At 69.3% G+C, this 53,926-nt stretch carries 70 protein-coding genes (1 of these 70 cut by a window edge); 58 read left to right on the top strand and 12 right to left on the bottom strand.

The features are described from left to right. The 17 genes from ACIRJP_RS33690 to ACIRJP_RS33610 all read left to right on the top strand — a co-directional run. Nucleotides 1–440, top strand: partial view of a hypothetical protein gene (locus ACIRJP_RS33690; protein WP_404182563.1) — the final stretch only. It extends 556 nt beyond the left edge of the window; the window shows 440 of its 996 coding nt (coding positions 557–996); its start codon lies beyond the left edge, outside the window; the stop codon is at nt 438–440. After that, entirely contained in the window at nt 437–1,183 is a 747-nt protein-coding gene (locus ACIRJP_RS33685; protein ID WP_404182560.1) for an exonuclease domain-containing protein, read from the top strand. The genes ACIRJP_RS33690 and ACIRJP_RS33685 overlap by 4 nt, the downstream gene beginning before the upstream one ends. Beyond that, a complete protein-coding gene (locus tag ACIRJP_RS33680) occupies nt 1,180–1,986 on the top strand; it encodes a phosphoadenosine phosphosulfate reductase (protein ID WP_404182557.1) in 807 nt (268 codons plus the stop codon). The genes ACIRJP_RS33685 and ACIRJP_RS33680 overlap by 4 nt, the downstream gene beginning before the upstream one ends. After that, a complete protein-coding gene (locus tag ACIRJP_RS33675) occupies nt 1,983–2,570 on the top strand; it encodes a hypothetical protein (RefSeq protein WP_404182554.1) in 588 nt (195 codons plus the stop codon). The genes ACIRJP_RS33680 and ACIRJP_RS33675 overlap by 4 nt, the downstream gene beginning before the upstream one ends. Next, a complete protein-coding gene (locus tag ACIRJP_RS33670; RefSeq protein ID WP_404182551.1) occupies nt 2,567–3,007 on the top strand; it encodes a hypothetical protein in 441 nt (146 codons plus the stop codon). Before ACIRJP_RS33675 ends, ACIRJP_RS33670 begins: the two co-directional genes overlap by 4 nt. Next, nucleotides 3,004–3,252, top strand: coding sequence for a hypothetical protein (locus ACIRJP_RS33665; RefSeq protein WP_404182548.1), 249 nt, complete (start codon nt 3,004–3,006; stop codon nt 3,250–3,252). Before ACIRJP_RS33670 ends, ACIRJP_RS33665 begins: the two co-directional genes overlap by 4 nt. Continuing rightward, entirely contained in the window at nt 3,249–3,569 is a 321-nt protein-coding gene (locus ACIRJP_RS33660; protein WP_404182545.1) for a hypothetical protein, read from the top strand. Before ACIRJP_RS33665 ends, ACIRJP_RS33660 begins: the two co-directional genes overlap by 4 nt. Then, complete coding sequence (locus tag ACIRJP_RS33655) at nt 3,569–3,862, top strand: hypothetical protein (RefSeq protein ID WP_404182542.1); 294 nt, start codon at nt 3,569–3,571, stop codon at nt 3,860–3,862. Before ACIRJP_RS33660 ends, ACIRJP_RS33655 begins: the two co-directional genes overlap by 1 nt. Before the next feature lie 15 nt (nt 3,863–3,877). Further along, nucleotides 3,878–5,650, top strand: a complete 1,773-nt coding sequence (locus ACIRJP_RS33650; protein ID WP_404182539.1) for an AAA family ATPase — start codon at nt 3,878–3,880, stop codon at nt 5,648–5,650. A gap of 27 nt (nt 5,651–5,677) precedes the next feature. Further along, entirely contained in the window at nt 5,678–6,010 is a 333-nt protein-coding gene (locus ACIRJP_RS33645) for a hypothetical protein (protein ID WP_404182536.1), read from the top strand. Continuing rightward, complete coding sequence (locus ACIRJP_RS33640; RefSeq protein ID WP_404182533.1) at nt 6,007–6,276, top strand: hypothetical protein; 270 nt, start codon at nt 6,007–6,009, stop codon at nt 6,274–6,276. The genes ACIRJP_RS33645 and ACIRJP_RS33640 overlap by 4 nt, the downstream gene beginning before the upstream one ends. Beyond that, nucleotides 6,273–6,491, top strand: a complete 219-nt coding sequence (locus ACIRJP_RS33635) for a hypothetical protein (RefSeq protein WP_404182530.1) — start codon at nt 6,273–6,275, stop codon at nt 6,489–6,491. Before ACIRJP_RS33640 ends, ACIRJP_RS33635 begins: the two co-directional genes overlap by 4 nt. Beyond that, on the top strand, nt 6,488–6,874 hold the full coding sequence (locus ACIRJP_RS33630) for a hypothetical protein (protein WP_404182527.1): 387 nt from the start codon (nt 6,488–6,490) through the stop codon (nt 6,872–6,874). The genes ACIRJP_RS33635 and ACIRJP_RS33630 overlap by 4 nt, the downstream gene beginning before the upstream one ends. A gap of 70 nt (nt 6,875–6,944) precedes the next feature. Further along, on the top strand, nt 6,945–7,094 hold the full coding sequence (locus tag ACIRJP_RS33625) for a hypothetical protein (protein WP_404182524.1): 150 nt from the start codon (nt 6,945–6,947) through the stop codon (nt 7,092–7,094). Nucleotides 7,095–7,164: 70 nt separating this feature from the next. Next, nucleotides 7,165–7,803 carry a hypothetical protein gene (locus ACIRJP_RS33620; RefSeq protein ID WP_404182521.1) on the top strand — a complete coding sequence of 213 codons (639 nt, stop codon included), beginning with the start codon at nt 7,165–7,167 and terminating at the stop codon, nt 7,801–7,803. A gap of 67 nt (nt 7,804–7,870) precedes the next feature. Beyond that, a complete protein-coding gene (locus ACIRJP_RS33615) occupies nt 7,871–8,035 on the top strand; it encodes a hypothetical protein (RefSeq protein ID WP_404182518.1) in 165 nt (54 codons plus the stop codon). 86 nt (nt 8,036–8,121) lie between these two features. Then, complete coding sequence (locus ACIRJP_RS33610) at nt 8,122–8,664, top strand: WhiB family transcriptional regulator (protein WP_404182515.1); 543 nt, start codon at nt 8,122–8,124, stop codon at nt 8,662–8,664. A gap of 5 nt (nt 8,665–8,669) precedes the next feature. Here ACIRJP_RS33610 and ACIRJP_RS33605 read toward each other — a convergent pair whose 3' ends face one another. Then, the gene (locus ACIRJP_RS33605; protein ID WP_404182513.1) at nt 8,670–8,888 is read right to left on the bottom strand and encodes a hypothetical protein; all 219 of its coding nucleotides are present in this window, start codon (nt 8,886–8,888) and stop codon (nt 8,670–8,672) included. A gap of 392 nt (nt 8,889–9,280) precedes the next feature. Here ACIRJP_RS33605 and ACIRJP_RS33600 point away from each other — a divergent pair, with 392 nt between their 5' ends. Next, nucleotides 9,281–9,622, top strand: a complete 342-nt coding sequence (locus tag ACIRJP_RS33600; RefSeq protein WP_404182510.1) for a hypothetical protein — start codon at nt 9,281–9,283, stop codon at nt 9,620–9,622. A gap of 97 nt (nt 9,623–9,719) precedes the next feature. On the opposite strand, the gene ACIRJP_RS33595 is transcribed toward ACIRJP_RS33600, so the two are convergent. The 9 genes from ACIRJP_RS33595 to ACIRJP_RS33555 all read right to left on the bottom strand — a co-directional run bounded on the left by ACIRJP_RS33595 (nt 9,720) and on the right by ACIRJP_RS33555 (nt 16,582). Further along, nucleotides 9,720–10,160 (bottom strand): hypothetical protein, encoded by a 441-nt coding sequence (locus tag ACIRJP_RS33595; RefSeq protein WP_404182507.1) that lies wholly within the window; start codon nt 10,158–10,160, stop codon nt 9,720–9,722. A gap of 174 nt (nt 10,161–10,334) precedes the next feature. Beyond that, nucleotides 10,335–11,165, bottom strand: coding sequence for a hypothetical protein (locus ACIRJP_RS33590; RefSeq protein ID WP_404182504.1), 831 nt, complete (start codon nt 11,163–11,165; stop codon nt 10,335–10,337). Nucleotides 11,166–11,507: 342 nt separating this feature from the next. After that, complete coding sequence (locus ACIRJP_RS33585; protein ID WP_404182501.1) at nt 11,508–11,705, bottom strand: hypothetical protein; 198 nt, start codon at nt 11,703–11,705, stop codon at nt 11,508–11,510. Nucleotides 11,706–11,847: 142 nt separating this feature from the next. Beyond that, entirely contained in the window at nt 11,848–12,045 is a 198-nt protein-coding gene (locus ACIRJP_RS33580; RefSeq protein ID WP_404182498.1) for a hypothetical protein, read from the bottom strand. Between the two features lie 95 nt (nt 12,046–12,140). Continuing rightward, a complete protein-coding gene (locus ACIRJP_RS33575; RefSeq protein ID WP_404182598.1) occupies nt 12,141–13,391 on the bottom strand; it encodes a helix-turn-helix domain-containing protein in 1,251 nt (416 codons plus the stop codon). Between the two features lie 317 nt (nt 13,392–13,708). Beyond that, nucleotides 13,709–14,434 carry a hypothetical protein gene (locus tag ACIRJP_RS33570; protein ID WP_404182495.1) on the bottom strand — a complete coding sequence of 242 codons (726 nt, stop codon included), beginning with the start codon at nt 14,432–14,434 and terminating at the stop codon, nt 13,709–13,711. Beyond that, nucleotides 14,431–15,390 (bottom strand): helix-turn-helix transcriptional regulator, encoded by a 960-nt coding sequence (locus ACIRJP_RS33565; protein ID WP_404182492.1) that lies wholly within the window; start codon nt 15,388–15,390, stop codon nt 14,431–14,433. The genes ACIRJP_RS33570 and ACIRJP_RS33565 overlap by 4 nt, the downstream gene beginning before the upstream one ends. 250 nt (nt 15,391–15,640) lie before the next feature. Beyond that, entirely contained in the window at nt 15,641–16,135 is a 495-nt protein-coding gene (locus ACIRJP_RS33560; protein WP_404182489.1) for a DUF6907 domain-containing protein, read from the bottom strand. 93 nt (nt 16,136–16,228) lie between these two features. Beyond that, nucleotides 16,229–16,582 carry a hypothetical protein gene (locus ACIRJP_RS33555; RefSeq protein WP_404182486.1) on the bottom strand — a complete coding sequence of 118 codons (354 nt, stop codon included), beginning with the start codon at nt 16,580–16,582 and terminating at the stop codon, nt 16,229–16,231. 189 nt (nt 16,583–16,771) lie between these two features. Between ACIRJP_RS33555 and ACIRJP_RS33550 the strand changes: the two genes are divergently transcribed. From ACIRJP_RS33550 to ACIRJP_RS33370, 37 genes are all read left to right on the top strand, one after another. Further along, nucleotides 16,772–17,176, top strand: a complete 405-nt coding sequence (locus tag ACIRJP_RS33550) for a hypothetical protein (RefSeq protein ID WP_404182483.1) — start codon at nt 16,772–16,774, stop codon at nt 17,174–17,176. A gap of 157 nt (nt 17,177–17,333) precedes the next feature. Continuing rightward, nucleotides 17,334–18,095, top strand: coding sequence for a hypothetical protein (locus ACIRJP_RS33545; RefSeq protein WP_404182480.1), 762 nt, complete (start codon nt 17,334–17,336; stop codon nt 18,093–18,095). Further along, nucleotides 18,092–18,433 (top strand): hypothetical protein, encoded by a 342-nt coding sequence (locus tag ACIRJP_RS33540; RefSeq protein ID WP_404182477.1) that lies wholly within the window; start codon nt 18,092–18,094, stop codon nt 18,431–18,433. Before ACIRJP_RS33545 ends, ACIRJP_RS33540 begins: the two co-directional genes overlap by 4 nt. Then, a complete protein-coding gene (locus ACIRJP_RS33535; protein ID WP_404182474.1) occupies nt 18,433–18,573 on the top strand; it encodes a hypothetical protein in 141 nt (46 codons plus the stop codon). Before ACIRJP_RS33540 ends, ACIRJP_RS33535 begins: the two co-directional genes overlap by 1 nt. 178 nt (nt 18,574–18,751) lie before the next feature. Further along, entirely contained in the window at nt 18,752–18,973 is a 222-nt protein-coding gene (locus tag ACIRJP_RS33530; protein WP_404182471.1) for a hypothetical protein, read from the top strand. A 64-nt stretch (nt 18,974–19,037) separates the two neighbouring features. Beyond that, nucleotides 19,038–19,217 carry a hypothetical protein gene (locus ACIRJP_RS33525; protein WP_404182468.1) on the top strand — a complete coding sequence of 60 codons (180 nt, stop codon included), beginning with the start codon at nt 19,038–19,040 and terminating at the stop codon, nt 19,215–19,217. A 78-nt stretch (nt 19,218–19,295) separates the two neighbouring features. Then, nucleotides 19,296–20,480 (top strand): hypothetical protein, encoded by a 1,185-nt coding sequence (locus tag ACIRJP_RS33520; protein WP_404182465.1) that lies wholly within the window; start codon nt 19,296–19,298, stop codon nt 20,478–20,480. Nucleotides 20,481–20,506: 26 nt separating this feature from the next. Further along, the gene (locus ACIRJP_RS33515; RefSeq protein ID WP_404182463.1) at nt 20,507–21,178 is read left to right on the top strand and encodes a nuclease-related domain-containing protein; all 672 of its coding nucleotides are present in this window, start codon (nt 20,507–20,509) and stop codon (nt 21,176–21,178) included. After that, nucleotides 21,175–21,423, top strand: a complete 249-nt coding sequence (locus ACIRJP_RS33510) for a hypothetical protein (RefSeq protein ID WP_404182460.1) — start codon at nt 21,175–21,177, stop codon at nt 21,421–21,423. Before ACIRJP_RS33515 ends, ACIRJP_RS33510 begins: the two co-directional genes overlap by 4 nt. After that, nucleotides 21,420–22,067, top strand: coding sequence for a hypothetical protein (locus tag ACIRJP_RS33505; RefSeq protein WP_404182457.1), 648 nt, complete (start codon nt 21,420–21,422; stop codon nt 22,065–22,067). Before ACIRJP_RS33510 ends, ACIRJP_RS33505 begins: the two co-directional genes overlap by 4 nt. Then, the gene (locus ACIRJP_RS33500; RefSeq protein ID WP_404182453.1) at nt 22,064–23,452 is read left to right on the top strand and encodes a hypothetical protein; all 1,389 of its coding nucleotides are present in this window, start codon (nt 22,064–22,066) and stop codon (nt 23,450–23,452) included. Before ACIRJP_RS33505 ends, ACIRJP_RS33500 begins: the two co-directional genes overlap by 4 nt. A gap of 48 nt (nt 23,453–23,500) precedes the next feature. Beyond that, entirely contained in the window at nt 23,501–23,728 is a 228-nt protein-coding gene (locus ACIRJP_RS33495) for a hypothetical protein (protein ID WP_404182450.1), read from the top strand. Nucleotides 23,729–23,884: 156 nt separating this feature from the next. Next, nucleotides 23,885–24,400: a hypothetical protein gene (locus tag ACIRJP_RS33490; protein WP_404182447.1), complete on the top strand. Its 516-nt coding sequence runs from the start codon at nt 23,885–23,887 to the stop codon at nt 24,398–24,400. Beyond that, nucleotides 24,381–25,964 carry a hypothetical protein gene (locus ACIRJP_RS33485; protein ID WP_404182444.1) on the top strand — a complete coding sequence of 528 codons (1,584 nt, stop codon included), beginning with the start codon at nt 24,381–24,383 and terminating at the stop codon, nt 25,962–25,964. Before ACIRJP_RS33490 ends, ACIRJP_RS33485 begins: the two co-directional genes overlap by 20 nt. A 31-nt stretch (nt 25,965–25,995) precedes the next feature. Beyond that, nucleotides 25,996–26,367, top strand: a complete 372-nt coding sequence (locus ACIRJP_RS33480; protein WP_404182441.1) for a DUF1360 domain-containing protein — start codon at nt 25,996–25,998, stop codon at nt 26,365–26,367. 9 nt (nt 26,368–26,376) lie between these two features. Continuing rightward, on the top strand, nt 26,377–28,233 hold the full coding sequence (locus ACIRJP_RS33475) for a hypothetical protein (RefSeq protein ID WP_404182439.1): 1,857 nt from the start codon (nt 26,377–26,379) through the stop codon (nt 28,231–28,233). After that, nucleotides 28,233–29,012 carry a phage minor head protein gene (locus ACIRJP_RS33470; RefSeq protein ID WP_404182436.1) on the top strand — a complete coding sequence of 260 codons (780 nt, stop codon included), beginning with the start codon at nt 28,233–28,235 and terminating at the stop codon, nt 29,010–29,012. The genes ACIRJP_RS33475 and ACIRJP_RS33470 overlap by 1 nt, the downstream gene beginning before the upstream one ends. A gap of 10 nt (nt 29,013–29,022) precedes the next feature. After that, entirely contained in the window at nt 29,023–30,777 is a 1,755-nt protein-coding gene (locus ACIRJP_RS33465) for a hypothetical protein (RefSeq protein WP_404182433.1), read from the top strand. 53 nt (nt 30,778–30,830) lie between these two features. Next, the gene (locus ACIRJP_RS33460) at nt 30,831–31,040 is read left to right on the top strand and encodes a hypothetical protein (RefSeq protein ID WP_404182430.1); all 210 of its coding nucleotides are present in this window, start codon (nt 30,831–30,833) and stop codon (nt 31,038–31,040) included. A gap of 87 nt (nt 31,041–31,127) precedes the next feature. After that, nucleotides 31,128–32,906, top strand: a complete 1,779-nt coding sequence (locus ACIRJP_RS33455) for a major capsid protein (RefSeq protein WP_404182427.1) — start codon at nt 31,128–31,130, stop codon at nt 32,904–32,906. A gap of 92 nt (nt 32,907–32,998) precedes the next feature. Continuing rightward, nucleotides 32,999–33,826 carry a hypothetical protein gene (locus ACIRJP_RS33450; RefSeq protein ID WP_404182424.1) on the top strand — a complete coding sequence of 276 codons (828 nt, stop codon included), beginning with the start codon at nt 32,999–33,001 and terminating at the stop codon, nt 33,824–33,826. 256 nt (nt 33,827–34,082) lie between these two features. Beyond that, the gene (locus ACIRJP_RS33445) at nt 34,083–35,480 is read left to right on the top strand and encodes a hypothetical protein (protein WP_404182421.1); all 1,398 of its coding nucleotides are present in this window, start codon (nt 34,083–34,085) and stop codon (nt 35,478–35,480) included. Between the two features lie 11 nt (nt 35,481–35,491). Continuing rightward, nucleotides 35,492–36,223, top strand: coding sequence for a hypothetical protein (locus ACIRJP_RS33440; RefSeq protein WP_404182418.1), 732 nt, complete (start codon nt 35,492–35,494; stop codon nt 36,221–36,223). Between the two features lie 272 nt (nt 36,224–36,495). Further along, nucleotides 36,496–37,116 carry a hypothetical protein gene (locus tag ACIRJP_RS33435; RefSeq protein WP_404182415.1) on the top strand — a complete coding sequence of 207 codons (621 nt, stop codon included), beginning with the start codon at nt 36,496–36,498 and terminating at the stop codon, nt 37,114–37,116. Beyond that, nucleotides 37,113–37,637, top strand: a complete 525-nt coding sequence (locus ACIRJP_RS33430; RefSeq protein ID WP_404182412.1) for a hypothetical protein — start codon at nt 37,113–37,115, stop codon at nt 37,635–37,637. Before ACIRJP_RS33435 ends, ACIRJP_RS33430 begins: the two co-directional genes overlap by 4 nt. Then, entirely contained in the window at nt 37,638–37,766 is a 129-nt protein-coding gene (locus tag ACIRJP_RS33425) for a hypothetical protein (protein ID WP_329821191.1), read from the top strand. Beyond that, on the top strand, nt 37,763–38,176 hold the full coding sequence (locus tag ACIRJP_RS33420) for an HK97 gp10 family phage protein (RefSeq protein WP_404182409.1): 414 nt from the start codon (nt 37,763–37,765) through the stop codon (nt 38,174–38,176). The genes ACIRJP_RS33425 and ACIRJP_RS33420 overlap by 4 nt, the downstream gene beginning before the upstream one ends. Before the next feature lie 45 nt (nt 38,177–38,221). Continuing rightward, the gene (locus ACIRJP_RS33415; protein ID WP_404182406.1) at nt 38,222–38,686 is read left to right on the top strand and encodes a hypothetical protein; all 465 of its coding nucleotides are present in this window, start codon (nt 38,222–38,224) and stop codon (nt 38,684–38,686) included. After that, the gene (locus ACIRJP_RS33410) at nt 38,683–39,249 is read left to right on the top strand and encodes a hypothetical protein (RefSeq protein ID WP_404182403.1); all 567 of its coding nucleotides are present in this window, start codon (nt 38,683–38,685) and stop codon (nt 39,247–39,249) included. Before ACIRJP_RS33415 ends, ACIRJP_RS33410 begins: the two co-directional genes overlap by 4 nt. Nucleotides 39,250–39,355: 106 nt before the next feature. After that, nucleotides 39,356–42,808, top strand: coding sequence for a hypothetical protein (locus tag ACIRJP_RS33405; protein ID WP_404182400.1), 3,453 nt, complete (start codon nt 39,356–39,358; stop codon nt 42,806–42,808). 3 nt (nt 42,809–42,811) lie between these two features. Then, a complete protein-coding gene (locus ACIRJP_RS33400; RefSeq protein ID WP_404182397.1) occupies nt 42,812–44,053 on the top strand; it encodes a hypothetical protein in 1,242 nt (413 codons plus the stop codon). Nucleotides 44,054–44,056: 3 nt separating this feature from the next. After that, nucleotides 44,057–46,438 (top strand): hypothetical protein, encoded by a 2,382-nt coding sequence (locus tag ACIRJP_RS33395; protein WP_404182394.1) that lies wholly within the window; start codon nt 44,057–44,059, stop codon nt 46,436–46,438. Next, a complete protein-coding gene (locus ACIRJP_RS33390) occupies nt 46,435–46,650 on the top strand; it encodes a hypothetical protein (RefSeq protein ID WP_404182391.1) in 216 nt (71 codons plus the stop codon). The genes ACIRJP_RS33395 and ACIRJP_RS33390 overlap by 4 nt, the downstream gene beginning before the upstream one ends. Beyond that, nucleotides 46,595–48,502 carry a hypothetical protein gene (locus tag ACIRJP_RS33385; RefSeq protein ID WP_404182388.1) on the top strand — a complete coding sequence of 636 codons (1,908 nt, stop codon included), beginning with the start codon at nt 46,595–46,597 and terminating at the stop codon, nt 48,500–48,502. The genes ACIRJP_RS33390 and ACIRJP_RS33385 overlap by 56 nt, the downstream gene beginning before the upstream one ends. Before the next feature lie 10 nt (nt 48,503–48,512). Beyond that, nucleotides 48,513–49,385 (top strand): N-acetylmuramoyl-L-alanine amidase, encoded by an 873-nt coding sequence (locus tag ACIRJP_RS33380; protein WP_404182385.1) that lies wholly within the window; start codon nt 48,513–48,515, stop codon nt 49,383–49,385. Beyond that, a complete protein-coding gene (locus tag ACIRJP_RS33375) occupies nt 49,385–49,624 on the top strand; it encodes a holin (RefSeq protein WP_404182382.1) in 240 nt (79 codons plus the stop codon). Before ACIRJP_RS33380 ends, ACIRJP_RS33375 begins: the two co-directional genes overlap by 1 nt. Then, nucleotides 49,621–49,875, top strand: a complete 255-nt coding sequence (locus tag ACIRJP_RS33370) for a hypothetical protein (RefSeq protein WP_404182380.1) — start codon at nt 49,621–49,623, stop codon at nt 49,873–49,875. Before ACIRJP_RS33375 ends, ACIRJP_RS33370 begins: the two co-directional genes overlap by 4 nt. A gap of 199 nt (nt 49,876–50,074) precedes the next feature. Here the strand turns inward: ACIRJP_RS33370 and ACIRJP_RS33365 are convergent, their stop codons facing one another. Beyond that, nucleotides 50,075–50,278: a hypothetical protein gene (locus tag ACIRJP_RS33365; protein WP_404182377.1), complete on the bottom strand. Its 204-nt coding sequence runs from the start codon at nt 50,276–50,278 to the stop codon at nt 50,075–50,077. A gap of 76 nt (nt 50,279–50,354) precedes the next feature. Here ACIRJP_RS33365 and ACIRJP_RS33360 point away from each other — a divergent pair, with 76 nt between their 5' ends. From ACIRJP_RS33360 to ACIRJP_RS33350, 3 genes are all read left to right on the top strand, one after another. Further along, nucleotides 50,355–50,993 carry an HAD family hydrolase gene (locus tag ACIRJP_RS33360; RefSeq protein ID WP_404182595.1) on the top strand — a complete coding sequence of 213 codons (639 nt, stop codon included), beginning with the start codon at nt 50,355–50,357 and terminating at the stop codon, nt 50,991–50,993. A gap of 53 nt (nt 50,994–51,046) precedes the next feature. Continuing rightward, the gene (locus ACIRJP_RS33355) at nt 51,047–52,231 is read left to right on the top strand and encodes a helix-turn-helix domain-containing protein (RefSeq protein WP_404182374.1); all 1,185 of its coding nucleotides are present in this window, start codon (nt 51,047–51,049) and stop codon (nt 52,229–52,231) included. Between the two features lie 477 nt (nt 52,232–52,708). Then, on the top strand, nt 52,709–52,858 hold the full coding sequence (locus tag ACIRJP_RS33350; RefSeq protein ID WP_404182371.1) for a hypothetical protein: 150 nt from the start codon (nt 52,709–52,711) through the stop codon (nt 52,856–52,858). A gap of 275 nt (nt 52,859–53,133) precedes the next feature. On the opposite strand, the gene ACIRJP_RS33345 is transcribed toward ACIRJP_RS33350, so the two are convergent. After that, nucleotides 53,134–53,358 carry a helix-turn-helix domain-containing protein gene (locus tag ACIRJP_RS33345; protein ID WP_404182368.1) on the bottom strand — a complete coding sequence of 75 codons (225 nt, stop codon included), beginning with the start codon at nt 53,356–53,358 and terminating at the stop codon, nt 53,134–53,136. Nucleotides 53,359–53,926: the final 568 nt, after the last annotated feature.

Here is a 53,926-nt window from a genome sequence, read left to right as displayed (position 1 = left end):
CGCTCAGGATCGAGCCCCGGCAGGTGGTGCGCGAGGGGAAGACCAAGAAATTTCCCGTCGTCGTCGTCGAGTTGCGTGGTGTGACCCCGCGGCAGGCTCTGGCCGGGCCGATGCCCACGGCGATGGCCCTGGACCCGTCCGGTGTCCGTGCGGTCGCTGCGATCGAGGCACCCCGCCCGGACTACCTCGCCCTGGCCGAGGGCGCCCTGACCGTCGACGACGTGCAGGACGTCTACCGCGACGCGCACGCTGCCGGGCACCTCAATGACGAACTGGTGGCCGCGCTGAAGCTGCGGGCCGAAAAGCTGAAGAACCCGGCCCCGGAGCCGGGGCCCGACGAGGACGGCGCCTACCCCGCCGAGGTCGTCGACGAGCAGGACACCGAGCAGGCCGGCACGTGGCCCGCCGTCGCCCAGGCAGGACAGGGAGCACGCGCATGAAGTTCGCCGACATCCGCCGCATCGGATGGGACACCGAGACGACCGGCCCCAACCCCACCGAGGACCGTATCGTCACCGCCGCCCTCGTCGTCCGCGGCGGCGGCCACCCGGACATCAACTTCACGTACCTGATCGACCCTGGAATCTCGATCCCCAAGGAGGCCAGCGACGTCCACGGAATCACCGACGACATGGCGCGGGATGACGGCCGGGACCCGAAGGTCGCGCTGGACGAGATCGCCGAGCAGTTGGCGGCGGCCATCAAGTGGGGCATGCCCGTCGTCGCGTTCAACCAGTCGTTTGACTGGTCGATCCTCCACTACGACCTGATCCGCAACGGCCTGCCCACCATGTACGACCGGCTGGAGCCCGGCCCGCTGCCCCTCCTGGACCCGCACGTCATCGACAAGCAGGTCGACAAGTACGTCAAGGGCACCGGCATGCGGAAGCTCCAGCCGACCGCCGAGCGGTACGGCGTGGAGCTCACCGACTGGCACACCGCCGAGGCCGACGCCCTCGCCGCGCTGCTGATCGCCGAGGCCCAGTTCGAGAAGTACCCGCGGCTCAACGACCTCGGCCCCATGCAGCTGTACGCCGCACAGAAGGCGTGGCGCGCCGAACAGCAGGCCGGACTCCAGACGTGGTTCCGGACCAAGGCCACCCCGAAGCAGGGCGGCGCCCCGGACAAGGTGATCGACGGCTCATGGCCGCTCATCCCCCGCCAGCAGGGTGAGGGCCAGTGATCAGGTCCATTAGCTACGGCGGAGGCGTTCAGTCCACCGCGCTACTTGTCCTCGCTGCTCAGGGTCGCATCGACTTCCGTACGTTCCTCATGGCGAACGTCGGAGATGACAGCGAGCACCCCGCCACCCTGCGATACCTCGACGAGTACGCGCGCCCCTACGCGGCCGAGCACGGCATCGAACTGGTGTTGCTCGACCGGGTCATGGTCCGGAGCGGAGAGACCCGCACACTGCACGGCCAGCTCACCAAGGAGGGTTCACGCTCCCTGGCGATCCCTGTGCGCATGTCCAACGGGGCCCCCGGGACCCGCTCCTGTACCGCCGACTTCAAAATCAAGGTCATCGGCCGGGAGCTCAAGCGACGCGGCGCCACCAAGGAGGCCCCGGCCACCATTGGAATCGGCATCAGCCTCGACGAGATCCACCGCGCGAACAACCGGCGCTGCGAACCACACGAGGCAATCGTCTACCCGCTCCTCGACCTCGGCCTCCGCCGCACCGACTGCGCCCGCATCATCACTGACGCCGGCCTGCCCGTCCCGCCAAAGAGCAGCTGCTACTTCTGCCCGTTCCACCGGCCCGAGACGTGGCACGACATGCGCCGCAACGAGCCCGACCTCTTTGAGAAGTCGTGCCAGCTCGAAGACCTCCTGAACGAGCGACGCGACGTCCTCGGCAAGGACCACGTCTACCTGACCCGCTTCGGTAAGCCCCTGCGCACCGCGATCCCCGACGGCGTGGATCTGCTGCCCATGTTCGACGAGGCCGACGGCGCCTGCGACTCCGGATGGTGCATGACATGACCGCCCCCACCTTGTTCAACACGACTCCCGCGGCCGGGCTGACCCCCCGCCCGGCCGCGGGGCCCACTCCCCTCGTCATCGGCCTCGACCTATCCCTCACCTGCACCGGCGTAGCCGGGGCCGGATGGTCCGACATCATCCGCACCAAGCGCCGCGGCGACGACCGTCTCAACCACCTGCTCGCCGCCGTCGCCGACTTCGTGAAGCGCGCCGACCTCGTGGTCATGGAAGGCCCCTCCTACGGGCACGCCGCCCTCGCCGGACACGAGGACTTGGCCGGACTGCGTGTCCTGGTCCGCCAGTACTGCTATCGGCACCAGATCCCGTACGGCGTCGTCCCGCCCTCCAGCCTCAAGATGTTCGCGACCGGACGCGGCAACGCCACCAAGGGCGAAGTCCGTTCCGGTGTCGCGGACCGGTACGGACACCACACCGAGGGCGTCGGCCGGTACGACCAGGCCGACGCGTACACCGCGATGGCTATGGGACTGCATCACCTTGGCTACCCGCTCGCCACGGTGCCAGACCGGGCGCTGAAGGCGCTCGACGGCTGCGCCTGGCCTGAGATGGTGGCGGTGGCGTGATGCAGATTCCCGACGCGATCGCCGACCGGCTCCGGAGCGGCTGCTCCAACAACGTCGTCATCCGTGAGTTCGGCGTATCGAAGCGCTTTGTGGCCGCAGCCCGGCGCGACCTGGGCGTCCCTTCGTACGGTCCCGGCCGGCCGACTGCAAGCACCCCGCAGGGCCTGTTCCGGGACCGGACCGAGTCTGTCACCGGCGGTCACCTCAAATGGGCTGGAACAGTCACGAACGCTGGTGTGCCGTCCGTCTCCTGGCTGGGCCGCAACCTCTCCGCCTACCGCATCGCGTACGTCATGCGGCACAACCGTGCCCCGTTCGGCCCGGTCCGGCCCGGCTGCGGATACCCCCGCTGCGTCGCCCCCGACCACGTCGAAGACCAGGCCATGCGCGACCAGCTGCGGGCGCAGATGGCCGGGATCTTCGGGGGTGCGGCGTGAGTGTCTACACGCTGCCCGACGGCCGACAGATCACCGGGGCCCTCTCCATCAAGTTCGGCCAGCAGGCCCGAGGCGGCGGCCGATGGATCGAGCAGCCCGCTGCCAAGTACGAGTGCCTGCTCTGCGAACACATCGAGATCGTCACCGGCGCCGAAGCCGTCACGCGCTTTGCCCAGACCATCCGCGCCACCCACCCGGCCACCTGCCCGGGATACCCCACCCAGCAAGGAGCGCAAGCCGCATGACCCTCCACATCGACGCTGACGTCAAGTTCGACTCCAAGGTCCTCACCGACGTCGCCGAAGCCCTCGAACCCCACGCCACCGACATGTTCAGGCTCCGCAACGGCCACTGGATGGCCATCGTCGAGCTCTCCCACGTCGAGCGCACCGAGCCCGGCCCGGAAGAGGACAAGGCCCCCTCCGTGAAAATCCGCGTCACCGGCATCGAGGTTGCCGGAGACGAAATCAGCGGCGGACGGCTCCGCGGCGTCATGCGCGAGATGTACGACCGCCGCACGTCCGGCGGCACCCTCTTCGAATCCGACCAGAAGAGCGCCTAATGGCCCGGCGCACGGCACCCGACCGCACCCACTGCCCCGGGTGCCGTGCGCCGATCCTCACCCAGCTCGTAGGTAACCGCGCCGCCCTAAACGTCACCGCAGACCTCCGGCGCCTCACCCCCGAGCAGCAGGCCGAAGCCCGCACCCCACACCGCCTCATCTGGTGCCTCAAAACCCGCGGCCCCCACAGCACCCCACGGCTCCGGTGGATCGACCGCTGGCACCCCCCGGACTGCCCTCACCCCCACGTCACCGAGCACCACTGCAACCCCGAGCCCAACACCCTCTTCTGAGCAGGAGCCGCCACCGTGGAGAACGTCCGCCACCTGGAACCCCGCGACCAACCCAGCGTCCCCGGCCTCGTGGACGCCGAGATGGACGTCATCGGCGGCTGCATGTACGACCCGCGGCGCATCCCCGCGGTACTCGCCATCCTCCAAGGCTCCGACTTCGCGCGCCCCGCACACGAACTGATCTGGACCGTCGTCACCTACCTCGCCAAGCACGGCGAACCCACCACCGCCCTCGCCGTCGAGCTCGAACTGGAGAAGCGGAAGGAACTCACCCGCGCCGGAGGCCGCGCCTACGTCCTCCAGGTCGCCGGCCACGTCGGCGGCGGCGACCCCGAATACTGGGCCGAGAAAGTCCGCGCCGCCGCAGACCTTCGCGCAGAGGCCGAACTCGGCCGCCGCATCGTTCAGCAGGCCACCGCCCCCGACGCCGAACCCGGCACCGCCGTCACGTTCATCGACAGCTACCTCCAGCGGCAGAAAGAACGCGCCGCCGGCCGCTCCGGTGACCCTGCGGACGCCCTCCTTGCCGAGCTCCTCGATGCGTCCAGCCTCGACAACATGCCCACGCTGGAACCCCTCGTCGGTGACCTCCTGCACCTCGACACCCTCGCCCGCATCATCGGCCCGTCCGGGCACATGAAGAGCTTCGTAACGATCGACCTCGCCGGGCACGTCGGCACCGGCATGAAATGGCACGGCCACCACGTCCGGCAAGGCACCGTCGTCTACCTCGTCGCCGAGGGCGCCCGCGGGATCCGCCAGCGCGTCCGCGCCTGGGAGAAGCACTACGGGCAGCCGATGCACGGCGTCCTGTTCCTGCCCCGCCCCGTCCAGGCCCGCGGACCCGAGTGGGACACCCTCATCGAAGCGATGCGCCGCCTCCAGCCCGCAATGATCGTCATCGACACCCAGGCCCGCGTGTCCGTCGGCGTCGAGGAGAACTCCAACACCGAACTCGGCATCGTCATCGAGCGCATGGACGACCTGCGCCGCGCCACCGAAGCCTGCGTACTCCTGATCCACCACACCGGGCACGTCGGCGAGCACGGCCGCGGCGCCTCCGCCGCCAAGGGCGCTCTCCAGTCCGAGATGCACGTCTCGAAGAAGGGCGACAACGCCAAGAACATCGTCGTGACCATGAAGGTCGGCAAGCAGAAGGACTCCGAAGAAGGCGCCGACCTCCAGTTCGGGCTGAAGGTCGTCACCCTCGACGGCGAGCACAAGCCCGACGGCCGGCCCGTCACCTCCGTCGTCCTCGAATCCCTCGACCAGCGGCCCGACGTGCCCGCGATCGGCACCCCTGAGTGGCTGGTGCGCCGCCTCGACACGGACCGGGTCGACATGCGGTGGGGCAGCCCTCGTGTCATCGAGTGGTGCCGTGAGCGGGGCATCCAGATGCGCAAGGACAAGATCGAAGAAGCCATCCGGATTCGTAAGCGGAAGGGCTCCTTCGAGGAGCTTCAGGATGTCCGAAATGACCTCCCCCCGAACCTCCCCCGCGATCTTGAACCCCAAACTCCCCCCGATTCCCGGGGGATGTCGGGGGAGTTCGAAGAAAACCCCAGGTCAAACATCCCCCCACAGCCGGGGGGAGGTCCGGGGGATGGCCCATCAAAACCTCCCTCCCCCCGCTCCCCCTCTAGGGAGGGGGGAGGTGTGGGGGAAGACGAGAAAAACACCCCCCTCTGCACCGTCTGCGACACCCCCCTCAACCCCGACTGGGCCCACCGCGGACACGACACACACCTCGGCTGCGACCCCCGCACTGGCAGCCACCCCGCAGCCTGACCACCAACCCACCCTCTGGAGCCTCTGATGACCACCACACCCGCCGACGAGAACCCGAGGAGCATCCCTACCGCCCTGGGGCTGCTGCCTGCCGAGGAGATCGCCCTGCTGCGCCGCACGCTGGAGGCCGCGGAGGAGGGACGAGCCGAGTTGCGCGCCGAGAACGCGCGGCTCCGTGCCGCTGCCGACCGGGCCGCGATCCTCCGCGAGGCCGCCGACGCCGTGCTCGACGTCATCGGCACCGAAGCTCGACTGCCGCAGACGATCAGCGGGGTGTACCGCGCGGCCGACCACCTCCGCCGCATGGCCGACAAGGCGCAGCAGCCCGCCCCCGCCGTGACCGAGGAGCCGGGCCGATGACCATGTCCCACGAACTCGCTGACCGCGAGCAGCAGATGCGCGCCGTTCTGGAGACCGGATTCACCGATCAGGAGTGGGCGGTCGGCATGGTCCTTTGCCCCGCCCGCGAGAAGTGCACTGCCGGGATGCGGGCCCTCTTCAAGCCGCTGAAGAACGGCCGCCTGCCGATGCACCGGTGGCTCACCTACGCCTGCGACGGAGCGAACAAGAGGCCGACCACTCCGCCCTTGCAGCTGCGTTTCACCGCCGAGGAGCCGGGCCGATGAGCGAGTACGTGACCAAGGTGGCGCCAAGTCTCCGTCCCCTGGAGCACCTGATCGTCAGCAAGCGCCACGCCCGCCAGGCCCGGAAGTGGCCGTGGTCCTGGTGGTGCACCTGCCCCGACGGGTACGGCGCGGCGAAGAGCGAGGCACTCGCCCGCCAGGCTGCCGACGAGCACACCGCCCGCCGACACCCCGCTGCTGAGGAGCCGACCCGATGAGCGGCCGAAGCGACCGAAAGCAGCAACTGCTGCACCTCGTCGACCGCGCCCGCCGCGGAGTGCTGCTCCCCGCCGAGCTGGACCAACTAGCCGCCGGGATCACCGAACAGGCCGCCCGCATCACGACGCTGGAGCACGTCGCCGCAGGCAACAAGCGCCACGTCGCCATCATCGCGCCCGAGCTGGAGCGCACCGAGGCCGCCCTCGCCCGCGTACGGGCCCTCCATCAGCCCACCCAGGGCCTCGGGTTCGGCTGCGACGAAGACCCACGCTCCTACGGCGACATCGCCCAGGCATGCACCTCGTGCGGCAAGGCGGACGAATACGGCGTCCGCTGGCCCTGCCCGACCATCCGCGCCCTCGACGAGCAGCCCACCACCTGACCCACGGAGGACCCCATGTACCTGCCGGAAACCCCGTTCAACGCCGACGAGGGCCTCGTCGTACTACACCGTGGAGATCGACGAGACAGGCCCCGTCGTCTACTCCGAGTGCTGTCTCGACCGCATCGGCCTCAGTACCGCCCGAGTCCTGCACGAAGCCCTCGGACGCTGGATCGCCGACCAGCCCGCCCTTGAGGCGGATGAGCAACCCCGCGCCTGACCCGCCCGGCCGCCCCGTCCCGCCACGGGGCGGCCCCGCCGAACCCCAACCGCCACGAACTGGACACCCGATGACCAACACCATCTGCGCCGAGTACTCCACCCACACCACCGAGCAACAGCCGGTCCTCGGCCCCTGCGTCCTCCGGCCCGGCCACCGCGGAGGCATCCACCAGGACGTCCGCGGCATCCAGTGGGCGAACCGGCCGGCCCGCACCCCGGCCCATCGGGCCCTCTGCCCGACCAGCCCCACCGGATGGCACCACTACAACGAGGGCAACGGCAGGCCCGAGAGCCGCACCTGTGACCACTGCGGGGCAGGCGCGTGCCGTGCCTGCGGAGGCGGCCCCGTCGCCTACCACAACTACCTCGGGAACCCGGTCTGCGCGCACTGTGCCGATTGCGCATGCGGGGAACGGCCGTGCGCCGTCGACGGACAAGACCAGCTTGGGGATGAGGGGCTTCAGGGCCAGCTGTCCGCGGCGCTCCGAGTGATGCACCGGTCCGAGCAGGAGATCGCCGCCCTGCGGGCCGAGCTGCGGGCCCGCGACGAGGTGATCGCCCAGCAGCGCGCCGCCGCCCGACATGCCCTCCGCGACGTAGCCGCCGTCGCCCGCGTGCGGGCCCTCGCGGGGCGCTGGTACGGGCAGGGCGCCCCGGCCACCAGCTACGCCCGGGAGCTGCTCGCCACCCTCGACAACGCCGCCTGAACACGACGAAGGGGCGCGCCATCTACGGCGCCTCCACCATCCTCAACAGCCCGAAAGGCTAATGATCATGTCTATCAACGAAGTCTTCACCACGTTCCTGTGGGCGCTGTTCGGAATTCTGGCAGGAGGCAGCGCGGCCATTGCCGGGCTCATGTACGCCCAGGCCCAGGACAAGAAGAAGGGGCAGTGCTCGTGGTGTAACCACCGGCCCACGGATCACTTCGGTTCCTGAAACGCGAAGGGGGGCGCGCCCGATGTCTGGCCGGACCGGCACGCCCCACCTGGTGTCAATCACCGTACGCGATCAAGGACCACCACGTGATCGACGCCATCGTCCCCGCTTTCCTCGCCAGACTCCCCGCCAGCGTCCGAACTCCCTGCCACGGACACGGCGACCTGTACGTCCACTCGATCCGCAGCACCCCGTCCGCCACCAACGTCGGCAAGGCCAAGGTCCTCTGCGCGGCATGCCCGATCAAGGCGGCGTGCGCCGACCACGCCATTCGCCGTGGCGAAACAGACGGCATCTGGGGCGGCCTCACCCCCGCCGAACGCCGAGCACGAGTCCGGCCCGACTGCGGCACCGAATCCGGATGGCGATCACACGTCCAGCGCGGCGAGTCCTGCCTGACCTGCCGCGAAGCGCACGACGACCGGCTACGTGCGCAGCGACTGAAGCGACTGGCGCACGAACACGCCGAACACGGCGGCAGCTTGGCCGGGTACCGACTGGAACTGCTCCTGGGGCTGCCGACCTGCGTACGGTGCAGGGCCGTGCGGCAGGAGTACTACGCGGAACGGCCGCACACGGCGAAGTGGTACCGGCGCGGCATGGCAGACCGCAGCGCTGAAGCTGCGTAAGGCCATCACGATGGTGCTGACCACGTCTCCGGCCCGCCACCGCGCCACTCGATCACCCCGGACAGAATCACGTCGTCCTCGGTGATGTCGTCCAGGCCGGCACGACGCAGGAACTCCGCCACATCCCGCACGCTGTACGCCATACCTAGGATCTCCCCGTCGACACGCACCCGCCGGCCACCAGACCCATCCGGCGGGTACACGACCACAGGCAGACCACGCATACCGCCCAGCGTCCGACGACCGGTGCCCGACCGCACCCCGGCACCGGCCAACCGGCGGACGGTCAGTCGATGAACGACCCATCCGCACGCCGTACGTGCCGACCGAGCAGGTGCTTGCACTGCGGGCAGTGCTTCATCCCTCCCCGCTTCACCACCCACGAAATCCCCGCCGTACACAGGTGCATGAACCCGACGGCCCACGTCTGCATCATCCGAGCCAGCCCCGGCTTCGTGCACGTCCCGCAGTCCCGACACCCGCTGCTCATCGCGCCCCCTCGTCGATTGGTCCGAAACGCCGGAACCTACCGGACCGGATGGACCTACGGGAGCTTCTCGGACAACCTGGCGCATTCCCCGACGCGGACCGCGCGCCGGCCGATACGGTCCGGCCCGTGCGATACACCTACCGCTGCGACGCCTGCCGCCTCACCTGGGACACCCGCGACGAGCTCTACGACGCCGAAGCCGACCGGGAGGCCCACAAGTACCGGGACCACGGCGGCGCCCGGCCGGACGGCCAGATCATCGAAACCCCCGGCCCCCTCGACCAACTGGGCAGCGCGGCGTGGGCCGCCGCCTCCTCGGTTGTCCGGCTGGTCGCCCGAGGGGTCGTCCGTGGGCTCCAGTCCAAGAGCTTTCGCGAGGCGCAGCAGACCGAGGCGGTCCGGCAGGCAGCGATGCTCCTCGGTGGCGGAATCCTGCTCCTGATGGTCATCAACTGGCTGACCCGCTGACCCCAGCCTCGCCGTACGCACCGATAGCCTGACCATGGACAGCGAGAAGCCCCCACCTCGATTCGCGCGAGGTGGGGGCTCCGTTCTGGCACCAGGGCTAGAAATTATTGAACGTGGTCCCGTCGAAGGTGATCGTCTCCGCGTTGAAGATCTGCCCCTTTTCCTGCGTGATCTGAGCCCTGAGATAAGAATCTGTCTCCGTAAGGTGTGCTAGGCGCTCGCCGCCCTGCTCTCCCGGTACATCAACGTGTTCAGCAATGAGCGCGGCCCACTCAGCGATAACCTTCTCGCGCCCTCGCGCCAAAGCAACATCATCCTCGGGGTCACCGCACACCAATTCGACCTGTTCGTATTCGTTAAGCTTCTCGACCCCCTCATCAAAAGCGAGGAGGGCTTCAGCTTTCTCTTCCTTCGTGCCGAAACGGAAGATTCGCGCAAAGTATGCGCGGGCTGCAGGGATCCCTAATGTGGTGTAGTTGGCGACGATACCTGTGGCGACACCAGTGGCAAGGTTGAGAACGATTGTGAAGTCGGGCACGTGTCCTCCGAAGTGAAGATGGCGTCTGGCGGCGGACGTCGATACCTCCACCCCACCCCCTCCGCCACAGTGGGCAACGAAGACCTTACCCACCGCAAGCACCTGTCGATGACGGAACAGCACGAAGCCCCACCTCGAACGAGGTGGGGCTTCGTTGCATCGACCTGGGCGTCACTACCGCCCAGCAGGTTGCGAGGGAACGCCGGCGGCATCAGCAACCGACGGCTGCGGCGGCCCAGCCACCATTGCCTGCACGAGCGCCATCAGAATCTCCGCACGCTGCTCATCGCTCAGCTTTCCATCAGCGATCAGCCGCTCCGCAGCGAGGAACCGGGACAGCTCCAGCGGCTGATCGAAGTACGACCGCAGGTGACCAGCGGCCGCTTCCTGTGACCGGACGAAGGTCCGGCTCACGTACCCCGCAAGCGCAGCCGAGACGGCTCCAAGACCGCCAGCAACGATGCTGCCCGCCGTCGTACTCGCCTTCAGCGCTACAAATACGAACGCGACGAGCAGAACGAACCCCGTCACCATTGCCACCTGGGCATTCCGGAACGACCTCGTCGCCTGACTGGTAGCGATCTTGTGGTAGAGCTCCAGCCGTGCATGCGTCGCCGCCCACAACTCTGCCAACGCAAGATGCTGCGCCCCTGCAGCACCGTCCGGCGAGGTGGATTCTGATCCATCCGCAGTGTCCGCTTCTTCCCCATCTCGCGGTCGCGGAGGAGAAACATACACATCTCCGTGCACCTCTCCGCGAATCGTCACCCCATGAGCCTCAGCCCATTCGTTACGAAGCGCACGCTCAAGGTCTCGCTCAGCAGCAGCCAGACGCTGCCGACTTTCACCGATACTTTCACTATCGCGCAGCAATCGCTTCGCGATCGAAATGGCCACACCAAGGCCAATTAAGGTCACGAAAACAGAGAGTGTAGAGAGAAAGCCCTTCTCCCTATCGCCAAGACCTGATGAATTGACCACCCGCCATGCGCCAATCAGCAGCAATGCGACAGAAGTTAGCGTTACGGCCCAAGCACCCCAGGGCCCGGTAAATCGAATTCGCGTGAACTTTCGAGGCTTGCGAGTGGTCGGCATAGCCGACCAGCATGCCAACCAGCCTCGCTTCAGTCCAACCAGCAGCACAGAAGAGGAACGGAAGCCGCCCCGCACCCGAAATCGGGTGTGGGGCGGGACGCCCTGACTGAGTCGTGGCGTCATCCGGCGCCACCGGCGGACACGCGGACGCCGATGCGCAAGGTGTAGCCCCGGCCAGCCGACGGGGTGCGGCTGGCCGGGACGGTTGGGCCCGCCCGCGGCTGGCCGGCGAATGCAGCCGCGGACGGGAGATCAGTAGTAGAACGGCTGGATCTCTTGCAGGCCATCAATTGCCCGCCGGAGCTGCTTGCCCCGATGGCCGTTCGGCTGGCATTCCGGGGACTTCGCAGGGTGGGCATGCGAGTCCTCGCGGGCGCCTGACATTGAGTCTCCGAAGGAGACGATCACGTAGGGGCCGGTGATCGTGCGATCACAGTCGACGCAGATCATCGGCGTGCCTCCCGCCAGGCTCGGCCGAGCTGTACCACCGTGGTGCAGGCGGCCCCAGCACGGCAGGCAGCGCAGGTCAGGGTGTGCCCGAGGAGCGTGCGGTATTCGGCGTCGGGTGCGGGCTGCTTCTTCGCCAGCGCGGTCATTGGTGGGCCTTCCAGCAGGTGGGGCAGCAGCGGGGGAACCACAGGGCCGAGGTGCCGTGGGCGTCGATCAGGCGGGGCCCGAGGTCGTGGGCCGTTCCGTTGCTCAGACCGGCCGAGCACCAGACGCACTGAGCCCCGCGTTGCTGGGCGCTGGACAGTGCCGCCGGATCTGGCAGATCGATCACCGTGTTCATGCGGGTAGCCCCCGGTCGTCAGACAGTGATCCGACGGTAGGAGCGGACACAGCAAACGAGGGGCAGGATTCCTGCCCCTCGCTCAAGGATTCGAACTAGGCGGCCAACAGGCCGAGTTGGTCAGCCAGAGCCGCAGCGCGCTGCCGCCGCGCTGGGCTCCGGGCCTCCGTCTCCTCCAGCACGATTCGGCGTGCGTATCCGTTGTACTTGATCGTCTCGGGAGCGGCTTCGTGCGCCTTCTCCAGCGTGGCCAGCGCTGTCTCCGCCTGGCCGTCGAGCTGGTACGCGCGCGCCTCCTCGATCCGGTGCCGAGCCAGCCGCGGCCGGGACGGAATCGCGCTCGCGTCCGCCGAGATGACCTGTCGCACGGACTCGCCACCAGCACGAAGCTCGACGGCGATGGTAACGGCGTGCGCACCCATGATGGCCCGCGAGAACGACGTCACCGGGTGGTAGTAGCCAGGTGCAAGCTTCTTGGAAGTGGCCTTGGCCTTGTCCCACCACCCCAGCGCGTCCCCGGTCGCGCCGCGGCGCGCGGCCGTATATCCGGCCTCGAACTGGAGGGCCCCGGCAATCGCGCGGACACGATCGTCGGCGTCTGGCAGGAACCTCTCCAGGTAGCTGAGCGCCTCCAGGGTCATGGCGTCTGCGGCGTCGAAATGCGACGGCCCGGTGTCGCGGTGTGCCTGCGCAGCCAGCCACGCGGCGACGCCGATCGCGTGCGGGTCTTCGGACTCCTGCGCCGCAACCATGCCGCGCTCGGCCACCCGCCACAACAGGGCGGCGTCGGGCTGGTAGGCGATAAAGAACTGCGACAGCGAGTAGACCTCGGAGAGAACGGCCTGCGACGCCCGTCTGTCCGCCGCCGAATCGGACTGGCGCACAGCCAGTTGGGCATCACGGATCAGGCCGGGCAGCAGCTCGCCGATGACCTCGCGGTGGTTCGGTGCCTGGTGCCGGGCTGTCCAGGCTGTTGCAAGCCGGGCCGTCAGGTGCTCCGCCGACGGAGCCTCGCGGTCGCCGCTCAGGGTCAGGGCGTTGACCGCGTCCCGAACAGCCGGCAATCGGGAATGCCCTGGACCGATGAACAAATCCACTGGTGCGCTCTGATCGCCAGTCAGGTCGGAGAGGTCTCGAACCCGCAGCAGCTCGGCGATCCGCAGGACCACCGGGAGCTTCGGCATGCCGATCTCTCCTCGTTCCACCTGCTTCACCCACGAGGGGGACATGCCCAACAGCCCGGCCACAACCGGGCGGGGCATGCCGCGCTTCGTACGGAGAATCTGCATCCGTTGCCCGAATCCCAGCGGGTCGGCGTACGGGTCCGGGGTAGCATCATCTGGCATGGCCTTGCCCCTCTCTGAACAGCTCGTCACTGTCAGGGTATGGGGCAGGGCCCTTTCTGCGGGCGGCGTCGCGTGATCCTGCTCCGTGACGTCGTACCATCCGGCCCGTGGCGATCACGGCCCGCCATCGGTGGCAACATGCCGATCACCTGCGACAGGTCGGGTTCACACAGCAACCTCTCGGCGGGACGGACATGAGGCGGCGGCCGTTGGCCGGAATCGTCCAGGGGCTTCCAACCCCAGCTCGGCAGTGCGGGCACGGCACCGTCAGGCCCGGCCATGATGCCTGGCGAGTCCAGCGGGGCGGCGCACGCCGTTCACGAGACGCCCTTCATCTGCTGCTTGAACACCGCGAGTTCGGCACGCTCGGCATCGGTAAGGCGGTCGAGGTAGGCCGCAGCCGCCGCCCGGCGCTGCTCGGCGGCCTGCTCGGCGTCAGGGTCGTAGGCAGGTTCACCGTTCGCGACACGGACACGGGCAGGGTGAGGACGCAGCTGGGTCCGGCCGGCCTTCTTGCAGTGCTGGCCGAGACGGGCACGGCACTGGGGGCAGTCAACGGACAACGGGCTGGCGGGCTGCGACTCTTCGGTGGTGTCCTCGTCGGAGGTCTCTTCATCGGGAACGCGTCGGCCGATGCTGGCGAGGGCAGCCCGAAGGGCTGGCCGGGGGCTGCCCTCGATGGCGATCGCGGCAGGGCGGGCGCCGTCGGCGGTTGCGGTGAGCTGGCCGCGGAGACGGGCAAGGTAGTGCGGGTCGGCGTCACCGCCTGGGGATTCGTACCGGAAGTTCTCCAGGCGCTCGCGGCGCGCCCGCCGGGTGATGTCGATGATGTCGACGGGGGTGATGCGCCAGCGGTCGGCCGGCTTCAGCGTGGCGATGTGGACGGCGTAGAAGTGGCTGATGGCGTGGCGCGCATCGGCGTAGCTGATGCGGGCGGTGTTGAGGTCGTCATGCCAGGCGAGGATGTCGGCGTCTCCGACAGTGCGCTGGTCACGGGCGGCGGCGAGACCGAGAAGTTCCCCGGCCTGCTCGTAGCTGATCACTGGGTCTCCTGGTTCTGGGCGTCGGCGGCGGCTTGAAGTCGGCGGCCGGCTGCGATGGCGGCTTGGACGCGGGTGTCCGTGGTTGATGGCCTGGGCGGGAGGGCGACGACGTTGGTGGCTCGCTGGGCGGCCCATTTCGCGGAGCGGAGCACCCACTTCTGCCATTCGTCGGGCCAGGACCGGCGGCGTCCGCCGTCGGCGCGGAAGTGAGCGACGAACTGGGCGGTCTCGTGGTCGGGGTCGAGGCCGGGGACGGTGGCGGTTGCCCAGCGGCGCATCGGGGCGGTGAGGGTGAAGCCGTCGAGGTCGATCGGGGCCATGGGGAGGGGGCCGTCAGGCCGCGGCGAGGGGTCGCCACTACCTGAGGTATGTCCCCCCTCATCAACCACCGACGGGTTCTCTGGTGGTTCTACTGACGGTTGATTGGTGGTTAGGGCGGCGTTGAGTGCGTGACGTGCGGACGCAGAGTGCGTGACGTCACGCTGTTCAAGTGCGTGACTCACGGACGGAGAGTGCGTGACATCCCCATCTGTCACGGACGGAGAATCCGTGACTGTCACGGACGCAGAGTGCGTGACACGCTTCGCCCGGGACCGGCGCTGACGCTCGGCAGCTGCCCGCCGCTCGTCCTCCTCCAGGCGCTCCAGATCGGCCCAGTCAGTGGCCGGGCGCTTCAGGTGAAGGGCCAGCTTCCAGATGGTCCGGCCGCCCGTCTCGCCGGTCTTCTGGATGAGCCCGCCGGCCTCCAGCCGCCGCAGCGCACGCTGCACGGTTCGACGGTCGTAGCCGGTGCGGTACTGGATGCGGACCACAGAGGGGTGCGCGCCACCGCCGTCCTTGTGGGCGTGCTCGGCGAGCGCCTGGAGGACGTGCCGCGACGTGGTGTCAGGCTTGCCCTTGTCGGTGAGCAGCATGGGAGCGTCGTCCATGGCCCACGTGACTGCCTCGGTGCTCAACAGGCTCTTCTCTCGTACAGGGGGTGAGCAGTGTGGATGGTGGCCCCGGGGCGCGGTGCGGTGACCCCGGGGCCAGAGAAAGGAAATGGCGCGGCAAGCCAGAGCCACAGCCGGAAACGCGGGCGCACATAACCGTCTGGCACCGGCCAACGCAACGACCGGGCTTCTCGGCGGCATCCAGCCCAATCACGGGCGGTGCAGATCACCGGCCCGGCTCCCTGGCCTAGTGCTCAGCTGCGCCTACTGTGGATCAATCGGCAGTAACTGCCTTGATCCGCTGGTCCATCTCGGCCATCGCTCGGGCTTGTTCCGCCGGGTCGCCGTCGTGATCACCCTGCGCCTCACGCTCCAGCTCGGCGGTGAGCTGCGACAGCCGCGGCAAGAACGCTCGCAGCCCTTCGTGAAGAGAACGCGCCTGGGCGGCATCAAGTTCGAGGAACAGCCCACCAGCAACCTCGGCCCAGATCGTGGTCTTGCGGCCCCACGCCGCCTCGTTGTCGTTCACCGTCGTAAGCCGGGCCGATACCAGCGGAGTACCCGGCTCCAAGCGGGGCTCATCGACGAACGGCGCGGGCTGAACAACCTCAGCCGCCGGCCCCTGATGCCAGCCGGGCGTACCGTCCTCACCGTCGTGCCGCATCGTGCACCACGACGGGCAGCCGTACCGCACCATCCAACCGGCGCCACGCTCAACCGCCGACAGACCCTCGCTGGTGATCACAGGCACGCTGGTCGTACGATTCATGAGATTCCTTCTTCTACGAGGTGGATCACGATCAGCGAGCGGGAACTCGCTGGTTACTTGCGGCCGGGCGGCTCCTACACCGCTCGGCCGTACTCATGCGCCGGGGTCTTCGGTCTTCTTCTTGCGCGGGCGACCAGGGCGACCGCGCTCCTTGTCGGGCTCGTCCTTCTTTCGGCGCTGCGCTCCGCTGACGCCTGACCCGATCTGCTGGGCGCGCGCTCCGGAGATGCCGAAGATCCTGCCGACGTCAGCCCATGTCTTGCCCTGCTTCATGGTCTGGATGTCCTGCGCGCGAAGGTCTCGAAGCACGGCGGTGTAGCCATTCATCTTGCTCAGCGCCTTCCCTACCTCGCGTACGCGGACCTCGATGTCCTCGATGTCCTTGAACGCCTCGATCGCCAGCACTAGGCGTCTCACCTCCTCTGATTGCTTGGCTTCGTCCTCCATGCCGCTCCCTTCTGCGGCGCGGACAACACGAGGATAAACCCCGTGCTTGCAATTCTCAAGCACGGGGTTTATCGTCTTTCTCGTGAGGCCGCCCCGGCGGTCTCGTACCAACAGAACGGCCCCGGCCGGAGTTCGTACCTCCACATGACCGGGGCCAGCCAGACACCTGCTACCGACAGGAGACTGACCGTGAACCATCTTTCCACCCGCCGGTCCCGCCGCGCAGCCGGGCGTGCCCGCCGCGCCGTGATCCGTACCAGGGCCGCAGCGAACCGGCTCGCCGCGTCGTGCCGCCGCCACCCCCGGTCCATCGCCACGCACCTGCTCGCCGCCGGGGTCGACCGCGACGCCGCTACGGGATGCGCCTCCGGCCTGCGGGCCGTCGCGAAGCGCCTCAACATCGAGCCTGTCGAGGTTGCCCGCACCCGTCGGACCGTCCAGGGCGGCCGGGCCCGCCGGGTGCACGTGGTCTACCACTACACGCGCACGCAGGTCGCTCGGATCGCCAGCGCCTACCGCCCCAAGAAGAGCTCGTACCGCGCCGCCATCGATCGCCTCGCGCTCTCGCTTCAGGGAGGGCTGGCCGTTGCCTAGGACGCTTCCCCGCCCCCTGCTCCGATGTGCCGCCGCCGGCTGCGTCGAGGCCGCGAACACCTTCAAGGGGCTGTGCACGCCCCACTACGGTGCGCAGCGCAAGTTCGGTCATCCGCTCGGGAAGCTGTACGCCGAGCACGGTGACCACATCGCCGACATGCGTAAGTTGATCGCTACACGGCACCCAGACCACCCTCCGCTGCCGAGTCACGTTCAGATCGGTGAGCGTGACATCGCGATCACCAAGAAAGACTTCGATCGCTTCCTCAGCAAGATCAGCGTGCAGCCTGATGGGCGCTGGACGTGGACATGCAAGATCAACAGGTCCGGCTACGGAGTTTTCGGTCTCCGGCGCATCGACAAGACGGGCAGCTACATCGGTGCCCACCGATTCGCCTACACCACCTTGGTCGGTCCGATCCCGGAAGGGTTGGATCTCGACCACGTGCGTCACAACGAGGCTCACCTACGCGGCGAGTGTGAGGGCGGCCCGTCGTGCCTTCACCGACGTGAGGTCGACCCGGAGGGACTGGTTCCCCGTGATCGAGTCTCGAATGTGCGGCTCGGAGTACGCCGCCAAGGCCCGGTTCCGGACGCCTGTCCTCAGGGCCACAAGTACACCCCCGAGAACACCTACCGTGATCCAAAACGTGGCGGTCGCCACTGCCGAACGTGCGCGCGGATCAGGGACCGGCATCGTAAGGAACGCTTGCGGGAAGAGCGTCTTCTGGCCGGTGCTCCCACTCCGTCAACGACATGCGTCAACGGACACGCCTGGGACAAGGCGAACACCTACATCCGCCCCAACGGCAAGAAGAACTGCAGGGCTTGTCAACGTCAGACGGAGCAGGCGTACCGGGCCCGGAAGCAGGCGTACGTCGCCGCCCGCACCCGTCTCCTCGCGGGGGTGGCCGCGTGATCCCCGTCGACGAGCCGCTCTACGGTCCGGCCGCCCGCACCATGCGCAACGCCCTCCGCGCAACCACCGGCGACTCCGACCCGGACATGGACGAGGCGCTCCGCCGCGCCCGCCAGCGCCCCGCCACTCGCATCGCGAACCACCTCTCGGTGGTCGGCACGCACCTCACTACGCACCGGCCGGCCGACCCGATGACCGAGGCCGCCCGCATGACGGTCGTCCTCCGCACCGCTGGCAGCGCCGCCGCCGCGCGTCCCGTGCTCCGCTTCCTGCCGTTCCCGTCAGGCGGCGTCACCCGCGGCGAGTACGGGCAGCGCGTCCTGAAGGTGACCGCCTGATGGACACCGAAGAAGAGCGCGTCGCCGAGCTCCAGCGCCAGGCCGCCGCCGACTATGCCGCCGCGCCGGCCCGTGCGGCAGAGGCCCGCAACCAGCTCGCCGAAACCCGCAGCCACGGCAACGAATCGGGGGCCAGCTGATGCAGATCCTGGGCTTCACCCTCGCCGTCTACGGCCACTGGCAGTGCAGCCTCTGCAGCGAGTGGTTCTACGGCGAGGACTCGCAGACCTGCGGCAACTGCTGACCACCTAGACCGGCCGGGCCGCGACACCTCCCCCCGCGCGGCCCGGCCACCCAAACCCCTCAGAGGAGCACCCCATGCAGAACACCCATGCCACCGAGCCGTGGCCCGAGGGCGTCATCGCCCGCTACCTCACTCTGGCCGGAGCGACCGTCGACGTCACCGGCGGAGGCGACAGCACCGGCTACCGGTGCACCGGCTGCCCCTACGGATCGGGCCAGTGGCGCGAGGACATCGCCCACGGTCACGCCCAGGGTCACGCGGAGACGTGCCGCGGCCTCCCGCGACCCACGCAGTAACCACCCAGCCCCGGCCCTGGAACAGGGCGCTCCGTACCACCCCGATAGCCGAGAGGACATCCGCATGGGATCCGCAGACCGTTGGCCCGACCTGACCGGCAAGACCTGGGCAACCAAGACCGCGTCGGAGATGACCGACGACGAGGTGGACGACGCCCGAGCCACCTTCGAGGCGGTAGGCCGCACCGACTACGAGGGCGAGTGGCTTCGCCGCCACGGACTGCCTGAGAACTACGGCAACTGACCGCACACAGCCCCGGCCTCGCCGCGAGGTGCCGGATCGACACTCCAACCACTGAAGGGCACGCCCATGCTTACCCAAGTGCAGAACGCGGCAGAGCAGGTGCCTGCACAGGCATGGGCCGCCCTGCTCTCTATCGCCACCCTCATCTTCGGCTACCGCATCGCCCCAACCCTCCGAGCCCGAACCGACCACCGGAAGCCCCGCGACACCACGAAGCGCCGCAGCACCATCGGCTTCCTCGGCATGGGCCTCGTCGTCGTCGCTGGCCTCGCCCTGTCCACCAACACCTCCGCCCGCTTCGCGGAGAAGCGCCTCCACCTGGAGTCGCCGTGGCACATGACCGTCGGCCTCGTCCTCGAAGCGATCGTCATGGGGCTGTCGTTGTACGCCTGGGCGTTCAACGACAAAGGCGCGACGCGGGCCGCGTACTTCCTCGTCTTCGTCCAGGCGGTCGGCGCCGTCGAGGTCGTGAGGCAGGAGCACGAGGACTTCGGCACAGCCCTCGTCCGGATCGTCGGCCCCGTGATGCTCGCGTACGGACTCCACAAGCTGCTCGGCCTGGAGGCGAAGCTCGGCCACATCGAGATCCGCCCGGACGGGCTGCTCGCTCGGGCCTGGCGCGACCGGCTCAAGCGCCTCGAATCCAGGCTCGGGATCGGGTCGCGCGGCGCCGACGCCGAGTCGATCAGCCGCCGCAACGCCCAGGACAAGCTCGTCACCCTAGTCACCCTTGGTAAGCCCCGGAGCATGGGGCAGCGCGCCTACGAGAAGGCCCTGATGCGGGCAGGCGACGCATCGTTCCACGGCCTGACCGACACCCTCGACGAGTACGGGGTCGAGCTCCGGATCACGACCCGCATCGACCGCATGCGCGCCTTCAAGAACCTCCCCACCCGGGCCGAGGAGTACGCCCTCCGCTCCCTTCGCCCCACCACCGCGCCCCAGCGCGCACCGGAGACGGCGACCGACAACAGCGACGCTCTGACCAGCGAGGGCACACCGGGGCGCACCCCCGAGCACAGTGAAGGCGCGCCCCGGGCGAACCCGGGCGAGGCGCAGGCGAACAAGGGGCCCGATGGAGGCGAGGACAGGCGACGCACTCTCGCATTCGACCTCTACTTCGACCTTCGCGGGACCGGGACAGCCCCCTCGCAGAACGCCTTCGAGAAGGCGTGGCGGGACAAGGGATACGGCCTGAAGACCGACGACATCCGCGCCCTCTACAAGGAGGTGCACACCAAGGTCACCGGTCACACTCCGTAATCGATAGTCTCGTCTGAAGGGCCCCCATGACCACCCTGATCGTCCTGGCCGTCATCGCTGCCTGGCTCTACCAGCACCGCACCAAGACCCGCACGCCCGGCGCCGGGGCGTCAGCGGAAGCCCGTGCCCGCCAGCTCCGTACCCCGGCCGTACGGATCGCTGAGGCGCTGAACATCCCGACGCAGCGCGGCCGGGAAGCAGCTCGGTACCGGGCAGGCGCGGAAGGGGAGCAGCGGACCGCGGACCGGATCAACCCGCTGCGCGCCGAAGGCTGGACCATCCTCCACGACCGGGCCCTACCGACCGGGCGCGCCAACGTGGACCACCTCGCGATCAGCCCGACGGGCATCGTGATCGTGCCGGACACGAAGCGCTGGTCAGCCCGCTACCCGGTCCGGGCCAGCAGCGGACGGCTCCTCCACGGCGACCGCGACGTCACCGACCGACTCCGCGGACTCCGCCACGAAGCCAGCACCGTCTCGCGCGTCCTCGGTGTCCCAGTGATCCCGCTCGTCGTCATGGACGGCGCCCCCATCGAGGGCGGCGAGCTGCACTTCGACGGCATCCAGATCGTCCCCGCCGAGCGCGCCCCAGCCGTACTCCGGTCCATCGGCCGCGCCCGCACCCGCCGGGACGCTGCGGCCCTCGCCGCGCTCGCTACCAGCCACTTTCCCCCGTACACGAGGAAGCACCGATGACCATCACGTACTACACACCCCGGCCCCGGCCGGCCGACCCGCGGGAAGCGTGCACCACCCACTGGTCCACAGCCGACAGCGATGTCCGACAGGCCCTCGGCGTCGACCTGCCGGACGGGTACTCCTGGGCACACCGCCCCACCCTGACCGTCATTCACGGCGGCGACCCGACCGCGCCTGGCCACGACGAGCGCCAGGCCCGCGCGCGCATGATCCGCGCGATCAACGGAGGAGCGGCCGCATGAGTACCGACCACAGCACCGAGACCCCCGAGGCCATCACACCGACCCGGATCATTCCGGCCGGCACCCCGCTTCCCCCACGGTCCCCCGAGCCTGGGGAGACTCCACCATGGCGCGCCTCACCGCCCCCGCCCGCCCCGCCACCGGCACCAATGCCGCCGAAGACCGCGCCCGCAGCCCCTCCGGCCGCCCCTCCCGGGCTCCCACCCCAGTGGGGGACCGACTGGCCGTGGGGAGGCGGACAACCGCAGCCGCAGGGGCCGATCGAACTCCGCGTGCAGGTCGAGATGCTCCCGGTCGAGCCGGAGCTGACATGGCGTGACCGCCTGCGGGCGATGGTGATGCGCTGGATCCGTCCGGTACTGACGTTGCGGGGCGCCGTCGCGCTGGCCCTCGCGGTCATGCCGATCCACGGGTCGGAGTCCGCGGCGACGATCTGGCGCGACACGGTGGCCGACGCACGGGAACTCAGTCTCTACGCCGGGTACTTCGTCGGCGCCGCACCGCTGGCCCTTTCGTGGTGGTCGCTCACCCGTGTCGGTCCGACCGCGCCGCGCCTATGGCTGCTGGCCGTGTCGGTCATCGGCGCGACGGCCGCCATCACCCCCTACGACATCATCCAGATCCTGACGGGAGTCGCCCGATGAGCGCCATTCTCACGATGAGCGGGGCGACTGTGTCGGCCGCCGTCCTCGCCCTCAACGTCCGCACCTGGTGGAAGTCGAAGCGCGAGTTCAAGGACTTGACCCCGTTCGGCGGCGGCCTGATCCAGGGCGCCTCGTGCACGCTCTGCGTAGGCGGCCTCCTGGGCTGGGTCGCGGTCAAGGCGGCCGACGCGGGCACCACAGCGGGGGACTGGGGCGTGAACAAGGCCACGGGGCAGTCCGGTTCCGCGACGCTCGCGGCCGGGAGCATGGGCACCCTGACCCCGGCCGGGGCCTGCATGGTCGTCGGCGCGCTGGTCGTCGGCGGAGTCGTCTTCGGCTGCGGGCAAGGAGGCGAAAAGGAGGATCGCCGGAGGGGTCTTCGTCGGTATGACGCTGACCGCTACGGCGGGATTCGCCCAGGTCATGCAGTGGCTGCCCGACGCCTACAACAGCCTCGGCGACGGCGCCGTCGCCATGCTGAACGGGTCGATGCCGCTGTGACCGTCACCGATCTGTTCAAGAAGAAGACGGCGGACGCCGAGGCCGAGGAGACCGACGCCGAGCTGGTCGACGTCGAGGACCAGGAGGCGGGGGAGGAGGCGGCGGCCGAGGAGACCGAGCTGCGGGCCGCGATGCGGGAGCTGCGCGAGGCGATTGCCGCGCTCACCGGCCGTCTGTGGCAGGGGAGTCTGTGGCTCTGCCAGGGCTGCGCACGCGGTCTCACGGCCTGGTGCCAGTCCGGCCGGCGCGACGACCTGGACGGCCCGTCCGCCGAGTACGGCGTCTGGATCAGGGGACTGGCCCTCGGCGCCGTGGCGTTCGGCGGGTGGAAGCTCGCGACTGCGGCACCGATCGTCCTCGTCCCGGCGGCCGGGATCTGGGTGCTCGCCGCCGCCTACGCCAAGGAGCCCCCGACGGTCGAGGAGGAGGCCCCCACCGAGGCCGAGGGGGAGACCCCTGCCGAGCCCCCCGTCGTGGCCCTCGTGAGGGCCCAGATCGGGGACGAAAAGGGCGTGCATCTGAGGGTCCTCTACCCCGCGATGCGGGCCTCTCTCCCGGGTGCCGAGGAGGCCTCCGACGAGGCCCTCCGCCAGCTGCTCCTGGACCACCAGATCACCATCAGCAGGAGTGTCCGCGCGAGGGGTATCGCGGGCCGCTCCGGGGTGTACCTCAAGGACCTCCCCTCCCCCCTCCCCAAGAAGGTCTCCAGAAGTGGAGACTCCGCGCTCTCCACGGGTGGAGACGCAGGTCAGGGCAGGGGTGCGGAGAGCGGTGGAGAGGCCCGGAGAGGGGGAGGAGAGGGGTCGGAGAGGGGTGGAGAGGCTGCTGCGCGGCTGGTTCAGGACCCTGAGAATCCGGCCCGCTGGAACGTTGTCGCGTCCTGACGTCCGATTCCTCGGTACCCACCACGACGATCACGAGAGGATCACCACATGACGACCATCCTGTGGCACTACATCCTGACCCTCGGCACCTACCCGGACGAGGACTCCACCGACCTGCGGATGCGGACGTTTTCGGGCACCCTCCTGGCCACTGCCGGCGCCGGACGGGACGAGGTGTACGAGAAGCTGCGCGCCGCCCTGGAGGCCGAGCACCCCACACTCAGCCTCGCCGACGCGGTCGTCGTCCACTCCGACATCCAGCCCAACACCCCCTGAATCAGCACAGCACCGGCTGTCGGTCCCGGCTCGTACCGTGGACCTGTCCCAATTCGCGCTTCTGGCTGCTGCGCGCTGGACCAAGGCCCCGCCCTCCACAGGCGGGGCCTTCTCGTACCCGCCCCTACCCTCCTCGCAGAAGGGAAAGGGGGGACCATGGCTCTCAAACGACACAACCGGCCGCGCGGCGGCGACAACCGATTCATCCGCAGCCCCGAGACCGCCGAGCGGGATGCCGCTGCTACGAGGCTCCGCACCCAGGGACGCACCTTCCAGCAGATCGCGGACGAGCTCGGCTACCCGTCCAAGGGGGCCGCGCACGACGCCGTCAACCGCGCCCTGCACGCCATCGTCGCCCCGGACGCCGAGGCCCTCCGCGCCCGTGAGGCGGCCCGCCTCGACGGCCTGTACGAGGAAGCGCTCGCCGTACTGGACCGCACCCACTACGCCCACTCAGGCGGCCGGCTCATCCTGGACCCGGACGAGCAGCCGGTCATTGACGACGGGCCGAAGATCGCCGCGCTGCGCGAACTGCGGTCACTGCGCGAGTCGTACCGCAAGCTGTTCGGCCTCGATGCCCCGTCTCGGGTGAGCGTGGACGCCGAGCAGCTCGGTGCCGAGATCACCGGCCTCCTCGACACCATCACGGCAGATGGCGACAGCGACAGCTGACGACGTCCGCCGGCAGATCGACCAACTGGTGCGCGCCGGGGACGTCCAGGCGCTCCGCCGTGTCCGGGACCAGCTGAAGAACGCGGCGGACCGGCGCGCGGTCGAGCAGCGTGCCGCCCGGTACTCGGCCGACCCGGTCGGATGGGTGGAATCCCGGCTTGGACAGGTGGTGTGGTCGAAGCAGGGCCGGGTGCTGGAGTCCGTTCGGGACCATCGGCGGACCGCGGTACGGTCCGGGCACGGTGTCGGCAAGAGCTGGACGGCGGCGCTCGCGGCGTGCTGGTGGCTGGACACGCACCCGCCCGGCACCGCGTTCGTGGTGAGCACCGCGCCGACGTTCGCGCAGGTGCGGGCGATCCTGTGGCGGTACATCCGCAAGCACCACAAGACCGCCGACCTGCCCGGCCGCGTCAACCAGACCGAGTGGCTCATCGAGGACGAACTCGTCGGCTACGGACGAAAGCCGGCCGACCAGGACGAGTCCGGATTCCAGGGCATCCACGCCCGGTACGTCCTCGTCATCATCGACGAAGCGTGCGGCGTGCCCGAGCAGCTCTGGACTGCTGCGGACGCGCTGACGACCGGCCCGGACTGCCGGATCCTCGCGATCGGCAACCCAGACAACCCGGCCTCGCACTTCCGAAAGGTATGCGCGCCGGGCTCGTCCTGGCACGTGATGGGCATCAGCGCCTTCGACTCCCCCAACCTCACCGGCGAGCAGGTGCCGGAGGAGATGGCCACGGCCCTCGTGGGCCAGGCGTGGGTGGAGGAAAAGCGACGGGAGTGGGGCGAGGACAACCCGCTCTACCTCAGCAAGGTCCTCGGCCAGTTCTCCGACGACTCCCCGAACCAGGTCGTCCGTGCGTCCGACATCGCAGCCTGCCGTATCGCACCCGACACCCCGCCAGCGTCCGGCTTGCTGCTCCCCGTCGAGCTCGGTGTCGACGTCGGCGGCGGATCCGACGAGACCGTCATCCGCGAACGCCGCGGCCGGCAAGCCGGGCGAGAGTGGCGAGCACGCACGGACCGGCCCGAGCAGATCGCCCCGATGGTGATCGCCGCGATCAGGGAGACCGGCGCGACCGCGGTGAAGGTCGACAGCATCGGCGTGGGCTTCGGCGTGATCGGTGAACTGCGGAACGCGGCGCACCGCGGCGAACACGCGGCGACGATCCGCGCCGTGAACGTCGCCTCGGCGGCGTCCCGGCCGGACCGGTACATCAACCTGCGCGCCGAGCTGTGGTGGGAGATCGGCCGGAACATGGCCGCCGAACATGCCTGGGACCTGTCCCAGATGGAGAACGCCGACACTGCCGTCGCTCAGCTCCTCGAACCACGCTGGGATTTGGACCCGCGGGGCCGGATCAGGGTGGAGAAGAAGGAGGAGGTCATCAAGCGGCTGGGGCGGTCGCCGGACAACGCTGATGCGCTGCTTTTGGCCTACGCCCAGCCAGTCCTGGAGGACGTGATCAGCTCCCCGGCAGGGGTGTCGCTGGCGGCGGCCGGGCAAATGCGCGGCGGTCTCGGAGCGATCAGCATCGGCCGCAGCGGCTACAGGCGCTGAGCCAGGCTGTACCCGCCCTTACCGTCTGATCGTGGCCCACACCGTGATCATTGCTCTCCTCACGCTCGGCGCGATCGCCCGAACGACGAGGTTCATCGTTGACGACTCCCTGTTCCAGCCCGTGCGCGCAGCTGTCGACAAGCGCGCCGGCCGACGCTTCTACGCGTGGCTCGCCGACCTGATCAACTGCTCGTGGTGCACGAGTATCTGGGTGGCCGCTGGCGCGGCCGTGGCCCACTGGGCGTGGAGCGACACCGTGCCGTTCACGTACGTCGTCGCGGCGCTCACCGCCTCGCATGCCGTCTCGCTCGCAGCTTCGTGGCTGGACTCCCCTCCCCCGCCCCGGCACATCGTCCTGGACCCCGTGGCCGTCGCGATGTCCGTCCGTGACCAGCGTCGATAGGAGGATCCTGTGGCCTGGTGGAAGCTCCACAAGCGCGACAAGCCCGGATCCACGGGCGGCGCCGTCCTGGCGTCGGCCGCGATCATCACCCGCGACCAGGTCCGCAGCGTCGTCGGGAAGACGCAGGAATGGCAGGCCCAGGGCTGGGACTTCTACCGCACCGTACCCGAGCTGAAGTCCGGGGTCCGCTGGGCCGCGAACGGCCTGTCGAGGGCGCGCCTGTACGTGGGGCGGATCGATCCGGACGGCTCCTCCGCGCCGGTTTCTGTCGACGCGCAGAGCGGCGACATGAGCCCCGAGCTGGTGGCGAGTCTCCTGGCCCCGCTGGAGGATCTGGCGGGTGGCCAGCTCGGGCAGTCGGAGATGCTGCGCCGCCTGTCCGTCCACCTTGACATCCCCGGCGAAAGCTACTTGGTGGGCTTCGACGACTCGGCCAGCGGCGACCGGAGGTGGTTGGTGTGCTCCCCGTCCGAGGTCACCAGCACGGGCAGCGGCGGCACGATCCGTGTGCAGCTCCCTGATTCGCAGAGCGCCCGGATTGAGCTGTCCATCGACGACTGCACCCTGATCCGCCTGTGGCGTCCAGACGACGAGTACGCGTACCTTCCCGACTCTCCGCTGAACGGGCTCCAGGACCCCCTGCGGGAACTCCAGGGTCTGACCGCGCACGTGCTGGCCACCGTCGACTCCCGCCTCGCCGGAGCCGGACTCGGCCTGATGTCCGACGATGTCACCCCGGCGTCCCCGCAGCAGGCCGACGGACCCAACCCGGTGCACTCCGACCCAGTGACCGCGGCGCTGATCGAGGCCATGGCCGCCTCCCTCCGCAACCGTGACAGCGCCTCCGCTCTGGTGCCGCTCCTGCTCCGCGTCCCCGGCGACGTGAAGGACAAGTTCGAGTGGCACAGCTTCGCGACCGAACTGGACGCGCAGCTGCTGCCGCTGCGTGAGGCCGCCATCAAGCGGCTCGCGATCGGGCTGGACACCCCACCGGAGGTCTTGACCGGCTACGACACAAACCACTGGAACGCGTGGCTGAGCGATGAGACTGGCGTCAAGCTGCATCTGGAGCCGAAGCTCGGCCTGATCTGTGATGCCTTCACCACGCAGTACTTCCGGCCCGCGTGGGAGGCCCTCGGTATCCCGGACCCGGAGAACTGGGCCTGCTGGTACGACACGAACGATCTGAAGCAACGCCCGAACCGTGGCCCCGAGGGAGCCGAGGCCCATGCTCGTGGCGCCATCTCCGACGCGGCCTACCTGAGGTCGATCGGCTTCAGCCCGGAGGACATGCCCGACGAGGACGAGCAGCGCCGGCGGATCCTTGTGCAGATCGCCACCACCAACGCACAGCTCGCCCCCGCCGCCTTGGCGGCCCTCGGGGTACGGCTGCCAGACATCGGGCAGGCCGCTGCGACGGATGCGGTGCGGGCGCCTGTGGAGATCAGCCGGGCCGCGCCCGCAGTCGAGGCTCCGACCCGCAACGAACCTCCAGCGCTTCCGATCGCGGCGTCCGCCGTGCTGGACGACGGGTGGCGCATGGCGTGCCTCGACCTCGCTGCACGCCGCGCCCTTGCCCGAGCCGGGAACTGGCTGCTGTCCCGCTCGGGAAGGTCGAGGCGCGGGGAGCTCGCCCAGGTGCCGGTCCACGAGGTGCACATCCATCTGTCGCCGGATCAGGCTGACTTGGCCCAGATGCTCGATGGGGCATACCGGGACTTCCACGCGGCCACCCCGGGCGAGACCGGCCTGCACGCCGCGGTCGACCTGTACGTGCGGCGGCTGCTCCTGACCGGGATCGCTCACGAGCGCGGGCTGCTCGCCGGCCACTTGGCCGCGGCTGGCTGTGATCGGGCGGCGGCCTGATGGCGACGGATCCGTGGATCGCGGCGCGGATGCACAACCGGGCGCAGGTCGCGGCCGGGGAACAGGTGCTGGGTCCGGCTATGCGGTCAGCGCTGGACGAGTATCTGTCCGCGGTTCGGTCCGGGCTCGGCCTCGACGACGCCGTGACGGCCGCCGCGTCGCCGGATGACCGTGAGCCGGACTGGGCCGGGTTCCCGGATGACAGCCTGTGGCGGCGGATCGTGGGACGGCGGATCGCCCCGGCGTGGCGGCGGGTCTTCGGCCGCTCGTACCGGCGCACCGCACCGGACGCCCCGGACGGGGCCGGGGACGCACGGGCCGACGACGAGGCCGAGCAGCTCGCCGAGCGGTTGCGGCAGATCCCCCGCCGGGTGTGGGCCCGGATGCGGGAGACTTGGCGGGACGGCATCGCCCGCGGCGAATCATCGGCCGCCCTGCGCGGCAGGGTTGCCGAACTGGCGACGCTGGAGGGCTGGGACGGCGCCGCCACGACGATGACGCGCACCGAGGTGATCGGCGCGCTGAACTCGGGATCGATGGGGGCCGCGCTCGACGAGCAGGCCCGCACCCGCACGCCATGGGCCAAGACCTGGCTCGCGACGGCCGACGAGCGGACCCGCGCGGAGCACCGCGCGGCCGACGGCCAAGTGCAGCCACTCAACGGACTGTTCGAGGTCGGGGCCGATCGCGTGCAGTTCCCCGGCGACCCCCGCGCCCGCAATTTCGGCACCATCGCGAACTGCCGCTGCTCGATGACCCTGAGCCCCGCCCCCGAGTAGGAGACCCATCGTGCTCATCCCCTGGACTTCATCGCTCATCGCCGCCGCCGATCCGGCGACCGTGGCCGTCGCGGACGACGGCACTTGGACCGGCACGATCGCGCTCGTCAACGAGTGGTCCGCCGATCAGCGGATGCTCGCCCTCGACGACGGCGCCGAGATCGACGTGCGTCCGCTACCCCTTCCCGTCACGGTGCAATACATCACCGGCCCCGGGCACGACGGGGCGACGGTCGGCCTGATGACCCTCGACGAGGTCTGGCAGGACGAGCACCGGGTCATGGGTCGCGGCCGGATCGACCTCGACGACCAGCAAGGCGCGGCGCTCGCCAGGAAGATCGAGCGCGGCTTCCTCCGCTTCGTGTCCGCCGACGTGGACCGCGTCGACGGCCGCGTCGTGTGCGTCGACGAGGCTGGCCGACCCGTCGACGGCTGCGACCCGGCTGACAGCGGCATGGATGCCGGGGAGTTGTACACCCGGTGGCGCATCATGGGCGCGAGCCTGCTGGCCCACCCGGCGTTCCCCGAAGCGCAGATCGGCATGGCCGCTGCCGCGCTCGTGGACGACGAAGTACCTGAGGCCGAGGACGAAGACCCGGACGCTGAGGACGTTCCGTGGACGTGCGTCCGCCAGGACCCGGACACGGGTGAGTGGATCCGTGCAGACTGCGACGAAGACGACGCCGTACCCGCGACCGAGGCCGGCGACGGCCCCGCAGACAACCCGGAAGACGCCGGGGTCACCGCATCCGCGTTCGCACACCCCAACTTCCGGCCGCCCACCGAGTGGTTCCGCAACCCGAAGCTGACCGAGCCGACAAAGGTCCACATCACCGAGGACGGGCAGATCGTCGGGCACCTTGCTCTGTGGAATGTGCCGCACGTGAGCTACCAGGGTCGGAAGGTCTACGCGCCCAAGTCGCCGACCAAGTACGAGCGGTTCCATGGACGCCCGATCCACACCACTGAGGGCCTGGTCGAGGTCGGCCCCCTTGCGATGGACACCGACCACGCTCGCCTCGGTGCACCCGCCAAACAGGCCGTCAGGCACTACGAGAGCACCGGGTCCATCGTCGGAGCCGTCCGCTGCGGCGAGGACGCCTACGGCATCTGGGTCACCGGGGCGCTCCTGCCCGACATCACCGACGACCAGCGGCTGCGCCTGTCCCTGGCCGACTACTCCGGGGACTGGCGTGACGAGGGCCTTGGCGTGGACCTGAAGGCCGCCCTCGCGGTGCCAGCCGGGCATGAGGGCTTCTACACGCCGAAGAACCGTCCTCTCAGCAGGGAGGATTACGCGCTCGTCGCCTCTGGCGCTGTGACGGACGAGCACATTGCGATGGCGCGGAGCGCAACCGCGGCCGGCGCCGTGCCGCCCGTGCTCGCCCAGGTGGATGTGGCGGTGCTGGCCGATGCGGTGCTCGCCGAGCAGGACCGGCGTACCCGGGTGGGCGCGGTTGCTGCCCGGGTACGCGCGCTGCGAGTTCAAGCGGCCAAGCGTCGGCTCCAGCAGCCGCGGGCAAGGTTTGCGGAAAACTGGGTGGAGCAGACCGGTACTGGCCATCTCCCGGCGTACATCCGGAAGATCGCTGACGCACTGATCCGCGACCACGGATACGCGGAGAGCAGGGCTATTGCTACGGCCGTCAACCGGACCAAGCAGTGGTGCCGTGGCGGCGGTGACGTGAAAGCCGATACCCAGGCGAAGGCGTGTGCAGCTCTCAGCGAGTGGGAAGCGAAGCGCGCTGAGTCCCGTGCCACGTGACCATCCCGTACCCGCCCCTACCGTCAAGGCACCACCAACACGAAGGAGACACCATGGCCTGCGGCAGCTGCGGAGGGCGATCAGGCGGCCGAGCCACCGGAAGGGCGGCCGGCGTCGTCTGGCGGCACACCGATCCGCACGGCGGCCGGGTCGACTACCCCACCCAGGAACGAGCGGAGATCGCGCTGAACGCCCGAGGCGGCGTGATCCAGCAGGTGGACGCCCGAACTGGAGCCCCGATCCAGCCTGCGGCCTCGGCCTAGCTGTACACGCACCTACCCTGACGTACTACTCGCGTTGCTGGTTAGTGGACCGGACGCTCACTGAACCGACCCAGGAGGGACGGAGTCTTGAGCTTCCTCGATGACCTCCTCGCCAAGCTCGGCGAGGCCCCCACCGACCAGCGCGCGGACATCGTCCGCGAGGCGATCGCCAACGCGGGCGGCGGCTTTGACCCGAGCGCGGTCCAGGCCGATGTCCTGGCCCGCTTCGACGCCGCCACCGACGGCGACGGCGCGACCGACGACGCGACGGTGGCCGTGCTGGAGACGCTCGCCACGATCGGCGAGGGCATCTCCGAGCACCAGGCCGCAGTCGAGCAGCGCGCGACCCGCGCCGCCGAGCTGGGTGACCGCCTCAACGCACTGCGCCCGCCGGCCGCCGAGGCGGAGCCGGTGGCCGAGCCTGCCGCTGCCGAGCCCGTCGCGGCTTCCATCGAGGTGGATGTTCCGGCGCCCGTCGCGGCCCCGGTGGCGGAGCCGATCGCAGCCTCGGCCCGTCCGCGTGTGCCGCTCGGCCTGAACAACGCCCAGGCCCCGGCGACAGGCCAGGACCGGGAGACGTTCACCCTCGTCGCCGCAGCCGATGTCCCGGGCTTCTCCCAGGGCCAGCAGCTCAACGGGCTCGCCGACTTCGGGCAGGCGTGGGAGCAGCGGATGATGCCGCTGATCTCGTCCGGTGGGCGGGGCGGGGGCCGTCAGCGTGTCGGCGTCGCCCGCATCAAGCGGAACACCCCGGCCGAGCTCACGATCAACCATGCCGACGAGGCTGACGCGGTCATCAAGCGGGCCACCGACGAATCTCGGCTGCCCGGCGGCAGTCTGGTCGCGGCCGGTGGTTGGTGTGCCCCGTCCGAGACGCTGTACGACCTGTGCGACATGCGGATCAGCCAGGAAGGCATGGTCCGGCTTCCGCCCATCACCGCTCGTCGCGGCGGCATCCGCTACCCGGCGGACTTCGACTGGGCCGCGATCTTCGGCGCCTGGCAGAACGTCGGGTTCCACCAGACCGAGGCCGAGGCGATCGCAGGCACCGAGAAGCCGTGCCAGGAAGTCCCGTGCCCGGACGACTTCATCGAGTGCCGCCTCGACGTCGACGGCGTGTGCCTGCGGACTCCGATTCTCACCGAGCGCGGCTGGCCGGAGAGGGTCGCACAGTTCACCGAGGGCGTCCTCGCGATCCACGCGCACAAACAGAACGCGTGGAAGCTTGCCAAGATGGAGGCATTGAGCACTCCGGTCACGATGCCTGCACCGGGTGCCCCGAACCCGCAGGCCGCGATCAGCGACCCGCACGGTCCGGGCCTGATCGAGTCCGTGCTGTCGATGCTGGAGCTCCAGGTCCAGTACCAGCGGTACCGCGAGCGCCTGTCGCAGTCCGCGACGCTGGAGATGCTCGCCCCGTACTGGCTGCGCGGCATCCTCAAGAGCGACTTGAGGAAGAAGCAGGCGATCGAGCGCCGCTGGTCCGTCCCGGACGGCGACATCGACGGCTACCTCCGGTCCATCGGCGTCTCGCCGCAGTGGGTGTACGACTGGCAGGACGCCTACGCCGACCAGGACGCGGCCGGGTTCGGCGGTGCGACCGTTCCGACGGTGTGGCCGGGCGAGGTCAAGGTGCTGCTGTACCGGGCCGGTTCGTTCTTCCAGCTCCAGGCCGACGTCATCAGCCTTGACGGTGTCTACGACCACGCGAGCCTCACGCAGAACATGTACACCTCGCTGTTCACCGAGGAGGGCATCCAGGTGTGCATGCGGTGCGGTGTCTCGTACGTCGTGACGATCCCGCTCTGCCCGAACGGCCTGTCGGGTGGTCTCCAGACCACGACCTGCGCAGCCCCGACCCCCTGATCCGGTAGCCCGGAGCGTCCGCTGATCCGTCCCCCCGCGTGGTGGCGTTGATGCTCCGGGCTGCCTCCCCCATTCGCTTCGCGGAGGCGCAGTTGAGTACCCCTGTTCCGGGGCGCGTAGAGGTCGACGCGCCTCCGATCGAGCCCTACACCTACGGCCTGCTGTCCGTCGCGCAGGTCGTCACTCAGGATGGCCGCTGGCAGATGGGCGGCGTCGAGTACGAGACCGACGCGTGCGCCCAGGGCGGCCGTGTCGAGGGCTCGTGCCCTGTGCCCGTCGCCGATGGCGGCACGTCGCATGACAAGCCACTCGCTGAAGGCCTGACCTGGGTGGGGGGTGGTGGTCCCTTCACCGTCTACGTCCGGGCCGAGTGCAACCCGGTCGGTTTCGCGGCGGCGCAGGACCGGGCCCTTCGGCGCCTGCGGATCGTCGAGGCTCGCGAGGTCGAGCGCGCGTTCTCGCTCCAGCTCGCCGGTGAAACGCCGCGGCTGCCGCTCGGCAGCACGGCGGTGCCGCTACTGATGGCACTCGGCGCGCTGGAGCACGACGCCGCCCTGCACTACGCCGGGCAACCGACGCTTCACGCACCTCGCTGGGCACAGCCCCACTTCACCGAGGCCCGGCTCGTGTCCCAGCAGGGGCCCGTGCTGCGCACCGAGCTGGAGTCCAGGGTGGCGTTCGGTGGTGGCTACTACGACGACCCGTCCGCGCCCGCCGATCCGGCGCCGGCCGCCGGGCAGTTCTGGCTGTACGCCACGGGCACGGTCTCGGCGAGGCGTAGCCAGCCATTCGCTCACGAAGCGTTCGAGCCGCCGACCAACAGCCTCGTGGCGATCGCGGAGCGCACCTACGCGCTCGACCACGACTGCTACGCCGCGGCTGTCCTCGTCACCGTCGCTCCCCCGGCTGGTGGTGCGTGATGGCCGTGGTCTTTCCAGAGCCGGGCGAGACGCTGCGTGGGCTCGTGCGCCGCGTCTTGTCTGACCTGTCACCCGAGGTGCGGGCCGGGGTGCAGGTGGTGACGGGTGGCGAGCGTGCCGGGCTGGTGGTCCCTCAGCACGCCGCCCCCGTTTCCAAACCCCCGTCCGTCCCCGCCGCTGAGCCCGTTGAGGCTCCGGCCCCGTCCCCTCGCCGCCATGCCGCGCGGCGCAAGTCCACGTCGAAGGAGAACAACTGATGGCGTGCCCTCCCCTGCTGCGCGGCGTCGTGATGCGCGCAACGCGCCTGGACGCCTGCGGACGCCCCATGTATGGCGACTGCAACCAAGTCGTCACCGATGGGTTCATCACCGTCTCGATGTCCGCCGAGACCGAGGAAGGCGAAGCGATCTCGGTCACGAAGGCCAACGGGCAGACCTGCATCAACGAACCCGGCTGCGAACAACTCTCCGGATACACGCTGGAGATGGAGTTCTGCGCAGTCGATCCCGACCTCGTACAGATCATGAACCCGTCGTTCGAGATCTACCGGGACTACGACGGCAACCCGATCGGCTGGGACGAATCGGTGGAGCTGAAGTGCGACACCGGCTACGCGCTGGAGCTGTGGACCAACGTCTACGCCTCCGGTGACGCCTGTTCCGGGGCTGGCTCTCAGGGCGAGTGGGGCTACCTCCTGCTGCCGTGGGTGGTTGGCGGAGCGCCGGGCGACCTGGAAATCGGCAACGATGCGGTGACCTTCACCTTCAACGGGCGGACCAAGGTCGGCGCGGGCTGGCGCCGCGGGCCGTACAACGTGCAGGCAGGAGCGGGAGGCATTCCGGTACCGCTACTGAAGCCGGTCGGGCCGAAGACTCCCCGCCGTTTCTTCAAGACGACGATCCGCCCGCCCGAGGCAGAGTGCGGCTGCAAGCCCGTCGACCGTCCGACCCCGGACCCGGCGGACCTGTACATCACCGGCATCGGCAACGAATCCCCGCGGAAGACGATCAGGTTCCGTGCGGACAACCATGGCTTCGGCCCCGTCATGGTCGACTTCGGCGACGGCACCCCACCGCAGGAGGTGGCCGACGGGGCGTGGGTCACCCACGTCTACAACACCGACGGCACCTACACGATCAAGGCGTGCGACAAGCAGACTCCCGTCGTCTGCTCCAGCCGAGATGTCACGATCCCGCTGCCGGCCGACGAGCCGACCCTCGTGCTGTCCACGGAGAACGCGGACGACCCGTACGAGGTGACCGCGAAGGTGGGTCTTCCGTCGCAGTCGGATGGCACCGCGACCATCGACTGGGGCGACGGCACCGAGCCTGAGGAGATCGCAGTCGGCGCGGACGGCACAGTCGCTGTCATCCACAAGTACTCGGTCCCGTCTGTGTACACGGTGACGGTGCGGCGTGGCGACATCGACACCTACCGCACCCGCGCCGCGATCCTCGTCCCGGCCGAGAACCCGGGCGCGGTACCGCCCGAGGTCGCTGCTGCGGCGGACCCGGCGGACGCCACGGGACGCACGGTGATCCTCACGATCGACAACACCGGAACTCCGGCGCCGACCGGCCCGAAGGTCGAGGCCGCGGCCGATCCGGCTGACGCGACCGGCCGAACGGCGCAGCTCACCATCAACAACGCCTGAGGAGGCATCCCATGGCTGGACCTACCACGATCGACTGGGGCGACGGGTCTCCGGTGGAGACCGGGCCGGAGCAGGGCACCGCGTCTCACGCGTATGCGACGGACGGCACCAAGACGATCAAGGTGTGTGACGCGGCGGCCCCGACCGTGTGTACCACCGTCGAAGTCAACATTCCGTTCCCGTCGACTGCCACCCCGACGGTGACCGCGGCAGCGGACCCGGCTGACACGACCGGCCGTACGGCGGCCGTCACCCTCGCTGGGTTCCCGGCGGATGGTGCGGTGACCGTGAACTGGGGCGACGGCACCGCCGCTCAGACTGTGCCCGCAGGCACCACGACCGCGACGCACGCGTACGCGGCCGGGGTGGACGGGGCGCAGACCATCACCGCGACCTCGGCCACGGACACCACGAAGACTGCGAACAACACGTTCACCCCGACCCCGGCGGCGCCCGCGCCGTCGGTGGCCGCAGCTGCGGATGCTGGCGACGCCACCGGGCACACGGCCACCGCCACGCTGGCCAACTTCCCGGCCGACAGCGCCGTGTCGGTCAACTGGGGTGACGGGTCGGCGGCCGTGGAGATCGCGGCGGGCACGACGACCGGCAGCCACGTCTACGACGCTGCGGTGACCACGGAGCAGACCATCACGGCCACGTCCGTGGGCGACGCGTCGAAGACGGCCAGCACGACGTTCACGCCGGGTGCTGGTGCCGGGCTGCGGGCGGCCCGGAAGAAGTAGCCGAAGCGGGGCCATCCACGGGGTGGCCCCGCCCTGCTCGGAGGAGGCCGGCCGTGCCGGATGAGGTGCTCGACGGGCCGTGCGGTCCGTGGCCGCTAGATACGTCGTGCTGCCCTGGCTGGCCGGCCGATCCGGCTGACTGGTCTCCGGCGCAGCAGGCTGCGGCAGAGATTGCGACCGAGGTTCTGTGGAGGCTGACCGCGGGCCGGTACGGGCTGTGCGAGGAGGTGCTGCGGCCCTGCCGGAAGGGCTGCGACGAGCCGATGCCTTCGATGTCCTACGGGGGCGGCGGGCTGCTGCGGCCCGTCCTCGACGACGGGCGGTGGTTCAACCGGCCGTGCGGCTGCGGGCCGTCGGGCTGCTCCTGCGTCCCGCTGTGCGTCATCGACCTGCCGGGGCCCGTGCACAGCGTGGTCGAGGTGCTGCAGTACGGGCAGGTCGTGGACCCGTCCGGGTACGTCCTGCACCGAACGGCGACCGGCGGGCAACTCGTTCGTAGCGGCGGCGAGTGCTGGCCGGAGTGCCAGGATCTCCGGCTGCCGGACACCGAGCCGGGCACTCTGTCCGTTCGCTACCTGCGCGGCCTGGAGGTCCCGGCGGCCGGGCGGCGGGCAGTCGGGCAACTCGCCTGCGAAATCGACAAACTGTGCTCGGGCCCGGCCAGCGGGTGCGCGCTCCCCGCGGGGACGAAGACCGTCAGCCGCGAGGGTGTCACGTACGAGGTGGTACCGCCCGGTGACTGGCCGGAGACCCTGCAGGCTCACATGCCGCAGGTGTGGGCATGGGTGCAGCTCGTCAACCCTGGCAGGGTGCGGCAGTTCGGGGCCGTGTTCAGCCTGGACCTGCCGCCCGCCCCGGTCGCTGGCCGGTACCGGCCGGGGGTGCCCCGATGACGACACCGGTGGACGACGTGATCCTGCCGCCGGACGCCGATCCGCGGCTCGGGCCGGTGCTGTCCGGGCTGACGGCGTGCCTGTGCGCGACGCTCGCGGCTGGCGGCCGCCCGGCGTGCGCATGCTGCCTGGCCTGGGGCAGTCAGCCGCCCGCGCAGGATTTCTGTTCGTGTGACTGCGATGGCGGGCATGGGCAGGCGTGGGTGCGGGTCGTGCGGCAGGACCCGGTGGTGACAAATCAGCGGCGCCGCCGGTGCCAGACGTGGCGGATGCAGACCGTCATCGAGGTCGGGGTCGCACGGTGCGTTGCCGTGACCGCGCCGGACGGGCAGTCGGCGCCGACGTGCGAACAGCGCGAGACGGACGCGTGGGGTCTGGTCCTCGATACCCGGCTGCTGCGCGAGGCCGTGGCGTGCTGCGACGCGCTCACGGACGTACAGGTATGGCCAGGCCCGGTGACTCCGATGGGGCCGCAGGGCGGATGCGCTGGTGTAACGGTGCAGATCACGGTGGAGGTGTAGATGGCTGGGACGACGGCTTTCGTGTGGGTGCTCCTCGGCGGGTGCGTAGTCGCGGTGACGGCGGTGCTCGCGCGGGCAAAGGTGGAGATCTCCCGGATCGAGGCGGCTGCGGAGAGGCGGCGGAAGTGACCGTGCGAGTGACGACGGACGTCGACGAGGCTGCCATCGCCGAGCTGGTCCGTGAGGTCGTCGGCGAAGTCACGACCGCGACCGCGAATCAGGCGCGCCGCCTCGCCCCGGTCGACAACGGCCCGCTACGCGCCTCGATTCGCTCCGATGTTGATGTCCGCAGCAACCTCGTCGTCGGCGAGGTGTACTCGGATCTGGAGTACGCCGCGTACGTCCACGAGGGCACCGGGGTCTACGGGCCGACGGGGCAGCCGATCCGGCCGGTGCGGGCGCGGGTGCTGTCGTGGCAGCCCCGCGGCGGGGGCAGGGTGTTCGCCCGCTCTGTGAAGGGGCAGCGCCCGAATCCGTTCCTGCTGAAGGCGTTGCGGGACGTGGCGCCGGGTCCGGTGGATGGGACCGTCCGGTATTGACCCCTACGGTCGGCAGCGAAAGACCGCCACCGCAAAGGGGACACCATGGCCACCGAGTTCGTCATCAAGTCCGAGGCATCCGGATTCGACCCGAGCGCCTTGCCGCCAGTCACGGTCGAGTTGTCGGACGGTAGCCGCTATGAGGCGCATGGGTTCGATCCGTCGTCCGTGCAGCTTCAGCTCTCGTATATGCAGGACGTCGCCGCACGCGAGGACGCCGCTGGAGTACTCGCGGAGCTGCGCAACGCTCTGCTGCACACATTCGACGAGGCAGCCGCCGACGACCTCTTGCTCAAGGCTCGGTCGGCGCAGAACCCGGTGTCAGTCAGCGAGCTGTTCAACGACCTGCTGCAGAAGCTGGTCGAGCACTACGAGCCCGAGCTAGCCACCTACCAGGAGGAGATGGGGCTGGCAACCGGCAACCGCGAGCAGCGACGCGCCGCAAAGAAGACCGCTGCCAAGCGCCCCGTAGCGAAGAAGACGGCCGCGGCCCGGCCTGCTCGGTCGTGAGGTTCGGCCCCGCCTCGCCGGGGCCGCTGCCCATCACCGTCGACGACACCCCCCTCACGCTCCACGTACCCGACGGGCGAGTCCTTGCCGGTATCGCCGCGTCCGGGCAGTGGCCACAGATCCTCCCCGGCCTCCTCGCTGGCCCGGACCGCGACCACGTAGTCGACCGGCTCCGCGACCCGTACGACCTGATGACGTGGCACGCCGCTTTCCGGATCGTGCTCGGCCTGTCCTCGGAGCTGTACGGCGTGGAGTGGTGGGCGGCGCAGCGGCTGTGTGGTCTGGCTCAGGAGCGGTGGCGGGACTGGTCCGCGTGGTGTGCACGCCGCGGCCTCGACCCTGACACCGCGTCCGGGCACCGGATCGTGTCCTCGGTGTGGGCATGGCTGTGCGACGGCATACAGGAGGAGAAGGACCTGCACCGGGCTGAGCGCGCGATCTTCGACCCTCCGCCGGAGATGTGCCGCACTCAGACCTCTGTGCCTCGCGGCTTCGGCCCGGCCGAGATGGAGGCGCAGGCCCGGCAGATCGCGGCCATGGCCGCCGACGACTCCGACGAGTAGCCAGGCTGTACACGCCCCTACGCTCGTCCTGTCGTCGCTGGCTACTGGGCCGGACACCACCCGCTGACCACGCGGGTGCTCGTCCCGTGCTCGGAGGTGCCAGCCCATGCCGCAGGTCGGCCGTACCTCCGTCCAGATCACGTCGGACACCGCGGCGTACGCTGCCCAGCTCCGGCAGGATCTCGCCCGTGCCGGCCGTGATGCGGGGCAGGCGCTCGACGATCAGATCCAGACCGCGATCCGCGGCACGGGCGAGCGGGCTGGTCGGCAGATCGCGCGCGATCTACAGCGAGCCCTTCGCAACATCAGCACCAATGTCCGAGTAGACGCCGACACCACCCGCTTCCGTGCTGATCTTCAGCGCGCGCTCCGGGGCCTGGCGGCCGTCTCGGTCCGCGTCACCCCAGACACCGCCAGCTTCCAGGCCGCCCTCGCACGGGAGACGCGCGGCCTGGCGGCCGCGGTTCGTATCGAGCCGGACATGGTCGCCTTCCGGGCGCAGCTCGAACGGGCGGTGCGTCGGCTGCGGGTGGCCGTGGACGTAGTCCCGGACACTGTCCGGTTCCAGGCGGCCCTCCAACGGGCGGTCCGCGCAGTCTCGGTGACCGTCCGCGTCACGCCGGACGTGAGCCGGTTCGGGCGCACCCTTCAGCGCGATCTCCGCGCCCTCGGCGGCATCGCCGTCCAGGTGGCACCGGACACCAACCGCTTCCAGCGCGATCTCCAACGGCAGCTTCGCCGACTCGACCCGGTGCGTGTCCGCGTCGAGCCGGACCTGAGTGACTTCGACGCCCGGCTGCGCGCCCACAACCTGCCCACGCTGCGGGTCAATGTGGAGCCGGACACCAACCGCTTCACCCGCGCGCTGGGCGGAATCGGCCGGATCGCCGGGCGGCTCGGATCGTCCCTGGCCGGGCTCCTGCGCGTCGGCGCCCTGGGCGGGGCTTTCCTCTCGGCCGCCGCCGGCATCAGCAGCTTCGTGGCCTCGCTCGCTCCCGCGATCGGCATCACGGCCGCACTGCCCGCAGTGATCGGCGGCGTCGTCGTCGCGACGTCGGCTCTGAAGATCGCGTTGAGCGGTGTAGGTGAGGCGTTCGGCGCGGCCCTGAGCGGTGATGCCGAGAAGTTCGAGCAGGCGCTGGAGAACCTCTCGCCTGCCGCTCAGTCCGCAGCACGCGAACTCCAGACGTTGAAGCCGCAGTTCGACGCGCTGAAGGCAACGGTCCAGGACGCGTTCTTCGAGCCGCTGGCCGGCCAGATCGCTGGCGTAGCAAAAGCCCTCGGAGGCCCTCTCAAGTCCGGGCTCGCGGGCGTCGCGGGGAACTTCGGCCTAGCTGCTGAGAGGATCGCGAACTTCCTCCGGACGTCCACCGGGATCAAGTCGATCCAGAACATCCTCATGGGTACCCAGCGGGCCACTGCTGGCCTCGCAGCAGCGCTCGGCCCGGTGATCTCCGGCTTCGTCCAGGTCGGCGGCGCGGTATCCAAAGCATTCGGGGCACAGACCGGGTCCGCGATCGCTTCGCTCGGGGCGAGGTTCGGGACGTTCCTTCAGCAGGCCGCACAGGGCGGCCAGGCCGTGGCCTGGGTGCAGGGCGCGCTCCAGGTGTTCCAGCAGCTCGGTGCGCTCGTCTCGTCCGTCGGCGGCATTCTCAGCGATCTCTTCGGGGCCCTGGCGGCCGGCGGTGGCGGACAGCTTGCCGGACTCTCCGCGATCTTCGACACCGTACGTGCGGCGATCCAGCCGCTTCTTCCGCTCATCACTCAGCTCGCGGTCACGTTCAACTCACTGCTCGGGAACGCGTTGAGCCTCCTGGCGACCGCGTTGGCGCCGGTCGTGAACACGCTGACGTCGGCGCTCGGACCGGTCCTGCCGGTGATCACCGCAGCGTTCCAGCAGCTCGAACAGGCCCTCACGCCGCTCGCCGCGGCGCTCGGAGGGTTCCTCGCGGAACTCGTCTCCCAGATCGGGCCGATCATCGGTCTGCTCGTCCCGCTTCTCACGCAGTTCGCGGGGATTGTTGGGAACGTTCTCGCGCTGGCGTTCAAGGCGCTCACACCGCTCCTCGCCCCGATTGGCCAGCTCCTCCAGACAACCCTTCAGGCCGTCGAGCCCCTCATGCCGGTCCTTCAGCAGCTCGGTGCCGTCCTCGGCGTGATCCTCTCCCAGGCGATCACCTCACTCGTCCCCCTTTTCCAGTCCCTCGCGGACGGGCTCGGGCAGATCATCACCGCCGTCGGACCGCTCATCTCGGAACTTCTTAAGGGTTTGATTCCGGCCCTCCTGCCGATGAACGCGGCTTTCGACGCGCTGGTCCAGGCGGTTATCCCGCTCATCCCGTCGATCGCGAACCTCGTGACCAGCCTCGCCCCTCTGGTCTCGTACCTCATCAGGCTCGTCGTCCCCGCCGTGCAGGTTTACGCCGCGTTCCAGCAGTGGTTCAACCTCAACCTGCTCATCCCCATCATCGAGGGCATCGTCGGCGCCCTGGTCTTCCTGATCGACGGGCTCACCTCGGCGATCAACTTCATCGTTGCGCTACCCTCGCGGATCACCAGCGCGCTGTCGACGCTGGGCTCGACGCTGTCGGGGTTCTTCAGCGGGCTGTGGGCGAGCATCACGAGCGGCGTCTCGTCGGGGATCGACGCCGTGGTCGGGTTCTTCACCGCGCTGCCGGGCAGGATCATGAGCTTCCTTTCCGCGCTGCCGGGGATGCTGCTGGACCTCTTCACCTCGGCAGTCGCACAGGTAGGCATCGCAATCCTCACCGGGATCGCCGCGATCATCTTCATCTTCACGGAGCTGCCGCAGAAGATCGCCGCTGCCCTGACTTCGCTGGGCCAGACACTCATCAGCGCTTTCACGTCGGCCTTCACGACCGTCACCTCGGCCGTCATGGGGTTCATCAACTCCGTCACGGTCTTCTTCCAGACGCTGCCCGCGCGGATCGGGGCAGCCCTGGCCGCGCTGCCCGGCCGGGTGGCCGGCATCTTCAACTCGGTGAAGTCGAGCACGATCTCGATCGTCACGGGACTCATCAGCTCGGTTACCAGCTTCTTCACCGGGCTACCAGGGAAGATCGGATCAGCGCTGTCGGGGCTGGGATCGAAGATCGCCGGGATCTTCAACAGCGTGAAGTCGACGGTGACCAGCACGGTTTCGAGCCTGATCTCTGGCATCGCCAATCTCTTCACCAGCCTGCCGCAGAAGATCGCGGCGGCTCTCGGCAACGTGGGCTCGACCATCGTGAACAAGATCAAGAGCGGCCTGCCGTCTGCCGTCCGAGACCTGCTGCCCTTCGCAAACGGCGGCATCGTCGACATCCCGACGGCTGCTCTCATCGGCGAGGCCGGCCGAGAAGTCGTCATCCCCCTGACCCGGCCGCGCCGCGCCGCCGAACTAGCGCAGCAGTCCGGGCTGCTGGACCTGCTGGCCCGCCAGGGTGTCAGCGCTGGGGCACAAATCACGAACAACTGGAACATCAACAGCCGCATGTCCGACCCCATGGTGTTCGCCCAGCACTTGCAGGGGCAGATCGCCCGAGCAGCGGGAGTGTGAGGGGTGCTCGTCGACTACCTGGAGTTGGCCGGGAACGAGGTCATCAACTCCGCGCGTGCCGCGGTGTACGCGCGGGCCCGCGGGGTGCCGGTGCAGTGCGACCCGTGCCCGGACATCCCGGCCGCAGTCGGGGATCTGCCGTACGTGGACCCGGTCACGGACAAGGCCCCGTGGCACGACCCGGCGGTCCCGGAGTCGTCGGGTGTGCTTGGCGTGCTCGGGCTGTCCGTGGCTGGGTTCTCCTCGTCGCCGATCACTCGCGAACCGGTGCCGCTCGTCGGTGACGGGGCCGCGCTCGGCCCGGTCCGGCGCCAGCACCGGGAGATCGCGTACACGGTGCTGCTGATCGCCGTTGACGAATGCGCGCTGTCGTATGGGCTGGAGTGGCTGTCGATCGCCCTCCAGGGATCCGCGTGCGGGACGTGCAACGGGGACGAGATGTGCGTGTTCTCCTGCTGCCCTGTCGACGGCGACCGCGAGCTGCGGCACCTGTACGACGTGGGCGTTCTCGACGGCCCGCAGGTCACCGAGACCCAGTACCTCGGGTCCGGGGCCGTGCTCGCAACGGTCACCTTCACCTTGGTGGCCGGCAAGCCGTGGATCTACCGGGAGCCGCTGGCGACGCTGACGGACTGGGTGCCGCTGGGTACTGGTGACGTGATCGGTCCGGTCGACCCGGATCAGGTGTATGAGCAGTGCGTCACCGCTGCGCCGTGTGCCACGGATCCGCTGTGCCCGTCGCCGCCGCTGCCGCCTCGGCCGCCAGCGCCGACCTCGCCGTGCTACCCGAGCGGTTTGGGGACGTTCCGGCGGTCGCTGGTCTCGGTGTCGCCGCTGACGCAGTCCGCTTGGCTGGAGACGGTGCCCGTCCTCGAAGTCCGGGCCGGGGCACAGGACATGCGCAGGCTGATCGTGCGGTTCTGGACGAACCCGCAGGGCAACCCTTGCGAGGACGTGGCCGATCCGTGCAACGTGTGCACGGACATCAACCTCAGCTACTTGCCGGCCGGGTCGCACCTGCGGATCGACGGCCGCGTGCAGCGCAGCGTCGTCGAGTGCGAGCAGATCCCGTTCGGCATGGCGACGTCGACGCCGATCGTGTACGGGCCTCAGGGCGGCCATTTCGCCTGGCCGACATTCAGCTGCCCGGCCGGGCTGTGTATCGAGATCTGGTCGGACGCCGCCTACACGGCAGGGGACGCGACGGCCAGGGTGCTGCTTGTGCCCAGATCGGATGTGGGGTGACCAGTGGCAGAACGCTCCGACCTCACTGCACCTGCAGCGCCGGTCATGCTCGGCGTACGCCTGGACCAGACCAGAGTTCATCAGCAGGTTGCGTACGACCCGGCCGGGCAGCGTGTCTACGTGACGCAGGTCATCGCGAACGGGGTGACGCTGCCGGGCGAGTCCGGGCCGCCGCCGACCGGCGCCCGGGACAGTCGCGGTGACCTGGCGATCAACCAGCTCGACCTGACCGGCAAGGTGCTGGGCGTCATGTACGTCCGGCGCTTTGACCACGGCTCAGGGATCGGCGCCGAGACGGTCAACGGAGTGCCGTACCTGTGGCTGGCCTACGACGCGGTGGAGCAGCCGATCGGCACGAACGCACACGGGCGCCGTATCGCGTACCTGCCGTTCCAGCCGGGCAAGGTGATCGACGTGGGCGACCCGTCGGTCAACGTTTTCGACCCGGTCCCGGGCGCCACGAGCATCACCCCGTCGCTGGACGTGACGGGCGGCCGGTTCGCTGTCGCCTACAACACCGGCTCCGGCACCCGGTACCTGGTGTTCGGGCTCGCTGACTGGCGGGCGAAGAACTTCAGCCAGCCGCTGTACGAGTTCGCGCGGCCGTCCTACCCAGACTTCCAGTCCTGGTGCCTGGGCGGGGACTACATCTACCAGTTCCACGGCACCGGCTACAGCGACACCAACCCGCCGGGCGGCGGCGGGAACACGTGGTTCACCGTCATCGACATCCGGACCGGAGTCACGGTTGAGCGTGTGCGTGACCAGCACGCTCTTGACCTGACGTACCGGGAGCCGGAGTCCATCGGGGTCTGGTCCGTGCCAAGCGGCCCACAGCTCGTGTTCGGGTACGCGAGCAGCGACACCACGCCCCGGCTGATGAACCTGTACGCCATCACCGAGGTGATCCAGGAGGCCCTGGAGATCACCGCGCAGGTCGTCTCCGAGCCGCAGCCCGGCGTGCAGGTCACCACGCTGGTCGCCGACACGGCGACCGTGCAGTCGTGGACGATCTACCGCACCGTCGGCGGCATGGACCAGGTACTCGTGGCCGGCCAGGGCGCCACGCTGCCAGCGGATGGGGCGTGGTTCGACCCGGCGCCCCCGGCCTGTGTGCCGGTCACGTATCGGCTGGTCATCGGCCGGACGACCGGGGCCACAGACGAGGAGGCAGCACCGCCGGTCACGTACGTGCCCGAGGGCGGATGCGGCACGTCGGGCCCGGTGGGGCAGCAAGACACCGAGCTGGGGTGCGCGGCCTCGTACACGGCGATGGTGCACTGGCGGGGCGGTGCCCTGCCGTTCGTGTCGCTCGACACTCTGACGGCGGTGTCGTGGTCGCGGACGATCAACGACATCAGCGAGGCGTCGGTGACGATCGCCATGGCCGACGTGTCCGCGGACTGCTGTGGGCAGCTCGGCGATGTGTCTCCGTGGGTGCACGAGCTGACGCTGTACAGGGACGGTGAGTTGGTGTGGCAGGGGCCAATCCAGCGCATCGTGATGCGTCGCGCCTCGATCGTGATCGAAGCCGCCGACGTGTTCTCTTGGTTCGACCACCTCGTGAACACGTTCCGCGTCACGTACACGGCGGCGACGGCGGACGGCGAGGGGCGCCGGCGGGGCCCGATCACGTACATCGCGGCGAACCACATCCGGCTCAACTTGCAAGCGTTCCAGCTCGCCGACCTGGACTACCCGGGAATCCTGCCGTACATCACCCGTTCTGATGCCGGGCTGCTTCCGATCAAGGTCGAGAAAGACGGCTCCAGCAACCAAACGGTCTGGACGGAGTACCTCGGCGACATCCTCCGCGAGTGGACCAAGCGGGGCCTGACCTGGACCACGGTGGGCCGATCGCTGCTCCTCCGTGGTCGGCGCAGCCTGACGGGCGCGCGCGCCGCCGCCCGCCTCACCCTCGATCACTTCGCTGGGGACATCGAGGTCATCAAGGACGGTAGGCAGGGCGCCACGTACGGGTGGGCGACGAGCCAGCAGGGCCAGGACATCAGCGATGGGAGAACGCTCGGCACCGGGAAGACCAGGACCCCGTACGGACGCCTCGACATCCTCGTACGCATTCAGGAAGAGGACGCGACCGCAGGCGACCTGCGGGAGTCCGCCCGTGACGCGATCGCCGGGCGGTATCCGGTCCCGACCGTGATCAACGTGCCGGACAGCGCGCAGCTGACCCCAGACGCCCCGGTGACGATCAGGCAGCTCGTACCTGGGGTGAGGATCGATCTGCTGGCCGACGAGCTGTGCGCCCCAATCGCGGCCGGGTTCTTGTTGTCCGACGTCGAGGTGACGTGGGGCCGGGGCGGCGAGACGGTTGGGATCGCCTTGATCCCGCTCGCTGATGTCGACGAGGAGCTGAGCGAATGAGTGCGTTGGCGGGCCAGCGCGCGGCCCAGAGGCCCTTGCGAGCTGCGGTGGCGGCTCAGCGGGCAATCGGCCGGGCGGTGATGTCGTCCGGTGGGACGGCGGGGCGCCTCGTGATGCGGGTGGACGGCCGGTGGGTGGAGCAGGTCATCGACGCCGATGGCCAGGAGCAGTTGGTTCCGTTCGAGTTCGAGGAGGGTGGCAATGGCTGGTAGGTGCGGGTGCGGCGGCGGGACGTGCAGCTGCGTGCTGGAGGTTGAGGGGCCGCTCACCAAGGAGGGCAACGGCTCGGTAGCGTTGCCGTGGCGGCTTGGTGTCGACAAGGGAAGCCTGTTCGGGGACATCGCCGGGGCGGGGCTGACGTACGACAAGGGGACGGACAAGCTCCAGGTCTGCCTGAGCAGGGACACGGGCAACAACCTGCGGTTCGGGGCCGACGGGTGCCTCTACGCGCCCGGCGGCGAGACTCCGGTACCGGACGTGTGCGCCCGCCCGATCGAGTCCCTGCCGGCCGCCCCGAACGTAGTCGGCGCCCACGACCTCGCCGGTCTCATGGGCCCCTACTCGTCCCCCTACCAGGTCGACTATTGCCTCGCCGCGGGCGTCGACATCATCCATTTCCACGCTGCCACCTCTTCCGACGGTGTCGGTGTGGTGACCGAGTACGCGGATCACCGGCTGAGTGCTGGCCGGTCGTCGCTGTATCTCACCCAGGACGCGCGGGAGATGAGCTCGGCGACGATCCGCTCGGCGTACAACTACGCCGGGGACGTCGATGATCCGCAGGCGTGGAACTGGGGCGACGACGACGTCGACTTGGAGAAGAGGAAGGACCGCCGCGGCGGCTGGTACGGGTGGCTGGCTCAGCGGTACTACCAGCCGCTGATCACGGACTTCATGCGGATGATCGACGGGAAGGCCGTGGCGCTGCTCGATGCGTCGACGGATCCGGCGGGGACGTCGGTACTGGAGGCTACGGCGATCCTCGGACCGATGCAGGCTGTGCTGGATCACTGCGCCCAGTCCTGGGCCCTGCTCGGGGTGCGCGAGCTCACGAACGCGACGACTGTGCAGAACCGCGGGATGACGGCGATCATGATGCCGCTGAGGCCGGCCACGTGGGGCGAGGCGACGCTGCCATACCCGGTGGCGGATCTGACCGCTGCGGGCGTGGAGTGGATCGCCCTGTACAGCCGGTACGCGGACTCGGTGTTCACTGCGTACAAGGACGCCGGGATCCAGGTCTTGATGCGCGGCACCAGCCGCCAGTCTGACTATGCCCGCGTCTCCGCTCTGGGGATCCGCGGGGCTCTTCAATACGACCCGGTCTACTACCGGGGCCCCGGCACGGTGGCCGGGCTGGGTGGCCGTGAGTACCGGTCGGAGCTGGACCCGTGGGAGCACCGCCGGATGGGGAACGGGCAGCTGACTTACCTCACCGATCAACAGACGATTTCCAACCCGTCCGCGCGCGGACGTACAGAGGATGCTGAGCAGGGCCTGCTGCTGCCGGCCGGGTGGGGTGGCGGCCGCGACCGGGTGTCCGTGCTGTGCGGGTGGGAATGCCCGGTGCAGAATCCGGCGGCTTACCGCATCACTGTGGACATGAAGTGGGTTTCGCTGGCTCCTGCGTCTGCGACGGGTGCGCGAATGGGGCTGCTGTTCGGGGCACCGACGGATACGGATTTGTACTCGTGGCCGCAAGGCGATCCGGTTCTGAATCCGTCCGGGATGCGGGCGGCCGCACCGAGTGGGTACCGGGTCTACCAGCGGCAGAACGGTGAGATCGGGATCGGAGTGTTCGCTGCTGGTGGCGCGTACACGGTGCTGGCCACTCGGACGAGTCCCGCTATCGCAGCGAACGTGTGGAACGCCTACGAGCTGGTCGTCACGGCTGATCAGATCACGTTCACGCGAACCATCTCAGATGGCACGAAGTACACGGTGACAGCTGTGGATTCGACGTGGCGGGGCCCATATTTCTGGGTGGAGAAGGTCGAGTCAGTGAATGGATCGGCGAACGGCTTCATCGGAAAAGTCAGGAACATTTTTTGTTCCACAGGTTGAGGAGCGCTGTATGGCGAAGTCTTTGAGTGCAGAGCAGGCCATATCCGCGCTGCGCGGTGAGGGTGCGTGCGTGGTCGAGGTCGGGAACTGGCGTACGCACAACCGGAATTCGAAGGGGCCCTGGGGCCCGGTCAACGGCAGCATCGTGCATCACACCGTGACCAAGGGAACCGCAGCGACGGTCCGGATGGTCCGCGACGGCTACACGGCCCTGCCTGGCCCGTTGTGCCACGGGATGATCGCGAAGGACGGCCGGGTACACCTGGTCGGCTGGGGCCGCACCAACCACGCCGGGGGCGGTGACCCGCGCGTCCTGGACCAGGTAGCGGCCGAGTCGTACGGCACCCGCCCAACCGCGCCGACCCGCGGCAACAGCAACGGGGTCGACGGCAATGCCCACTTCTACGGCTGGGAGTGCGAGAACCTCGGCGACGGCAAGGATCCCTGGCCCAAGGCGCAGTACGACGCGATCGTCCGCGTCCAGGCCGCCCTTTGCCGGGCCCACGGGTGGTCAGCCAAGTCCGTGATCGGCCACCTGGAGTGGTCGAGCGACAAGGTCGACCCCCGCGGTTTCACGATGACCAAGCTCCGCGCCGACGTGGCGGAGCGACTCAAGCACCCCGCGAGCTGGAACCCCGGCTCGGACCAGGAGGAGGACCCCATGGCAGGCATCACCAAGCGCGACATCTATGACGCCGTGTGGCGCACCGACTCGATGACCCCGCCGGAGGGCCGCGCGACTCCCGACAATCCGACCTGGGCGCCCGAATCGGTGCTGCGTGACGCGGCGTCGTACGCCATCCGGGCCGAGGCTGCGGCGCAGCGGGTCGAGGCTGCGGCTGCGCGGATCGAGGCCGCTCTGATCGGGTCGGTGGACGGCTGATGGCTTCCCTGATCAGCGGCGGTTTCTGGGCCGCCACTGCCGAGCGTGCGGTGCGGACTGCTGCGCAGACTCTCCTCGCCGCCCTGGGGCTTTCTGCGGCGGATGTCCTGGACGCGGATTGGAGCCAGGCGCTCGCGCTCGCGGGGAGCGCGGCGCTCCTGGCCGTACTGACCTCGATCAGCACGGCCGGCACTGGGACCGGGCCGGGACTCACCGAGACCGTGCGGGAGCGGCAGTGACTCCGCAGCAGGGAAGCGATCGAGTCGCTGTCGAACTCGCCGAGATGCAGGGCGAGATCAGGACCGGGTTCGCTGAACTCAACGGTCGGCTCGACCTCGCGCTCCAGCGGACGACTACAGCCGAGTCGGACATCGCAGCGCTCCAGGACCGGGTGGCGTCCCTGGAACGGGGCCGGTGGCCGATGCCGACGATCGGGGTGCTCGCCGGGGTGGCTGGGACCGCGACGGGGGTACTCGCGCTCCTGCGGTGAGTTGCACTTTGAGCTGGTAGGGCAGGGGAGCCTGATCTGCGATACTGCCATCTGGACGCGTCACTGCGTCCACCTCTCCGCTCGCGCGGAGGTGAACCGAACCCCGAGGGCGACGCTCATCCAGTAGCCCCCGCTCTCCGCAGCTGCGGAGGTACGCCCCATCCCGCAGGAGCAGGAGGGGGCGTACGCGCGTCTGGGGTCAGTCGCCGCTCTCAGCCGGGTGCCGGACGGCCTGCTTCAGTGCCCGCTCGACCTCGTACCGGCTCTCGCCGATCGTCTCGGCGTGCGCGGTGATCGCCGCCTGCACACGGGCCGCGGTCTCCACGGTCAGCCGGTTCTCCTGCTGCTCGGCCCAGGCGGCGCGTTCCAGCTCGATCAGTTCATCACTCAGTTCGATTGCCACGGCCGGATACTAGTGGCTGATTCCGATCGCTTAGTGATGCCGCGCACCTGACGACCCCCCGTAGGCTCGCCAGGTGATTCAAACGATCGTGTTCGACATCGGAGAGACCCTCGTCCGCGACGACCGCTACTGGGCCTCCTGGGCCGACTGGTTGGGAGTTTCCAGACACACCGTGTCCGCACTCGTCGGAGCCGTCACCGTCAAGGGCCTCGACAACGCCGAGGCCCTCCGTCTCCTGAAGCCAGACATCGACATCCCGGCCGAGTACGCAGCCCGCGAGGCCGCCGGCCGCGGCGAGGACCTCGACGAGGCAGACCTGTACGACGACGTTCGCCCTGCGCTCACCGCACTGCGGGATCTCGGCGTCAAGGTCATCATTGCGGGCAATCAGACCACGAAGGCCGGGCAGTTGCTGCGGTCGCTGGATCTGCCGGCCGACTTCATCGCCACCTCCGGGGAGTGGGGATGCGCCAAGCCGTCGTCTGAATTTTTCGCCCGCGTCCTCGATGCCTCCGGGGCCTTGGCTTGGGACACCATCTACGTCGGCGACCACCCCGTTAATGACGTCTTCCCGGCCGCACAGGCTGGGCTTCGCACGGCCCATCTTCGCCGTGGGCCGTGGGGACACCTGTGGGCAAACGACCCGCAGGTGCAGGAGGCCGCGGACTGGGTGATCGATTCACTCATGGACCTGACCGCGATCACTGACGAGTAGGCAGTGCACGCGATTTCGTACCCGCACAGTGACGGTGCGGGTACGGTCGGGTCATGTCCGCCGACTCCCCGCGCGAGGTCGGTGAGCGAATCGCTGCACGCCGCCGCGCACGTCGTCTCACCCAGACCGGTCTCGCTGCCGCATCGCACATCTCCTACGCCACCATCCGCGCCATCGAGCGTGGTGCGCGGAGGCCGAGCGACGATGTGCTCGAAGCGGTCGCCGCTGCCCTTGAGGTAGATGCCACGCAGCTACGCACTGGGTACGTCGGTACCGAGCGCCGCGTGAACCGAGCTCTGCCGGAGTTGTCTGCGGTTCTCGCCGGGTACGACATTCCGCAAGGTCCTCCAACCCGCACACCGGACGAACTGGCAGAGGCGATCAACGCAGCGGTGGGCTGGAGGCTCGCCGCCCAGTACGGGCGAATCGCGGCAGAGATTCCCAGCTTGCTGCACGACGCCATCCGGTACACCCACGCCGCGCGCAGCGCCGAGCAGCAGACTGCCGCCCGAATGCTGGCTGCTGCCGCCCGCACCGCTGACGCGCTCGCCTTCAAGTACGGCTCACGTGATCTATCTGCCCGACTGATTGACCTGATGCGCTGGGCAACTGACCGCGCGGAGGATCCTCTCGTCCAGGCTGCCACGGCGTACGTACGGACAGAGGTCTCCTTCGCAGCCCAGGCCCATGCTGTCGGCTTAGCCGCCTTGGAACAGGCGATCGAGGCGGCCCCTGCACCGTCGTCCCGCTCGGAGGCCGCTGCTCGCGGCGCGCTCCACATGCGGGCCGCCGTGATCGCTGGGCGTGACGGAAACGTGGGCGCCGCTGACACCCACCTGAAGCATGCCCAGCAGCTCGGTGATCAGGTCGCGCGCGAAGGCGTCTACCAGGGCACCACGTTCGGTCCGGACTCGGTTCGGATTCACGAGGTATCTGTCGCTGTCAGCCTTGGCTCCGAGCATGTCGACCGTGCGCTGCGCCTGGCCACCGTGTGGAAGCCGCCCGCCGACCTGCCGGCCGAGCGCCGCAGCGGCTTCTACATCGAGTTGGCCCGCGCACAGGACTGGGCCGGGCTCCAGGCGGACGCGTTCGAGAGCCTCAAGGTGGCCCGCGCAGCAGCCCCGCAGCACACGCGCGAGCACCCGTGGGCGCGTGAAGTCGCCAGCAGCCTGCGGCGGTTCCACCGATCGGACGCCGAGTCGCTGTCGCACTTCGCTCACTGGATCGGCGCTGTCTGACGGACTGCTACAGGCTGTAGCAGTTGTGCCTCTTCCGTCGCTCCACTCTGTACCTGTCCGCATCAACGGGTAGGAGGAGGGGCCCATGAGTACGCCTGTGCTTGTGCCAGGGCAGGTGAGCATCGCTCGTCTTCATGGCGAAGCCTGCTGGCACTGCGGTGCTGTCACCCGGTGGCTTGCGCCTGCCGGACAGGTCGTCCTGGCGGGGCTGGGGCGGGTCTGGCCGATCGCCTCGTGTGGGTGCACACCCGCTACTGGTCTGGAGTCGCCGATGCCGCCGTCCGCTGATGACGCGGTACTGCTGCCTGATCCGCTGGGCCTTTCCGACGCTCAGCAGCGCGGTGCGCATTGCGTCTGGTGCGCCATCGCGCTGGCTGCCGGGGCGTCGCACAATCTCGGACCCCGCCCGGTCACCGTGCACGGCACGTCAGCCCTTTGGTTCCCTCGTTGCTGCCCCACGTGCTGGAGGGCCCACCAATGACCGCGCTGGCGAAGAAGCAGCCCGCACCGGACGCCGAGTACCGCACGCTCCTCGGGCACACCCTGACCTGCGCTGCCTGCCGTGCTGGGGCCGCCTGCACCACGGTGGTACAGCTCGGCCGCGCCTGGCGGGAGGCACGCCGGTGAGGGACGAGTCGTCGGACATCATCCCCTGCTACTGCTGGGACGTGCACCCGAAGACGAACGCCCGGTGCACGCGGGAGCCTGGACATACGGGCGACCACTACGACCCCTACCACCGACCGTCGTGGGACCGTCCCGGCACACGGTGGCCCGCCGAGCCAGAGCCGAGCGGCCGGCCCTGATCTCCCGCTCGCGGCTGCTCATCGCGCCGACCAGCCGCGGGCGGGTCCTACTCCCGCTCGACCCCAATGCCGTCGGCGGCCTGGGGCCGGGCGGGGTCACTCCCGGACGAAGTCGGCGAGCGGCACACCGATCGCGTCGGCGACCCGGATGAGGGTGTCAATGCGTGCCGCGGCGTGGCCTTGCTCGATCCGGTTGTACGGGCCGAGCGTGATGCCGGCCCGGAGTGCGACTTCCTCCTGGGAGAGGTTCGCGTAGAGCCGGGCGGCACGGATCTGGTCGCCGATTTCCCGGCGCCTGGCGGTGACGCGCTCTGCAGGCATCGGTTGGGGGTGCACTCGCCCACGGTCACCGGAGCATGATCGCCTTGTCTTTACGGTCAACCGCAAAATGGTTGATCAAGCTTTCGCGTGGGTATCACCACTGCTTCTACTTGCGCATCGGCGTTCGCGCGTCCGCCGAATCGCGCCGGATGACGCCACGACTCGGTCAAGGCGTCCCGCCCCGCGCCCACATCCGGGCGCGGGGCGGTTACCGTTTGGGATAGCGGAAGACCCCCACCGAGCTGTATGCGGTGGGGGTCTTCTGTTCTGCGGCCCTAGCCCTCCCCGGCCGGGGCGCGCAGGTAGTGGGAGGCGCACGTCAGGCGCACGCGGGGAGGCACACCTGCCCCTCCCATGCGCCGTACTTTACGTGGTCAGCACCACCGCGCCACCTCCCCGAACGAGTGATGAGCAGGGCTCATTTTTTGGGGATGTGGCATCCATGTGGCATCGATCATGAAAAAGGCCCTCCGGCTCACGTGAACCGGAGGGCCCGATCAGGCTCTCACCTGCGGTTTCCTACTGTGGGCGCGGACGGTTTCGAACCGCCGACATCTGCTTTGTAAGA

It is taken from the genome of Streptomyces sp. NPDC102437 (assembly GCF_044765565.1).
Lineage (GTDB): Bacteria > Actinomycetota > Actinomycetes > Streptomycetales > Streptomycetaceae > Streptomyces.
This window is presented reverse-complemented; position numbering and strand designations above follow the sequence as displayed.

Bases quoted from the DNA above. Each gene is read 5' to 3' on its own strand.
- ACIRJP_RS33555 (WP_404182486.1), bottom strand. From the start codon at position 16,582: ATGGAGGACGAAGCCAAGCAATCAGAGGAGGTGAGACGCCTAGTGCTG.
- ACIRJP_RS33485 (WP_404182444.1), top strand. From the start codon at position 24,381: ATGGCGACAGCGACAGCTGACGACGTCCGCCGGCAGATCGACCAACTG.
- ACIRJP_RS33495 (WP_404182450.1), top strand. From the start codon at position 23,501: ATGACGACCATCCTGTGGCACTACATCCTGACCCTCGGCACCTACCCG.
- ACIRJP_RS33435 (WP_404182415.1), top strand. From the start codon at position 36,496: ATGTCCTACGGGGGCGGCGGGCTGCTGCGGCCCGTCCTCGACGACGGG.
- ACIRJP_RS33505 (WP_404182457.1), top strand. From the start codon at position 21,420: ATGAGTACCGACCACAGCACCGAGACCCCCGAGGCCATCACACCGACC.
- ACIRJP_RS33645 (WP_404182536.1), top strand. From the start codon at position 5,678: ATGACCACCACACCCGCCGACGAGAACCCGAGGAGCATCCCTACCGCC.
- ACIRJP_RS33390 (WP_404182391.1), top strand. From the start codon at position 46,435: ATGAGTGCGTTGGCGGGCCAGCGCGCGGCCCAGAGGCCCTTGCGAGCT.
- ACIRJP_RS33380 (WP_404182385.1), top strand. From the start codon at position 48,513: ATGGCGAAGTCTTTGAGTGCAGAGCAGGCCATATCCGCGCTGCGCGGT.
- ACIRJP_RS33630 (WP_404182527.1), top strand. From the start codon at position 6,488: ATGAGCGGCCGAAGCGACCGAAAGCAGCAACTGCTGCACCTCGTCGAC.
- ACIRJP_RS33635 (WP_404182530.1), top strand. From the start codon at position 6,273: ATGAGCGAGTACGTGACCAAGGTGGCGCCAAGTCTCCGTCCCCTGGAG.
- ACIRJP_RS33530 (WP_404182471.1), top strand. From the start codon at position 18,752: ATGCAGAACACCCATGCCACCGAGCCGTGGCCCGAGGGCGTCATCGCC.
- ACIRJP_RS33490 (WP_404182447.1), top strand. From the start codon at position 23,885: ATGGCTCTCAAACGACACAACCGGCCGCGCGGCGGCGACAACCGATTC.
- ACIRJP_RS33620 (WP_404182521.1), top strand. From the start codon at position 7,165: ATGACCAACACCATCTGCGCCGAGTACTCCACCCACACCACCGAGCAA.
- ACIRJP_RS33415 (WP_404182406.1), top strand. From the start codon at position 38,222: ATGGCCACCGAGTTCGTCATCAAGTCCGAGGCATCCGGATTCGACCCG.
- ACIRJP_RS33385 (WP_404182388.1), top strand. From the start codon at position 46,595: ATGGCCAGGAGCAGTTGGTTCCGTTCGAGTTCGAGGAGGGTGGCAATG.
- ACIRJP_RS33640 (WP_404182533.1), top strand. From the start codon at position 6,007: ATGACCATGTCCCACGAACTCGCTGACCGCGAGCAGCAGATGCGCGCC.
- ACIRJP_RS33605 (WP_404182513.1), bottom strand. From the start codon at position 8,888: ATGCGTGGTCTGCCTGTGGTCGTGTACCCGCCGGATGGGTCTGGTGGC.
- ACIRJP_RS33405 (WP_404182400.1), top strand. From the start codon at position 39,356: ATGCCGCAGGTCGGCCGTACCTCCGTCCAGATCACGTCGGACACCGCG.
- ACIRJP_RS33580 (WP_404182498.1), bottom strand. From the start codon at position 12,045: ATGAACACGGTGATCGATCTGCCAGATCCGGCGGCACTGTCCAGCGCC.
- ACIRJP_RS33510 (WP_404182460.1), top strand. From the start codon at position 21,175: ATGACCATCACGTACTACACACCCCGGCCCCGGCCGGCCGACCCGCGG.
- ACIRJP_RS33585 (WP_404182501.1), bottom strand. From the start codon at position 11,705: ATGATCTGCGTCGACTGTGATCGCACGATCACCGGCCCCTACGTGATC.
- ACIRJP_RS33375 (WP_404182382.1), top strand. From the start codon at position 49,385: ATGGCTTCCCTGATCAGCGGCGGTTTCTGGGCCGCCACTGCCGAGCGT.
- ACIRJP_RS33575 (WP_404182598.1), bottom strand. From the start codon at position 13,391: ATGCCAGATGATGCTACCCCGGACCCGTACGCCGACCCGCTGGGATTC.
- ACIRJP_RS33445 (WP_404182421.1), top strand. From the start codon at position 34,083: ATGGCGTGCCCTCCCCTGCTGCGCGGCGTCGTGATGCGCGCAACGCGC.
- ACIRJP_RS33355 (WP_404182374.1), top strand. From the start codon at position 51,047: ATGTCCGCCGACTCCCCGCGCGAGGTCGGTGAGCGAATCGCTGCACGC.
- ACIRJP_RS33345 (WP_404182368.1), bottom strand. From the start codon at position 53,358: ATGCCTGCAGAGCGCGTCACCGCCAGGCGCCGGGAAATCGGCGACCAG.
- ACIRJP_RS33525 (WP_404182468.1), top strand. From the start codon at position 19,038: ATGGGATCCGCAGACCGTTGGCCCGACCTGACCGGCAAGACCTGGGCA.
- ACIRJP_RS33675 (WP_404182554.1), top strand. From the start codon at position 1,983: ATGACCGCCCCCACCTTGTTCAACACGACTCCCGCGGCCGGGCTGACC.
- ACIRJP_RS33685 (WP_404182560.1), top strand. From the start codon at position 437: ATGAAGTTCGCCGACATCCGCCGCATCGGATGGGACACCGAGACGACC.
- ACIRJP_RS33470 (WP_404182436.1), top strand. From the start codon at position 28,233: ATGGCGACGGATCCGTGGATCGCGGCGCGGATGCACAACCGGGCGCAG.
- ACIRJP_RS33350 (WP_404182371.1), top strand. From the start codon at position 52,709: ATGACCGCGCTGGCGAAGAAGCAGCCCGCACCGGACGCCGAGTACCGC.
- ACIRJP_RS33615 (WP_404182518.1), top strand. From the start codon at position 7,871: ATGTCTATCAACGAAGTCTTCACCACGTTCCTGTGGGCGCTGTTCGGA.
- ACIRJP_RS33515 (WP_404182463.1), top strand. From the start codon at position 20,507: ATGACCACCCTGATCGTCCTGGCCGTCATCGCTGCCTGGCTCTACCAG.
- ACIRJP_RS33535 (WP_404182474.1), top strand. From the start codon at position 18,433: ATGGACACCGAAGAAGAGCGCGTCGCCGAGCTCCAGCGCCAGGCCGCC.
- ACIRJP_RS33425 (WP_329821191.1), top strand. From the start codon at position 37,638: ATGGCTGGGACGACGGCTTTCGTGTGGGTGCTCCTCGGCGGGTGCGTA.
- ACIRJP_RS33500 (WP_404182453.1), top strand. From the start codon at position 22,064: ATGAGCGCCATTCTCACGATGAGCGGGGCGACTGTGTCGGCCGCCGTC.
- ACIRJP_RS33545 (WP_404182480.1), top strand. From the start codon at position 17,334: ATGCGTAAGTTGATCGCTACACGGCACCCAGACCACCCTCCGCTGCCG.
- ACIRJP_RS33660 (WP_404182545.1), top strand. From the start codon at position 3,249: ATGACCCTCCACATCGACGCTGACGTCAAGTTCGACTCCAAGGTCCTC.
- ACIRJP_RS33655 (WP_404182542.1), top strand. From the start codon at position 3,569: ATGGCCCGGCGCACGGCACCCGACCGCACCCACTGCCCCGGGTGCCGT.
- ACIRJP_RS33460 (WP_404182430.1), top strand. From the start codon at position 30,831: ATGGCCTGCGGCAGCTGCGGAGGGCGATCAGGCGGCCGAGCCACCGGA.
- ACIRJP_RS33430 (WP_404182412.1), top strand. From the start codon at position 37,113: ATGACGACACCGGTGGACGACGTGATCCTGCCGCCGGACGCCGATCCG.
- ACIRJP_RS33440 (WP_404182418.1), top strand. From the start codon at position 35,492: ATGGCTGGACCTACCACGATCGACTGGGGCGACGGGTCTCCGGTGGAG.
- ACIRJP_RS33560 (WP_404182489.1), bottom strand. From the start codon at position 16,135: ATGAATCGTACGACCAGCGTGCCTGTGATCACCAGCGAGGGTCTGTCG.